A 54,688-nucleotide genomic window follows, 5' to 3' on the forward strand; every position below is an offset into this window, starting at 1 on the left:
GCCACTTCCAGCACGTAGCGCAGGTCGGCGCTGCCGTCCTCGTCCGGCGGCGTGCCGACGGCGATGAAGATCACGTCGCCGTGCGCCACCGCCGGCGCGGCCTCGGTGGTGAAGTCCAGCCGGCCGCCCTCGTGGTTGCGCTGGACCATCGGCGCCAGGCCCGGCTCGAAGATCGGCACCTCGCCCTGTTTCAGGCGGGCGACCTTGGCCGCGTCCACGTCCACGCACACCACGTGGTTGCCCATTTCCGCCAGGCAGGTACCGGTGACCAGGCCCACGTAGCCGGTGCCGAACAGGGTGACTTTCATCCGAGCGATCGCTCCTGAGCAAAAACGATCGCGAATTCTAACAGGCGCCGCCGGTGTGGACCGAAAAAGGTTCTTCGCCGGCTCGCGGGAACGAGCTGCAGCCTCGCCTTGCAGGAGCGCACCTTTGCGCGACCGCATGGCAACGATCAGGCATGGCGGTCGCGCAAAAAGTGCGCTCCTACGAAACCGAAGATCCACGGCTGTCGAGGCCAGGAATCAAAAAAAAGGGCGCGGATCGCTCCGCGCCCCTTCCGTTTCCGTCACGTGACGCGGGTTTACTTGCCCGCGCCCTGACCGCCGGCGGGAGTCGGGCCGGTCTTGACCAGAGTCACGTCGAAGATGATCGCCGAGTTCGGCGGGAAACCGTTCTGCGGCTGTGCGCCGTAGGCCAGGTTCGACGGGATGTACAGCATGTAGTGTGCGCCCGTCTTCATCAGCTCCAGACCCTCGCGGAAGCCGGGGATGACGGCGTTCAGCGGGATCGAAGCGGGCTTGCCCTTCTCCGAGGCGTCGAACTTCTCGCCATTGACGAAGGTGCCCACGTAGTTCACCTGCACGGTATCGCCCGGGCCCGGACGCGCACCGGAGCCTTCGCTGATCACCTTGTACTGCAGGCCCGAGGCAGTGGTCTTCACGCCAGGCTTGCTCTTGTTCTTGGCCAGGAAGGCTTCGCCATCGGCCTTGTTCTTGGACGCGACCTTCTCGTACTGGGCCTTGGCCTTGGCCTGCAGCTTGGCGACGAAGGCATCGCGCACCGTCTTGGCCTCTTCCTCGCTCATCGTCGGCTTCTGGCCCGACAACGCCGACTGCACGGCGCGGGCGACCGTCGCCGGGTCGACTTCCTCACGCACCAGCGGCGGCAGCTGGGTGGCCAGGTCCCAGCCGACCACGTAGCTGGCCTTGGTCTTGTCGACCGTGCCGGCGGCGCCGGACTTGGCGGCCTGGGCGTGAACGCCCGCGGTCATGCCCAGCGCAACGACCATGGCGGCCGCCGTCAGCGTGGGACGCAGAAAATGCTTCATTCGTAACTCCCTCAATGGAATGTGCCGGCAATGCGACCCGTGCCTCCCCGATGGAGGCAGGCGGCGCATTGTGAGGCGCGTCGAGCGGTCTTGGCAACGACACCGGCTGTCGACCGTCAGGCTCGGGAAAGGTTCCCGCCTTCACGCGCGCTACTCGTCGGGCGACGGTCTTTCCAGCGTGTCGCGCAGGGCCGCCTGCAGCCTGGCGTGCATCTTCACCAGCGCGCGCCACAACACCGCCGCCAGCAGCACGCCGGCCACCAGCAGCAGGATCGCCACACCGCGCGGCGGCAGGATCGCCGAGCCGAGCACGCTCACCAGCAGACCCAGCGCCAGCAGCGTGCCCAGCGGAATCAACCGCGCCAGCACACTGCGGATGGCGTGCGTATAGCCGCCGGCGAACTGCTCGCGGATGCCCAGTTCGGCCAGCAACATGCCCAGCGCCTCGGCCTTGCGGTAGATGGCGATCAGCATCGGCAGTGACAGGAACAGCGCCGCGGCGAAAATCAGCGAGTGGCGGGTCTCGCGGTTGGCCCCCAGCGTGGAGAACCAGGCCCAGTTGTGCGCGTTGACGTAGGCGCCGATCACGAACAGCGTCACCACCAGCACCACGTTGACGCCGATGTGCCACAGCAGCCGGCGCAGCATCGCCGCGATCATGGCGTTCTGCTCCACCGGCCGCAGGCTGCCAAGCCAGTTCGCATAACTGGTCAGCAACAGGCGCAGCGGCCCCGGCGTAACCCGCCGCATGCCATCGACGATGCCGTTGGCGTGGCCGACCAGATACGGCGAGGCAGCCATGCACACCACCGACACCGCCACCGCGATCGGGTAGATGAATTCGCTGACCACGCCCAACGCGGCGCCCAGCGCAGCGATCACGAAGGAGAACTCGCCGATCTGCGCCATGCTCAGGCCGGTGCGGATCGACGAGCGCACCTCTTGCCCGGCCGCGATCATGCCCATGCCGACTGCCATCGTCTTGCCGATCATCACCACCACGGCGATGCCCAGCGCCGGCACCGCGTATTGCCACAGCAACGCGGGATCGATCTTCAGGCCGATCGCGACGAAGAACAGCGCCGCGAACATGTCGCGCAGCGGTTCGACCAGCCGCATCACGCGATGGGCGTTGCGCGCCTCGGCGATCACCGCGCCGGCCAGGAACGCCCCGAGCGCCACGCTGAAGCCCAGCCAGGCGGCGAACAGGCTGGCGCCGAAGCACACACCCAGCGCGCTGACCAGCAGGGTTTCGTCGCGCCCGAACCCGGCCACGTAATCGATCAGCCGCGGCAACAACAGCAGGCCGAGGATCATGCCGGCCACCACGAACAGGCTGACATGGCCCACCACCACCAACGCGGTGCCGGCTTCCATGGCGCCGCCGATGGCGACCGCGCTCAGCACGGTGAGGATCACGATCGCCAGTACGTCCTCGGCCACCAGGATGCCCACGACGCGCTGGGCGAACGGCAGGTGGCGCAAACCACCCTCGGCCAGCGTGCGCGTGGCGACCATGGTCGAGGACAGCGAGATCAACGCACCAAGGAACAGCGCATCCATGCTGTTCCAGCCCATCAACTCGCCCAGGCCCGTGCCGATCCAGAGCATCAGCCCCACTTCGATCACCGCGACCATCAGCACACCCATGCCGACCTCGCGCAGCTTGCGCACGCTGAACTCCAGGCCCAGCGTGAACATCAGCAGCACGACGCCCAGGTTGGAGATGTCGTCGATTGCGCGCGGGTCGCCCACCAGCACGCCCGGCGTATGCGGGCCGATCAGCACGCCGGCCAGGATGTAGCCCAGCAGCACCGGCTGGCGCAGGCGCTGGAACAACACCGTAGTGGCGCCCGCCACGATCATCACCATGGCAAGGTCGCGGATGAAGCCGATCTCGTGCATGCATGCTCCGACGCGTGTGGCCGCCCAGCTTACGGCACAACACGGGCATCCCGATGCGACATCGCGCGCGTGACGGCCGCGCGCAGAATTTTCGAAAAAACCCTTGACGGATTCGCGAACCCTGCCTATTCTTTCGGGCTTCCAGCGGCGGGGCCATAGCTCAGCTGGGAGAGCGCCTGCATGGCATGCAGGAGGTCGGCGGTTCGATCCCGCCTGGCTCCACCAACCTAATCCGTCCCCATCGTCTAGAGGCCTAGGACATCACCCTTTCACGGTGGCGACCGGGGTTCGAATCCCCGTGGGGACGCCAAGGTTGGTCTCGCACTTTGTGTAGCTGGAAAACAACGCGGAGCGGTAGTTCAGTCGGTTAGAATGCTGGCCTGTCACGCCGGAGGTCGCGGGTTCGAGTCCCGTCCGCTCCGCCATTTACGAGAAGCCCGCCTTGTGCGGGTTTTTTGTTGGGCGTTATTTGTGCGTTCGTCCTGAACGCGAAAGCAAAAGCGGCCATCCATGGCCGCGTTCTTCGCAAGGGCTTCGCCCTTGAATGGCTTCCGCTCAATCGTGGGCTTCGATCCGCTCGAGCGTTCCCACCGAATGCCCCCTGCCCCGCCAGATACTCCAGCACGTTCGCGAAAGCCATGGCGGGATGAAGCTCACCCTACGGAGAGGCCGCTTCCTCGATCCGCTCGAGCGTGCCTGCCGAATGGCCCTGCTCCGCCAGATATTCCAGCCAGCGCGACAGGAAACCGTTCATGCGCAGCCGATGCTGGAGCACCGTGTGCGCTTCCGGGAACGGCCCCAGCACCTGCCACAGATGCCGGCCTGGATGGCAATGCAAGGCCTCGGCCACGTGCGCGTCGGTGTACATGCGCAGTTGCGCCGAAGGCGTGGGATGGCCTGTTTGCGCATCGACGAAACCGTAGGTCAGCTCCAGCTCCAGCGTGTACGGATGACGCTCCTGCACGTGCATGTGCACGTCCAGCCCGTCGTCCACGCCGGAACGGTAGCGCCCGGGCGCAAGCGTCTGCGGCGCGAACAGGTGCGCCAGGCGGTGATAGTTCTCCGCGTACAACCCCATCAGGAACTCGAAGCGTCCCGGAAGCAGGGCGGCGCGGTTGTCCAGTACGGCACTCATCAGGATCGGATATACCTCAAAACATGGTGCGCTCGATACCGAAGCGCTCGAAGATCTTGCTGGCGATCTCCTCGATCGAGACGTGGGTGGTGTTGAGCGAGGAAATGCCTGCCTGGCGCATCAACCGATCCGCCTGTTCCAGCTCCCAACGGCACTGCTGCAGACTGGCATACCGGCTGCCCGGCCGCCGCTGTTCGCGGATCTGCGCCAGGCGCTGGGCGTCGATGTTCAAACCGAACAGCCGATCCTTGTACGGCTTGAGCCGCTTGGGCAGTTCGAGCTTGTCCAGGTCGTCGTCGGTCAACGGGTAGTTGGCGGCTTTGACGCCGTAATGCAAGGCCATGTACAGGCAGGTCGGCGTTTTGCCCGAGCGCGACACGCCGATCAGGATCAGGTCGGCCTGGTCGTAGTCCACGTCCACGCCGTCGTCGTGCGCCAACGCATAGTTGGTGGCGTTGATGCGCGCCTCGTACTTGTCGAAATCGACCAGGCCATGCGAGCGGTTGACCATGCCCGAACGCTTGGTTCCCAGCTCTTCCTCCAACGGCCCGATGAAGGGCGCGAACACGTCCAGCATCAGGCCGCCGCTCTGCGCGACGATGTCGCACAGCGCGCGATCGGCCATCGTGTTGACCACGATCGGACGCTCGCCGGTCTGGGCGTAGCGGGTCTTGATCCGCAGCGCAGCGGCCTCGGCCTTATGCGTGTCGTCCACGAACGGCAGGCGATGCTTGTCGAACTGGATGCCCTCGAACTGCGCGAGGATCGAGTTGCCGATCGTCTCCGCGGTAATACCAGTGGAGTCGGAGATGAAGAAAACCGTGCGTTGCATGCGGGTGTCCGTTCGCCGGTGGGTGGTTGTGCTGGAACCTTAGCGCATGCGTCGAAGCCCGTGCTCGCTTGACTCCGCGCTGACTGGTATGCAGTTGGCGCGGCGCCACGGGCAAATGGTCTTCTTGTGCCATGCACCATCGACAGCGGACAATACCAGTCCTTTGCAGGCCGGAAACCGGCTGGCGCAGCGCGTATTACCCCAAGCTTTTCTAAGGAGATTCCCTTGAACGACCTGGTGCTTTGGCTGGACAACCTGCGCATGACCGACCTGGCCAAGGTCGGCGGCAAGAACGCCTCGCTCGGCGAGATGATCGGCAACCTCGCCAAGCTCGGCGTGTCGGTGCCCGGCGGATTTGCCACCACCGCCGACGCCTTCCAGCAGTACCTGGACAAGAGCGGCGTGGCCAAGCGCATCCGCGAGCGCCTGGACGGGCTCGACGTGGAAGACGTCGAGACCCTGACCGCCGCCGGCAAGGAGATCCGCGGCTGGGTCACCGAGACCCCGCTGCCGCAGGAGCTGGACCAGGCCATCCGCGATGCCTACGCCAAACTTTGCAAGGACGCCGGCGCCGACGATATCGCAGTGGCCGTGCGCTCCTCCGCCACCGCCGAAGACCTGCCCGACGCGAGCTTCGCCGGCCAGCAGGAAACCTTCCTCAACGTGGTCGGCATCGAGGACGTGCTGCACAAGGTCAAGGAAGTCTTCGCCTCGCTCTACAACGACCGCGCGATCGCCTACCGCGTCCACCAGGGTTTCAAGCACGAGGACGTGTTCCTCTCCGCTGGCGTGCAGCTGATGGTGCGCTCGGACATCGGCGCCTCCGGCGTGCTGTTCACGCTGGACACCGAGTCGGGCTTCCGCGACGTGGTGTTCGTCACCGGCTCCTACGGCCTGGGCGAGATGGTCGTGCAGGGCGCGGTGAACCCCGACGAGTTCTACGTCTTCAAGCCCACGCTCAAGGCCGGCAAGCCCGCCCTGCTCCGCCGCAGCCTCGGCGCCAAGCAGCAGCGGATGGTTTATTCGGACCAGCCCGGCGAGCGCGTGCGAATCGAGGAAACCCCGGCTGACCTGCGCAACCGCTTCTGCGTCAGCGACGACGACGTGCAGGAGCTGGCCAAGCAGGCACTGGTCATCGAGCAGCACTACGGCCGTCCGATGGACATCGAGTGGGCTAAGGACGGCAACACCGGCAAGCTCTACATCGTGCAGGCGCGCCCGGAGACGGTGAAGTCGCGCGCCCATGCCACCCAGCTCGAGCGCTTCCAGCTCAACGAAAAGGGCAAGGTATTGGCCGAGGGCCGCGCTATTGGCCAGAAGATCGGCAGCGGCAAGGCGCGCGTGGTCAAGTCGATCAGCCAGATGCATGAATTCCAGAATGGCGACGTGCTGGTGGCCGACATGACCGACCCGGACTGGGAGCCGATCATGAAGCGTGCCGCCGCCATCGTGACCAACCGCGGCGGCCGCACCTGCCATGCGGCGATCATCGCGCGCGAACTGGGCGTGCCGGCCGTGGTCGGTACGGGCAACGCGCTGCAGCTGATTCCCGATGGCGCGGAAGTCACCGTGTCCTGCGCCGAAGGCGACACCGGCACCATCTACGAAGGCAAGCTCGGTTTCGACCGCATCACCGCAGACCTGGGCGCCATGCCGGAGGCGCCGCTCAAGATCATGATGAACGTGGCCAACCCCGAGCGTGCATTCGATTTCGGCATGCTGCCCAACGCCGGCATCGGCCTGGCGCGCCTGGAGATGATCATCGCCAGCCACATCGGCGTGCATCCCAAGGCACTGCTGGAATACGGCAAACAGGACGCCGAGACCAAGGCGAAGATCGACGAGCGCATGGCCGGCTACGCCGATCCGGTGAGCTTCTACGTCGACCGCCTGGCCGAGGGCATCGCCACCATCGCCGCGTCGGTGTATCCGAAGCCGGTGATCGTGCGGCTCTCGGACTTCAAGTCCAACGAGTACGCCGGCCTGATCGGCGGCGCGCGCTACGAGCCGCACGAAGAAAACCCGATGATCGGCTTCCGCGGCGCCAGCCGCTATGTCGATGCGAGCTTCGCCGAAGCCTTCGCGCTGGAGTGCAAGGCGGTCCGGAAAGTACGCGAAACCATGGGCCTCACCAACGTGTGGGTCATGATTCCGTTCGTGCGCACGCTGGGCGAGGGCCGCAAGGTGGTCGAGGTGCTGGAGAAGAACGGCCTCAAGCAGGGCAAGGACGAACTCAAGGTCATCATGATGTGCGAGGTGCCGTCCAACGCCCTGCTCGCCGAGGAGTTTCTGGAGATCTTCGACGGCTTTTCGATCGGCTCCAACGACCTCACCCAGCTCACCCTGGGCCTGGACCGCGATTCGGGCATCGTCGCCAACCTGTTCGACGAGCGCGACCCGGCGGTCAAGAAGCTGCTGGCCATGGCGATCAGGACCGCCCGCGAGAAGGGCAAGTACGTCGGCATCTGCGGCCAGGGCCCGAGCGATCATCCGGATCTGGCCGAGTGGCTGATGGACCAGGGCATCGAGTCGGTTTCGCTCAACCCCGATACGGTGGTCGACACCTGGCTGCGGCTGGCCAAGAAGAAGGCGGGCTGAGCGCGCGCCAGGAGCGCACCTATCCACTGTCGGCCCTTCCCCCGCGCACGGGAAGGGACCGACTGGCGGATGGGAGAAGCCTTGCGGGAAGCTGCCACCGAGGCTCCGACCGAACGCCAGAAACGCAAAAGGCCCCGATCGGGGCCTTTTGCGTTTCTGGCGGAGAGGGTGGGATTCGAACCCACGGTACGCTTACACGTACGCCTGATTTCGAGTCAGGTACATTCGACCACTCTGCCACCTCTCCAAAGGGGCGCACGGTGGTCCCGCGCGAGCCGGCAATCATACGCGGGCAGGCATACCGTGACAACTGGATGGGCGTACGGCATGCTGCGCCGGATAACGTGAGCTGGCACCCCATGATCGAGTTCGGACACGGCACCCACGTCGGGCTGCGCCGCACGCGCAACGAGGACACCTATTACGCCGACCCGGCCCTGGGATTGTTCCTGGTCGCCGATGGCATGGGCGGGCACCAGCATGGCGAGGTCGCCTCCGCGCTGGTGCGCGATGCCATCGTCGAGCAAGTCGCGGGCGGCGGCAGCCTTGCCGAGGCGGTGCGCCGGGCGGGCGAACGGCTGCTCAGGCAGGCCAGCGGCGTGTCCGATGCCCTTCCGATGGGCACGACCGTGGCCGCCCTGCTGCTGGCCGGTGAGCGCTATGAGGTGGCCTGGGTCGGCGACAGCCGCATCTATCTCTGGCAGCACGGTGCACTGCGCCAGGTCAGCCACGATCATTCCCTGGTGCAGGAACTGGTCGCCGCCGGCCGGCTCGATCCGGCGCTGGCCGACCGGCATCCGCAGCGCAACGTGTTGACCCAGGCGCTTGGCGTCACCGCGATCGAGCAGTTGCACATCGGCATGGCGCGCGGGCGCGCCGAGGCGGGCAGCCGGTTCCTGCTGTGCAGCGACGGCCTGACCGAAAGCCTGTCCGACGCCACGATTGCGCGGATCGTCGGCCGTACGGATCTTGCCGCGCAGGAGTGCGTCGATCATCTGCTTCTCGCCTCGCTGGACGGCAGCGCGGACGACAACATCACGGTGATCCTGGCGCGCGTGAGCTAGGGCGCCATCGAAAGAGCCGACGCAGCCCGCGGATGGCTACGCTTCGGCCAGTGCCGGTTCGGGCTGTTCGACGCGGCGCCACACGCTGCCGCCCTGGGCGGCCTTGTCCAGCGAATCCAGCCGGCTTTCGTGCGCGGCCAGTTCGTTCGCGTCCGCGCGCAGCACGCGCGGGCGGCGCAGCAACGTGATCGGCGCCAGCACCGTCGTGCCCGCTTCCTCGGCGGCGCCCTCGAAGGCCAGGTCCAGCGCGACCTGGCCGGAGGTCATGTACAGATAGACGTCGGCCAGCAGCTGGGCATCGATCAGGCCGCCGTGCAGGTCGCGCGCGGAGTTGTCCACGCCCAGGCGCTTGCACAGGGCATCGAGGCTGTTGCGCTGCCCGGGGTAGCGTTCGCGCGCCATCGCCAGCGTGTCGATCACGTGGCAGCGATCGCCGATGCAGCCCAGGTGCACGCCGACCCGCGCCATTTCGGCGTCGAGGAAGCCGACGTCGAAGCTCGCGTTGTGGATGATCAGTTCGGCATCGGCGATGAACGCCAGAAAGTCCTCGACCACCTCGGCGAAGCGCGGCTTGTCGAGCAGGAACGCGTCCTCGATGCCGGTGACCTGCCGCGCGCCCTCGTCGATGGCGCGCTCGGGGTTCAGGTAGGTCTGCCAGTGGCGGCCGGTCGGCCGGCGCTCGATGAGTTCGACGCAGGCGATTTCGATCAGCCGATGCCCCTGGCGGACCTCCAGCCCGGTGGTCTCGGTATCCAGAACGATCTGTCTCATGCCCTGCCCCTGTGGCGCTCGGCCTGCTCGCGCGCGGCGGTGTCGACGCGCTCGTTTTCCACGTGGCCAGTGTGGCCGCGCACCCAGGCCCAGCGTACCTGATGCGGCGTCTTGGCCGCCGCCAGGCGCTCCCACAGATCCTGGTTTTTCACCGGCTTCTTGTCCGAGGTGCGCCACCCATTGGCGACCCACCGGGGCAACCATCGTTCGATGCCCTGCATGACGTAGCGCGAGTCGGTGGTGAGTACCACGTTGCACGGCCGGGTCAGCGCTTCGAGCGCGCTGATCGCGGCCATCAGTTCCATGCGGTTGTTGGTGGTGTCCGGCTCGCCCCCGGCGACCAGGCGTTCGACGCCCTTGGCGCGCAGCAGGGCGGCCCAGCCGCCGGGCCCGGGATTGCCCAGGCACGCGCCGTCGGTAAACGCTTCGACTTCGATCATCGTTCCTCGCGAGAAATTCAGGCGGCCGCGCTGCGGCGTGCGCCGGGCGCCAGCCCGGCGACCGGCGCTGCGGCGATCGCTCGCGGACGCAGCCGGATCGGCGCGGTAGCCTGGCGGCGCTTGCGCGCGATCAACAGGTAGCCGCCACCAAGCGGGCCGCCATGATGCGGCACCACGGCCGAGCTCGGCCACATGGGCCCGAGGCGCTGCACGCGCTCCACGTTGAGCTCGGCACCGCGCAGCCAGTGGCCGATGCGCAGTGGCGATTCCAGGTTCAATCCCCGCTGGCCGCGCCACAGCAGCCAGGGTAACCAGCCGCTGGCCGGATGCATGCCGGTCAGCGCCAGCATGCCGCCCGGCACGAGCACGCGGGAGGCCTCGCGCAGCAGGGATTGCGGATCCGGCGCCACTTCCAACGCGTGGCTTAGCAGCACGAGGCCGAACGCGTCGTCCACGAACGGCAACGGCTCGTCCAGGCGCGCATGCAGGTCACCAGCGCAATGGCTGCCGTCCAGATGCAGGTGCACCCAGCGGTCGAGCATCGGCGTTGGCGGCGGCACGTCGCGCACGACCGCGGACACCTGCAGCGCGTAGGCGCCGGCGCAGCGCTGCAACTCGGGGGCGAGCGCCTGCGCTTCCGCTGCCAGCAGGCCACGCATTGGCTTGCTGGCGAAGATGTCTTGATCGCGCTCGGCCATGTCGCGCCCGTTCCGCTGCAAAGTTGAAGTGTAGCCGTTGGCGGTTGGAAGCGCGTCACAGGTCGCGGAACCGGCCGGCTGCCTGAACACAAATCACACATTTAACGACTCACTAACGAGCACCCGGGATACGGCACCTATAGTCGACCGGTTCGCGCAAGCCGGATGCCTGCGCCAGTCGATACGAAGACTGCGGAGGCCGCTTGCACGTCGTACCGTTACCGGCACTTGCCGACAACTACATCTGGTTGCTGCACGACGACGCCGGCCAGGCCATTGTGGTCGATCCCGGCGACGCCGCTCCCGTCGAGGCCGCCCTTGCCGCCCGTTCGTTGCGGCTGCGGGCGATTCTGCTGACCCACCACCACGGCGACCACATCGCCGGCGCCGCCGTTCTGCGCGACCGCCACGGCGCCGCCGTGTACGCACCGCGGGACGAGCGCATCGGCGTGGCCGACCACCGCGTCAGCGAAGGCGACGTGGTAGCGCTGGAACACCCGCAGGCCCGCTTCGACGTGCTCGAGGTGCCCGGCCACACCCGCAGCCACATCGCCTACGCCGGCGAAGGCTCCCTGTTCTGCGGCGACACCCTGTTCAGCCTGGGCTGCGGCCGCATGTTCGAAGGCACGCCGGCGCAGATGCTCGCCTCGCTGGAACGCCTGGCCGCGCTGCCGGGCGAATTGCAGGTCTGCTGCGGACACGAATACACCCAGGCCAATGGCCGCTTCGCGCGCCAGGTCGATCCGGACAACGCCGCCCTGGCCATCCGTTGCGCCGAAGCCGCCGAGGCCCTCGCCCACGCTCGCCCCACCCTTCCCGTGGCGCTGGCCAGCGAGCTGGCGTGCAACCCTTTCCTGCGTATCGACAGCGAACCGCTGATCGACTGGTCACGGCGGCAGCATGCCGCCGGCGGCCGGGTCGAACGCTTCGCCGCCCTGCGCGCTGCCAAGGATGTTTTCCAAGGATGAATCGCGTATTCCGTCCCCTGCCGCTGGCGCTGTCGCTGGTGCTTGCCGCCTGCGCCACCGCACCGGCGCCCAAGGCTCCGCCGCCGCGTGCCGAAGCGCCCGCGCCCATGCTGCCCGACGCCGTCGCCTCGGCGCCGGCAAGCCCGCTGCCTCCCGCCAGCACCACCGTCTGGGAACGCCTGCGCGGCAGCTTCGAGATGGCAGATTGCAATGCCGATCCGGCCATCGACACCTGGGCGCGCCGCTACACGCGCTCGCCCAAGGGGTTCGAGGCACAGATGCGGCGAATCCTGCCGCGGCTGGTGTACGTACAGGAGAGCGCGGCGCGCCATGGCGTGCCCGGCGAGTTCACGCTGCTGCCGTGGGTGGAAAGCCACTTCAAACCGGTGCCGCCGCGCAAGAACCGCGCCGCCGGCATGTGGCAGATCATGCCGGGCACCGCGCGCCACATGGGCCTGAGCGTCAGGCGCGACTACGACGGCCGGCTCGACCTGACGACCTCCACCGACAAGGTGATGGCGCTGCTCAAGCACTACCACGACTACTTCCAGGACTGGCGCCTGGCCGACTACGCCTACAACGCGGGCCGCTACGGCGTCGATCGCCTGGTCAACCGCGAAGGCGCGCCACCGGCCGAGCCGGCGGTGCCCACGCTGCCGGTGCGCGCCGGCACCCGGGCACACCTGGTCAAGCTCATGGCGATTGCCTGCGTGGTGCGCGAACCGGAGCGCTTCCACGTCAAGCTGCCGACGCTGGATGCCGACCAGCAGCTGGTCACCGTCGAACTGACCCGGCGCCTGTCGCTGGACGACGCCGCGCAGCAGGCCGGCATGCCGCGGGCCGCACTGGCCGACCTCAACGCGGGCTACCGCAACGGCGTGATCGATACCCGCCACGGCGGCCAGCTGCTGTTGCCGCGCCGGCATGCCGAACAACTGCGCACGGCTTTGCTCGCGCAAGCGGTTGGCGGACCCAGCGACCGTGTCGCCAGCGTCAGCGCCAAGCCCGGCCTTCCCGACCTGGGCGAGGAGGATGTCCCGGCCACCCGCCAGGCCGAGCACATCCCGGCCGCGCCCGGCGTCGACTCGCCCGAAGTCCACGTGGTCAAGCGCGGCGACACGCTGTTCGACATCGCGCACCACTACGGCGTGCGCGTGACCGAGCTGAGGCAGTGGAACCACCTGCGCGGCAACACCATCCGCATCGGGCAGAAGCTGAAGGTCGGCGCGCAGGACTGATCGCACGGCCTGCCCGCCCCTGACCAGTCGGCGGCAGGCCGCCGCCGGCAACGCGGCACGATAAGGGAGTCGCCGCCCATGGCGGGCTGCCCCGTCGTCCGCCTCCTTTAGCTACCCGACCCGCGCAACTCGCCGCCCGCACGCACCGCGGCGCGGCTCTGCCGCCAGTAGTCGTGCCAGGCCTGGAACATCAACACGTTCCAAAGGTGGGTGTGCCATTTGCGCTCGCCCGCCCCGAAGCGCTGCCACAGGCGCGCGATCGCCGTCGAATCCAGCACGCCGTCGGCCGCCAGCCGCTGCGGCGAGAGCAGGTCGCCCGCCCAGTCCTTCAGGTCGCCCCGCAACCACGCCGTCACCGGCGCGCCGAAACCACGCTTGCCGCGGTAGACCATCGAAGCTGGCAGGTAACGCAGCAGCACCTTCTTGAGCAGGAACTTGCTGACCCCGCCGCGCAGTTTCATGTCCAGCGGCAGCGACCAGGCGAACTCCGCCACGCGATAATCCAGCAGTGGCGCGCGCGCCTCCAGGCTCACCGCCATGCTGGTGCGGTCGACCTTGCACAGCAGGTCGTCCGGCAGGTAGGTCACGAAGTCGGCCAGCATCATCGCGTCGGCTGGCGTGCCGGCGCCTTCGAGCGGATCGGCCAGGTGGTAGAACGACTCGACCGGGCGCGCACCCGGCACTACCGCCGCCGGATCACGCCAGCGCGCCACGCGATTGCGGTAGACATCGCCGATGCCGCGCGCCCCCATTTCGGCCAGGAGCGCCGCCACGCCACCGCTGCGCGAGGCTTCGCCCTGGCCCTCGGCGATGCGGGCCAGCGGGCGCCGCAGCGCCGAGGGCACGCGCGAAAGCATCCGCCAGTTGCGCAACGCGCGCTGGTAGCGGCTGTAGCCGAAGAACAACTCGTCGCCACCATCGCCCGAGAGCGCCACTGTGACGCCACCGCGGGCCAGCTTCGCGACCAGCGCGGTCGGCACCTGCGAAGCATCGGCAAAAGGCTCGTCGAACATCGCCGGCAACTGCGGCACCACCGCCAGCGCGTCGGCGCCGCTTACGTAAAGCTCGGTGTGATCGGTGTGCAGGTGGCCGGCCACCTCGCGCGCCAGCGGCGCCTCGTCGTGGTGCGAATCCTCGAAGCCGATGCTGAAGCTGTGTACCGGCCGGGTGCTCTGCGCCTGCATCATCGAGGTGACGATCGAGGAGTCGGTACCGCCGGAAAGAAACACACCCACCGGCACGTCCGCGACCATGCGCAGCCCGACCGCGTCGCGCAGCAACGCGTCCAGCCGTTCCTCGGCCTCGGCGTCGGTGCCGCCGAACGGTGCCGCCAGGGCGGCGCGCATGCTCTCGCGTGCGTCCCAGAACGGCCGTTGCGCCAGCTCCGGCCGGTGCGCCGCGGCGCCGACCTGCACGGCCGCCGCGTCCAGCCGCAGCATGCGGCCGGGCATCAGCTTGAACGTGCGCTCGTGGATACAATGCGGCGCGGGGATGTAGTCCAGCCGCAACAACAAGGTGAGTGCGTCCCGGTCGATGCCGTTGTCGAAGCCCGGGTGCCGCCACAGCGACTTCAGCTCCGACCCGAACACCAGCGTATCGCCGGCCCAACCGTAATAAAGCGGCTTCTTGCCAACTCGGTCGCGGGCCAGCCACAGGCAACGTTCGCTGCGATCCCACAGCGCGAGTGCGAACATGCCGTTGCAGCGGCGCAGGCTCTCCTCCACGCCCCAGGCGACGAACGCCGCCAGCAGCACCTCGGTGTCGGAATGGCCGCAGAACGACGCCCCGCGTGCCTCCAGCTCACCGCGCAGTTCGCTGAAGTTGTAGATCTCGCCGTTGTAGGCCAGCACGTAGCGGCCGTCGGCCGACGCCATAGGCTGATGCCCCAGCGGCGACAGATCCAGGATGCTCAACCGCTGGTGCGCCAGCGCAATGCCGGCTTGCGCGTCCGCCCAGGTGCCGGCGTCGTCCGGCCCGCGGTGCAGCAGTGCGCCACCCATCGCGCCGGCCAGTGACGCGAGTTCTTGTTCCTGCCGCTCCGGCGAAGGCAGCAGCAGGCCCGCCAATCCACACATGGTTCCCGTTTCCCCGACCGCAAACGCGTCTTATACCCCATCCATGCGCCGACCCAATATCGGCTTGCCTGCAGGAGCCCACTTGTGGGCGATGCTTTTTGCTCGGGCGCGGCGATTACGAGCCAGAAGCATCGCCCACAAGTGGGCTCCTACAAAAGGTGAGCGTCCGGCGGGCGGTCGGTGATAAAAAAGACTGCCAGGCCCAACCCGGAAGGAACACGTCCATGCCATTGCCGCGCCTCCACCGCTCCCTTGCCGCGCTGCTGGGCGGCCTACTGCTCGTTGGCGCTGCCAGTGCCGCGACGTCCAGGTCCGCCGACCACCCCTGGCTGCTCAAGGCCGACCGCGTGTTCGACGCGCGCAGCGAGCAGCCGCACGAAGGTTGGGTGGTGCTCGTGCAGGGCGACAGGATCGCGGCGGTCGGTCCGGCCGCGAAGGTGCCGTTGCCGCCAGGCACGCAGACCATCGAGCTGCCCGGCACCACGTTGCTGCCGGGGCTGATCGACGCGCACTCGCACATCTTCCTGCATCCTTACAACGAGACGCTGTGGAACGACCAGGTGCTCAAGGAAACCCTCCCCTACCGCACCCTGGAAGCCGCGCAGCACGCGCGCGCCACGCTGATGGCCGGTTTCACCACCCTGCGCGACCTGGGCACCGAAGGCGCCGGCTACGCCGACGTGGACGTGCAGCACGCCATCGACCAGGGGCTGATCCCGGGCCCGCACCTGTTCGTCGCCACCCGCGCCACCATCGCCAGTCATTGCTACGGACCCGGCCCGGGCGGGTTTCGCAGCGACCTGGACCTGCCGCAGGGCGGCATTCCGGTCAGCGGCGTGCCGCAGATGATCGACGCGGTGCGCGACCAGGCCGGCCACGGCGCGGACTGGATCAAGATCTACGCCGACTACCACTGCGGCAAGAGCCACGGCTCGGTACCGACCTTCAGCGAAGCGGAGCTGAAGGCCGGCGTCGACACCGCCCATTCGCTGGGCCTGCCGGTCTCGGTGCATGCCACCACGCCCGAGGGCATGCGACGCGCGATCCTTGCCGGCGTCGACACCATCGAACACGGCTACGGCGGCACCCGGGAGGTATTCGAATTGATGAAGCAGCACGGCGTCGCCTTCCTGCCCACGCTGGAAGCCGAGGCCGCCTACGCCAGGTATTTTCGCGGCTGGAAGCCCGGCCTGCCGCCCGACGAAGGCATGCGCCAAGCCGCCCGCGCCTTCAAACTGGCACGGGATGCCGGCGTCACCATCGGCAACGGCAGCGACGTGGGCGTGTTCACCCACGGCCAGAACTACAAGGAACTGGAATGGATGGTGCGCGACGGCATGCGCCCTGCGCAGGCACTGCTCGCCGCCACCGCCGTGGACGCGAAGATCCTGCGGCAACAGAACCGTTTCGGGCAGCTGAAGGCCGGACTCGAAGCCGACATCATCGCGGTATCCGGAGATCCCACCACGGACATCGGCGCCATCGCATACGTTTCCTTCGTCATGAAGGACGGGGTGATCTACAAGCAGCCAGAATGATGGCGCCTCGATCCGGAACCGCGCAGCGGTAGCGGCGCGGGCCGAGGGCACACGTAACCGCAACCGGGGTCCGGCGAAACATGAGTTAACCCGAGCCGGTGTGCGGCCCGGGGCCGCCATACTGCCACCCGCTCCGTTGCCTGGTATTCGCATGCGCCTCTGGACCCTGCACCCCAAGCACCTCGATCGCCAGGGCCTGCTGGCCCTGTGGCGCGAGGGCCTGCTGGCGCGCGCGGTGCTGCACGGCCAGACGCGCGGCTACCGACACCATCCGCAACTGGAGCGCTTTCGCAGCCAAGCAGTACCGGAGTTCGCCATCGACGCCTACCTCGCCGCCGTGCAGGAGGAAGCCAGCGCGCGCGGCTACGCATTCGACCGCAGCAAGCTGGGCGTGATCCGGCCCGTGCCCGCCATTGCAGAGACGACCGGGCAACTGGAATACGAGTGGCGGCATCTGCTGCGAAAACTGGCCGTGCGCAACCCGGCACTCGCCGAGCGATGGCAGGCCGAGCCGCCCGCCTGCCATCCGCTGTTCGTCATCGCGCCGGGGCCGATCGCGCCTTGGGAGCGCCCCTGAGATCACTGCTTGGAACGCTTCCCCGAGGCCTTATGTCCTTGGGACGCGGCGAAGGATTGCGCTACGGCGAAACCGGGGTTTTCCACGCGCAGGCGCCATTCGCCGACCCGCCGTCGATGCACTGCAGCCACACGAGGTAGCCATGTCGACCTACAGCAAAACGCCCGAGGCGCTCGCCCGCCTTACCCCCGAGCAGTTCCGCGTGACCCAGCAGAACGGCACCGAGCGGCCGTTCGACAACGCCTTCAACGAGCACCGCGAGCCGGGTTTGTACGTGGACGTGGTGTCCGGCGAGCCCCTGTTCACCTCGCTGGACAAGTTCGACGGCCATTGCGGCTGGCCCAGCTTCAGCCGCCCGGTGGAAGCGACCCACGTGGTCGAGAAGGACGACACCAGCCACGGCATGACCCGCACCGAGGTGCGCTCCAGCCATGGCGACAGCCACCTGGGCCACGTTTTCCCCGACGGCCCGCGCGAAACCGGCGGCCTGCGGTACTGCATCAACTCGGCCTCGCTGCGGTTCGTGCCGCTCGACGCGCTCGAGCGCGAGGGCTACGGCCACTACTGCAAGCTGTTCGACACCACGAAGGAGGCCCGCCCATGAGCACCGAACGCGCCATTCTCGCCGGCGGCTGCTTCTGGGGCATGCAGGAACTGCTGCGCCAGCAGCCCGGGGTGATCTCCACCCGCGTGGGTTACTCCGGCGGCGATGTCCCCAACGCCACCTACCGCAACCATGGCAGTCACGCCGAAGCCGTGGAGGTCGTCTTCGCACCCTCGCAGATCAGCTACCGCCGCCTGCTGGAGTTCTTCTTCCAGATCCACGACCCGTCCACGCCAAATCGGCAAGGCAACGACCGCGGCGCCAGCTATCGCTCGGCCATCTACTACACCAGCGACGAACAGAAGCGCGTGGCCGAAGACACCCTGGCCGACGTCGACGCGTCGGGCCTTTGGCCAGGCAAGGCCGTGACCGAGGTCGCGCCCGCCGGCGACTTCTGGGAAGCCGAACCGGAGCACCAGGATTACCTGCAGCACTACCCCACCGGCTACACCTGCCACTTCGTGCGGCCGGAATGGAAACTGCCACGCCGCGCCGGGGCCGTTTAGCACGGGCCAGCGCCGGCTCGCACGTCGTCCACGGGAACGGGCGTAGCCTCGACTCGACCTGCCGAACCGGCCCGACGCCATGCGTATCGTTTCCTGGAACGTGGAGAACCTGGCGCCGTGGCTGGATGCGGAACCGGCCGGCTTGCGCGCCATGCACGAACGGCTGGGCTCGCCCGACGTGCTGTGCCTGCAGGAGGTACGCATCCGGCGGCACGACGAGGCGCGGGTCGCCGCCATGCAGGCTGCCCTTCCCGGCTTCGGCTGCCACGCCTCGCTCAACCATGATCCGCACAATGGCCGCTTCCGCGGTGGCCGCGCCTATGGCGTGGCCACCTGGCTGCGTGACGGGCTCGACGCCACGCCGCTGCGCTTCACGTGGGATACCGAAGGGCGCGTGATCGTCTCCGGCCTCCCCGCGCGCGGCCTCGCCATCGTCAACGTCTACGCGGTCAACGGCACCAGCCGGCCGTACTGGGACGCCGAGCGCAGCGGGCTCCACGGCAACCGCCACCAGTTCAAGCAGCGCTTCATCGAACGGCTGGGCCACGAGCTTCAGGCGTTGCGGACCGGTGGTCTGGAGCTCGCGCTGATCGGCGACTGGAACATCTCCCGCACCCGCCAGGACACCACCCCGCGCCTGCGCACCGAAGAACCGCACGGCACCGCGCGCCGCCGCTTCAACGAGGAGTTCATCGCCGGGCTGGATTTGACGGACGCGTTCCGCCACCTTCATCCGGACGCGCATGCCTACACCTGGTTCAACCCGCGCAGCCGTCATCGGCTGGATGCTGCACGGGTGGATTTCGCCCTGCTCAGCCGCGGCCTCGTGCCGCGGCTGGGCGGCGCAGGCATCGACGCCGATCCGGCCGTTCGACGTGGCAGCGACCACGCGCCGCTGTGGATCGAGCTCGCGTAAGTGGGCTTCAGCCCACCACTCTCGCCCCCGGCGCCGCATGTCGAAACGCCGCCGCACCGTTCGTCGTCCCAAGGCACCACCGACACCCGAGGAGATCTGCCATGTCCTATATCGACGGCTTCGTGATCGCCGTACCCACGGCCAATCGCCAGAAATTCATCGACCACGCCAACACCTTCGATGCGTGCTTCCTGGAATTCGGCGCCACTCGCGTGCTGGAGTGCTGGGGCGACGACGTGCCCGAAGGCAAGCTCACCGATTTCCGCCGTGCCGTGCAGGCCACGGCGGACGAAGCGGTGGTGTTCTCCTGGATCGAGTGGCCGGACAAGGCCACCCGTGACGCGGGCATGGAAAAGATGATGAAAGACCCGCGATTCAGCCCCGAGACCACGCCCATGCCGTTCGACGGCAAGCGGATGATCTTCGGCGGGTTCGTACCCGTGGTGGCGATCGGCGCTTAAACAAGGACGACGTACCGCTCGGCTGATGCACGCCGCACCGCTTGAGGCGTGCGCGAACAGGCGCCACCATGGCTTTTTCCCCAAACCTTGACCCGGCGCATACCAGCATTGCCGGTCGCAGGGGCTCAGGGAGATACCACCATGGAACTTCCGCAGTTCGCGCGTCGCCTCGTGGCGCCGCCGCTCTTTGCCCTGGCTGCATCGCTGGCGGCGCTGGCCGCACCTGCCGGCGTTGCCGCCCAACAGGCGCCGGGCGGATCGATTCTATTCACGCAGGTACATTATGGCCCGCTCGGCCAGGACGACCCCGCCGGACCGGACGCCACAAGGTTGTCCCGGGTCAAGGCATCCGGCGGCCATGTCACGCCACTGACGTCCCTGGTCCATCATGTTTTCTATAACGGTGCCCGCTGGTCCCCGAACGGAAGGGCCATCGTCTACGAACGCGAAACGTGGGCGAGCCGCTCTACCCGGTCGCAGATCCATCGCATCGATCGCCAGGGCGGTTCGCACCAGCGTCTTACCCGAGGGGTGTCCAGGCATGACAATCCCGTATGGGGACCGGGCCCTTGGGTTGCCTTTGTCGAGGGCGGCTGGGGCGTCGACCAGTGCCTTGCCCTGGTCAGGCCCAATGGCGACAACCAGCACATCCTGTTCTGCCCGCCGCAATCGGCGGGCCTGAGTACGCCCCAATGGTCCCCCAACGGCAGGCAGTTGTACGTCGAGGCCTATTACGAGACCACGGGCGGCGGACTCGACAAGCCCGCCTTGTCGGACCTGTACCGGGTCAACATCAACACGGGCCACGCGACGCTGGTATGGCGGCTGAAATCCGGCGGGGGCGAGTCGTACGCGAGTCTGGGCGAACTTTCGCCCGACGGTTCGCGCGGTATCTACCACTACGACGATGGCCGGGAGCTACTGATCAATTACCGCACCGGCAAGTCGCTGGTGATCCCCGGTTCCTCCCCGAGATTCTCGCCGGATGGCAGAAAAATCGCCTTCCACCGCAAGGTCGATACGCCGGACTTCCGGGATTTCGGCGCCATCTACGTGATGTGCGCCGACGGCACGGACGTGCGTCGGATCACCAACACTATCGTGCCGGATGACTTCTACTCGGTCGCCGACTGGTCCGCGGACGGATCACAGCTCTTGCTCAATCGAAAACGCAATACAGACCAGGGACAGAGCTACACCATCCACATCATCGACCTGAAGACGCAACGGATCAGCTACGTCGCAACCGGCACGGCCGGGAAAGGCGCATGGTCGCAGCCGTAAACATCGGCAGGGCCTCGCTCTCCGCACGCGGAGAGCCGAGGCCAGACCGGCGTCAGCCCGGACGGTAGTAATCGCGCTCCCGGTACGTCCGCGCATACAAGCCGAACGCCAGCGCCGCCAGCAACGCGAAGGCGGCAAAGAAGAACATCTGGAAGGCGATCGTACTCAAGCCGCTGCGGGCGATCGAACCGGTCACCGCATCGTTGCGCACGGCCGCGTTGGCCAGCAGCACCCACAGGTTGCCGATGGTGGTGGTGAGGTTCCAGAAGCTCATCACCACGCCTTTCATCGAGGCCGGCGCCTGGCTGTAGGCGAACTCCAGGCCGGTGGCCGAGACCAGCACCTCGCCGAAGGTCAGCAGCGCATACGGCAGGATCTGCCAGGTGATCGACAGCGCGTCGCCGCCGTCGAGCGCCACCTGCAGCCCGCCGATCACGATCCAGGCCAGGCCGCTGAAGGCGATGCCGGCGGTCATGCGGCGCAGCGCGGTGGGCGCGTAGCCGAGCCGGCGCAGCAGCGGATACAGCACCAAGTTGTTGAACGGGATCAGCAGCATCACCAGCATCGGGTTCAGCGCCTGCATCTGCGCCGGATGGAACCAGTCGGGCATCGTCATGCGCCCGCCCTGCACCACCCAGGTCGAGGCCTTCTGGTCGAACAGCGAGAAGAACGGCGTGGTCAGGGCGAAGATCACCAGCACGCGCAGCACGTTGCGCGCGCCGTCCACCGCCGTATCCGGATGCATGCCCCGGGCGCGGTCCATCTGTATCCAGGCGCCGCCGCCGATGCCGGCGATCAACGCCACCAGCGCCAGGCAGGCCGCAATCACGAAGCCCAGGCCCGGGATCAATCCGAACGACGCCACCGCCACCAGCACGCCGGCACCGGCCACCCACAGGCCGGGCCGCGCCTGCCCAGGCCGCCGGCTGAGCAGCGCCGTGCGCACCACGCGCGAGAAGGCGTCCTGGTCCGGCGGTGCTGGCGGCACCATCACGTACTGGTGCCGGCCCAGCCAGAACACCACCGTGGCGACGAACATCAGCGCGCCCGGAATACCGAACGCGATCGCTGCGCCGAACTGGCGCAGGAAGATCGGCATCAGCAATGAAGCGAAGAACGACCCGAAATTGATGATCCAGTAGAACGCGTCGAACACCACCTTGGCCAGGTGCTTGTTGGACTGGTCGAACTGGTCGCCGACGAACGAAGCCACCAGTGGCTTGATGCCGCCCGCCCCCAGTGCGATCAGCCCCAGGCCGATGAAGAAGCCGAGGCGGTGGTCCTCGAACATCGCCAGGCAGGCGTGGCCCAGGCAATAGACCAGGCTCATCCACAGCACGGTGTGGTACTTGCCGAAGAAGCGGTCGGCGATCCAGCCGCCCAGCAGCGGGAAGAAATACACGCCGATGACGAAGCTGTGGAACACATCCTTGGCCGCCAGCGTGCGCTCGGCCTCGGGCATGTAGGCCAGCAGGCTGCTGATCAGGAACGGCGTGAGAATGTTGCGCATCCCGTAGAACGAGAAGCGCTCGCAGCCTTCGTTGCCGATGATGTAGCCGATCTGCCGCGGCAGGCGGCCGCCCCGGTCATGGGTGGTGGTGCTCATCCGGACTCCCCGTAAACAGCGAAAAAGACCGGCGCGTGCCGGCCTCGATCACCCGACTCTACCAAGAACCGCCCGCCTGTCTGGCACCGCGCGCAGGACGCGCTTTCCGCCGACGTCAACGGCCGCAACGGGCGCGGTTCCTAGCTGTCGCTGTGCCCGCCGATGGCGCCTTCGATGCGCCGGTCGGGCACCAGCCAGATCAGCGCGACCACCGCGTACAGCAATTGCGCGATCCAGGCGGCCCGCAGGGTGGCCAGCAGGCCCAGCGCATACAGCACCGGCGACAATTTGGCTTTCCAGTCGTTGCCGATCGCGCGCCCAAGCAGCGAATCGTTGCCTTGCAGGCCGACCAGCATCTGCTGCAGCAACCAGTACGCCAGTGCCGCCATCATCAACACGATGCCGTACGCCGCGGTGGGCACGGTGGCGAAATGGTTCTCGCCCATCCAGGCGGTGGCGAAGGGAAACAGCGACAACCAGAACAACAGGTGCAGGTTCGCCCACAGCGCCGCGCCGGAAACGCGCTGGCATGCCGCCAGCATATGGTGGTGGTTGTTCCAGTAGATGCCCACGTAGACGAAGCTCAGCACGTAGCTCAACAGCACGGGCACCAGCGGCGCCAGCGCCGCGAGCGTGGTCTCGTGCGGCACCTTCAGCTCCAGCACCATGATCGTGATGATGATCGCGATCACGCCGTCGCTGAAGGCTTCCAACCTTCCCTTGCCCATCGTGGCCTCCGTCTGCCCCGCCTCTTTGGCGGCCGCGTCCTGATCTGTCCGTCGGCGAGAACGGGCATGTCGGCCAGCGCGGGAAACCCGGCAACCGGCGCGTCACCGGAATCGGCCCCGCCACTGTCCGCGCAGGTTACTACGCGGCCTTCGCCACCGATGCGGGGGCCACCATCGCCAGGACGCGCCGGAGCAGAGCCCGATATCGCCCAAAAAGCGCAACCTTAAGGTTGCATTACTGCAGAGGCAGGCGCAGGCTACGTGCAACCAGGAGGTGGCATATGAATGATCGCATCGAAAAGCGGATCGAGCTGAAGGCGCCCGTAGCCCGTGTGTGGCACGCGCTGACCGACCACGAGGCATTCGGCACATGGTTCCAGGTAAAGCTCGCTGGGCCGTTCGAACCCGGCAGGGAGGCGATCGGCCGGATCACCCATCCCGGCTTCGAACACGTCACCTGGCGGGCGGTGGTGAAGGAGATGGTGCCCGAACGGTTGTTCTCGCTGACCTGGCATCCGTTCGCCGTCGATCCGGAAGTGGACTATGCGTCCGAGCCGCAGACGCTGATCGAATTCCGGCTCGAGCCGCATGGCGACGGCACCCTGCTGACCTTGACCGAATCGGGCTTCGAGCGCATTCCCGCGCACCGTCGCGACGAGGCGTTCCGCATGAACGACGGTGGCTGGACCCAGCAGATGGAAAACATCCGCCGCTACGTCGAACAGGCCCCGCCCGGACGCACCGCGTGAACCGTCCGCCGCGTACTGCCGCACGCACGGCCAGCGTGTTCGCTGCGCTGGGTGACCCCACCCGGCTGGCACTGGTCGACCGGCTCAGCGACGGTTCGCGCCGCTCCATCGCCCAGCTCAGCGCAAGCCATCCGCTCTCGCGGCAGGCGGTCACCAAGCACCTGCACGCGCTGGAGGAAGCTCGCATCGTGCAGCACGAGCGCGTCGGCCGCGAGCGCCTGTACGCGCTCGACCCTGCCCCCATCGAGGACATCCGCCGCTACATCGACCGGATCTCCCACCAGTGGGACGCCAGGCTGGCCCGCATCAAGGCGCTGGTCGAGTCCTGAGCCGCGGGACGCCGGCCAGCGTCAAGGCGGACAACGGCGCACCTAATGGGCGCCCGCCGCTCCGACCAGCGGGCCGGCAACGGCTCCGTCTTCCGCCGAGGACAGTCCCAGCGGCGTAGCGAACACCGCACTTGCGATCCGGGCACCGGCAGGCGTGAGGTGCTGCTGGTCGCGATACAGCAGGCGGCCATGCAGCGCGATGCGGCAACCGTGCGCTCCGCATAGCGCTTCGTGCGGGTCGACCAACTGCGCGCCGGTGTCGCGCGCCACCCGTTCGAGCACGGCCAACGCCGGCGCGTCGGCCTCCATCTCGTCGCCGGCGACGAACCCGCATCCCTCCCCGCCGACGATGCCGTTGAGCGCAGCGCGAAGCGGGTTCACGCAGGCCGCCATTTGCTTCACCGGCAGGAACTCGATGAACGGCACGTCGCGCACGATCAGCACCCGCTTGCCGTGGCGCTGCAATGCCCGCACCGCGCCGGACAGGCCGCGCTGCAGCAATACCCCGGGTGGCGCGTCGGGGCCGCTGGTCGGGGCGTAGAACACTTCGCGCATGTCGCCGGCGCGCCAGGCGCCGGCGATGATGACGGTGCCGATCCTCGGGTCTTCCTGCAGGATCTTCATGACGCGGCGATCGAAGCCCGCGCAGTCGGCCATCTGCTTCGGCTGCTTGGGCACCCGCCGGCTCACTCCGACCAGGAACGGGCAAGAGCTCCTGGTCAGTTGCGCCACGCCCATGCCCCCACGCGCCGCCACGGCACGGATGCCCGGCGCGAGTGCGGCGGCATGGCTGTCGCCGACCAGCGCCACCAACCGGCGGTCGGCGCCCTTCGGATAGCACTTGTCGGACAGGTGCGGCTTGGCACCGTGGAGGGCCAGGCATGGATCGGCCAGACGCGTGGTGTCCGCGCTGGCAACGAACCCGCCCGGCCAGCGCTGCGGGTAGCCGTGCAGCACATAAGCCGAGCCGGTCGCCACCGCCACCAGGCCCATGGCGGCTGCAAAGCGCCACAAGGTCGTGGAGGCGGGCGCACGACTGCGCCGGAACGGCTGTTCGATCCACCGATAGCTCGCCCACGCCAGCGCCACGGACACCGCCAGCAGCACCAGCCGAAGCGACAGCGACGGTTCGTGCACGAGCACCAACCGGGTCACGCTGATCAGCGGCCAATGCCAGAGATAAAGCGAGTAGGAAATCAGCCCCACGAAGCGCATGACCGGCGCGCTGAGCAAACGGCGGTTGATGATCGACTGGTGCGTATCGAGCAGCAGCACCGTGCCAAGCACGGGCGGCACGGCGACCAGGCCGGGAAAAGGCGTAAACCGGTCGTAGGCAAACACGGGAACCACGATCAATACCAGGCCGGCGACCGCCCGCAGCTCGGTACCGATGCCGGCGCCGCGCGGGGGTGCATTGCCGCGCGTGCGCTCGATGTCGCGCATGCCCAGCAGCACGCCGGCCGCCAGCTCCCAGACGCGCCCGGGCAACAGGAAGAACGCCGCCTGTGGCTCGTTGCGCACTCCCCACACGGCCAGGCCGAGCGAGACCACGATCAACCCGGCCATCGCGATCATCCGTCCGCTGCGCCGCAGCCGGGGCAGCAACATCAGCACCAGCGGGGCCAGCAGATAAAACTGCTCCTCCACGCCGAGCGACCATGTCATCAGCAGCGGGTTGAGGTCCGCCACCGGGCGGAAGTAGTTGATCGAGTACCAGAGCTCTAAGTTGGACGCCGACAGCACGGTCGCCACCGCGGTCGCACCGAAATCGCGCAACCCGTCGGGCGTGGCCACGACCATCATGGCCAGGAACGTCGCGGCCAGCACCGCCAGCAGCGCCGGCACGATGCGGCGCGCGCGCCGGACGTAGAATGTCCGATAGGAGAAGCTGCCCTGCAGCGCTTCGCGGTAGATCAGGCTGCCGATGAGGAAGCCCGAGATGACGAAGAACACGTCGACGCCGATGAAGCCGCCCGTCGCCGCAAATCCATAGTGATAAGCGGCCACGCTCATCACGGCGATCGCCCGCATGCCGTCGATATCCGGGCGATAGCTTTTCAGTGCCGCCATGCTTCCTCCCTGTGTCGAACGGCACCCAACCGCGGAGCGGATACCCCATCCCATCCCCGGACAAGCATGGCGCCAGCCATCGGCCACGCCATCCCCAAGCGGCGCGGACCCGGCAAGCAACCTCGGGCCCGTGCGCGCGCTAAGCGCGGACGCTTGCACGGCGGTCGTGCAATCGAGGTGAACCATCGCAACCGATTCGGACGTCTCATCCATGGCGTCGGTCAAGCGCCCTTCAGCTTCATGACGACGCCAACCCATCGCTGCCGTCCCGCTTCGCGGACCTGCCGGCAACGGATGTCCCGACGCAAAGGCCCGCGGCAGCGGGATTCGGCGTGCGCGCCAGCCGGGCGCCTGCCTGTGCGCCGGGCCCCTGCTTCCTACACGCGCCGAATACGACCAAGCGTGACGTTCGCGCCGCGCATTCTAGACAGCCCTGTCATGGCGTCTGCGCCATGCTTCTTCCCGGAGATGGCGCATCGCAAATGGACGTCCAAACCACGGCGGCATCCGGTCGCGGCGCTGCCACGGACACCACCGCCGCCCTCGCCCACGGATGGCACGCGAACGGGTGGCCGTCGATCCCACCGAGGAAGCGCAGATGAACACACCCCAGGACAGCAGCCACCGCCCGTCCGCCCGCGGACCGGCCCAGGGCTCTTCGGGCGGCACGCAGGCGTCGGGCACCCGCGACCGCGCCGAGGAGCTCGCCGACAAGGCTCGCGCCGAAGGCCAGGAACAGGCGCAGCACTACCGCGACAGGGCGGCCGACAAGGTCGATACGTTTGCCGACAGCGTCAAGGCCGCCGCCGCTCAGATGCAGGATGATGACGTGGCGCACCTGTCCGGACACATCAGTGACATGGCCGACGGCCTCGGTCGCATGGCCGACGGACTGCGCGAAAAGAGCGCCGACGAGATCCTGCACGACGTGCGCCGCATCGCGCGCGAGAACCCCACCCTCTTCATCGCCGGCAGCATCGCGGTCGGCTTCGGCATCACCCGTTTCGCGCGCGCGTCCGCGAGCGCTGCCACCGATCGCGACCGTCGGCCATCCTACCGGGCCACCGGCGAACGCCCGGGCGACACCCGCTGGACCGATCCCGATGCGTCCGTGCCGGGTACCACGGCGCAACCGGCAACCGGCAACGCCACCATCGACACTACCTCGCCCGGGGGCCTGACCGGCGCCATTCCCGCAGCCCCCGGCCCCTCGGCGACCAGCGCCGACGCCATCTCGGCGCGTGCGGGTGCTGCGGCAAGCGACGGCACGGCAAGCGGGGCGCGCGACGCCCCGTCATCGGACATCCAGCGCGGGAGCCATCAGCCATGAACAAGTCCTTCGAACGCCCCCAGACCTTCGACAACCCGCCACTGCGCGCCGTGCCTTCGCGCGAACGCGAGGAAGACTGTTCCATCGGCGGCCTGCTCAAACAGCTGGCGCGCGAGATCCCGATGCTGTTCACCAAGGAGCTTGCGCTGGCCAAGGCCGAGATGCGCGAGAACCTGCGCGCCACCAAGGCCGGCGTAGCGGCGGTGGCCACCGGCGGCGCGGTGATGCTGGCCGGCCTGATCGTGCTGCTGATGGCGGGCGTGTACGGGCTGGGCACCGTACTGCCGGCGTGGTTGTCCGCGCTGATCGTCGGCGCCGCGGCGCTGATCGTGGGCTGGGTCATGGTCAGCGCCGGCAAGAAGCAGTTCGAGACGTCATCACTCAAGCCCGACCACACCATCGATTCGCTGCACAAGGATGCCGACGCCATCCGCGGGAGGACGCCATGAACACCGCCGACCGCATCGAAGCCGAATCGCACAAGGATCCCGCGCGCCTGGAACGCGAGATCGACCAGCAGCGCGCGGACATCAACCACATCGTCGATGCGCTGGAAAACAAGCTATCGCCCGGCCAGCTGTTCGACCGGCTGTTGCACTACGGCAAAGGCAACGGCCGCGAGGTGGCGCAGAACATCGGCAACGCGGTGAAAGCCAACCCCGTGCCCGCGCTGCTGACTTCCGTCGGGCTGCTCTGGCTCTACGCCAGCCGCAACGACCCGGCACCCATGCCAGGTACCGGCCGCGATGCCTACACCGGCGCGGGAGCCGGCGACGGCGAGGGCATGATGGATCGCGCCCGCGAGCTGGGCGAGGAGGTATCGGACGGTGTCTCCAGCACCTGGAACCAAGCCCGGTCGCGCGTCAGCGGCACCGCCTCGCGCATGGCCGACAGCGCTCATGGCGCACGCGATTCGTTGATGCACCAGAAGGATCGCGCCGTGCAGGGCTATAACCACTTGCTGCATGACAACCCGCTTGCGCTGGGCGCGATCGGCATCGCCGTCGGCGCGCTGCTTGGCGCCGCGTTGCCCACTACCGAACCGGAGAACCGGCTGATGGGCGAAGCCAGCGACGACCTCGCCGACAAGGCCAGGGACGCGATGCACACCGGCGCGGAAAAGGCGCGCGATGTCATGCACGATGTCGGTGAACCCAAAGACCAGGTACGCCACTAGCGGCGCCAGAGACAGCGGCTTTGCCCGCGTGGACGAGCGCCGCTCAGCTGTAAGGAGCGCCCCCTGTGCGCGACCGCCATGCCAGGGTGTGGCGCGCGTCGCGCGCACGGTGCGCTCCTGCAGGCGCGCGGCGATTGGTCAACGTCGTGGCAGAGGGCCAAACCTCCGCACCGGGCCGGTCCCATGGCGGCGCCGTGGCTTCCCCACCGCTCCAGCGCACCCCGTCGCGATAGTCATTGCAGCCCTTCCCAGATCGCATCCACCAACGCCCCCTCGGGATCGTGCGCCTGTTCCCAGTACATCATCCCGCCAAGCCGGTGCGCCTTGACGTAGGCCGCCTTGGCCGCGATCGAGCGCGGATCGTCGTAGGTGACGAACCGGCGCGTCCGCGGGTTCCACAACCAGGAGGCCTTCGCCTGGGCGTCCCAGTGGCGCTCGAAACCGTTGCGATCGATGTAATCGCGCACGAGTTGCGGCCACGGGTGCTCGCCCTCGTAACGGTCGTAGTGCTGGTACAGGCCATCGTGATCCGCCTTCACCCCGGCGAACTCGCGTCCATAGAAAGCCGCGCCCAGCAACAGCTTGCCGGGCGGCACACCGGCGGCGAGATACTGGCGGACCGCGCCGTCCGCACTGCGCGCATCGGCTGGCGCCAGGCGTGACCAGTAGAGGCCGGTGTGGTGGCCCGTGGTCGGCGTCATGCGGTTGACGAAGTCGTAAGTCATCAGGTTGAACCAGTCCACCCAGGGCGCCACGGCGGCGATGTCGACGCCGTCGGCAAACGGCCCATCGGCCACGGCCACGCTGAGCGCGTAATGCCGACCCTCGCCGGCGGCTGCATCGAGCGCCTGGCGCAGCGCCTCGAGCAGCAGCGGAAAGCGGGTGCGGTCGGCCGGGCTGGACGCAATGCCCGATTCGCCGTGGCCGGGATATTCCCAGTCCACGTCGAGCCCGTCCGCGCCGTGCTCAGCCACCAGTCGTGCTGCGCTCCGCGCGAAGGCTTCGCGGCCTTCGGCCGTCGCGGCCGCCTCGGAGAAGCCGCCCGCGCCCCAGCCGCCCACGGCAATCATCACCTTCAGCGACGGCTTCGTGCGCTTGAGCGCGAGCAACCGCTGCAGCCGCGGCCCGGCGTCGGCGTCCAGCACCACGCGTCCGTTCTCGACGCGGGCGAAGGCGAAGATCAGCGTGTCGATGCGCTCGAGGGTGCGTACATGCACGGCCTTCCAGTCGGTGGCATAGCCGACCACGCGGTAATCGGCGGCCTGCGCCGTGGACGCCGCAGCGACCAGCGTGCAGGCCAGCAGGGCGAGGACGAACTTCGGCAGGCGCAAGGCCATGGCATGGGCTCCTCTGTCAGAAGCCAAGCATGCCACGCTGCCTTCCGGTCAATGGTGAGTCGGGGCCTTGCAGCCGGCCGTACCGCTGGTAACTTGCCCATCCTGAGCGGCTCACGCACGACACAGACTGCGAAGGAGAACCCCGTGGACGCAAGCTTCTGGCTCGATTGCTGGCGCGAAGGCCGAACCGGCTTCCACCGCGCCGAGGTGATGCCGCTGCTGGAGCGGCACTGGCAGGCGCTGGCGGTGCCGCGCGGGACCCGCGTGCTGGTACCGCTGGCGGGCAAGACGCTGGACATGGCCTGGCTTGCATCGCAGGGCCTGCGCGTGCTCGGCGTGGAGCTGTCGCCGCTGGCGGTGCAGGCGTTCTTCGCCGAACACGATCTGCAGCCGCAACGCCACACCTCGGCCTGCGGCGAGCACTACGTGGCCGGTGACATCGAGATCATCCAGGGCAACGTGTTCGACCTGGACGAGGCCACCCTTGCCGACTGCATGGCCGTGTACGACCGCGCCGCCCTGATCGCGCTGCCGCCGGCCATGCGCCAGCAGTATGCGCAGTCGATCTACGGCGGCCTCCCGGCCGGCTGCCGCGGACTGATGATCACGCTCGATTACCCGCCCGGCGACATGGAGGGCCCACCGTTCCCGGTGCCACCAGCGGAAGTGCATCGGTTGCTCGAACGCGGCTGGGGCGTCACCACGCTGGAGCATCTCGACATCCTCGCCGAACAGCCGGGCCTGGCCGCGCGCGGCCTGACCGCCCTGGTCACCGACGTCTACCGTCTGGATCGCCGCGTGTGAGCGTGCCTGTTTCCCGGGCCACGGCGCACACGCTGCACGCCGCCGCCCCTGCGGCAACTTGCCCGTTCAAGCCGGGCACCGGCTTGCCGTTGAAATGAAGGCCACGCGGACGGGCCGTTTCGCCTCGCCGCCCTGGGGCACACAACCGGAGGAATGGTGATAACGCAGGAACCGGCGTCCGGCGCAGCTCCGCCGGCCATCCCGGCGGGCCGCCAGAGGGATCGTCCACAAAGGCGAAGCCGCTGGCTCGCCGCGTTCCTCGGTAGCGGGAGGCGCAAGCAGATCCGCGTCGCGCAATGGCTGGTCTCGGCGCTGACCTACGCCGGCTGCGGCCTGGTCATGGCCATCGGCCTGGCCTTCGACTGGGTGCATGGCGCACATCTGGCGCAATGGCTGGTGCTGGCGGCGCTCTCGCAAGCGCTGTTCTACGCCGTGCTGCGTTCGGGCCTGAGCGAGCGGTTCGCCGACCCTGCCCTGACCGGGCCGCAGATCGCGGTGGGACTGCTCTTTGCGGACTGGGCCTACGTGATCGAGGGGCCGGGGCGTGCCATCGCGTTGATGCCGATGTTGCTGGTGCTGGTGTTCGGCGCGTTCTCGCTGCACTGGAAGAAAATCGCCGTGCTCACGCTGTTGGCACTGGCCGGCTTCGCGGTTTCGCTGGTGCTGCTGCAGTGGCTGCGCGCGCTGCAGGTGGTGCCCTCGACGGAAGAGGACCTGGCCCAGGATCTGGTCTATTTCGCCACGCTGGTCATCGTGCTGCCCGCCGCCGCGGGCCTGGCCGCGCAGCTGTCCCGCCTGCGCTCGACCTTGCGTGCCGAACGCAGCGCGCTGGCCACGGCCCTGGCGGACGTGCAGCGGCTGGCGGCGTTCGACGAACTTACCGGCCTGGCCAATCGCCGCCATGCGCGCGATTTCCTGGCGATCGAACAGGCCCGGGCCAGCCGCGCGGACGCGCCGTTCTCGGTCGTGCTGATCGACCTGGACCATTTCAAGCACATCAACGACACGCTCGGCCACGACGCCGGCGACAAGGTGCTGTGCGCCTTCGCCGAAGCCGCCCGTCCGCTGTTGCGCTCGTGCGATTTGATGGCCCGCTGGGGTGGCGAGGAATTCCTGATCGTCATGCCCGACACGGACGCGACCGCGGCCCATGCGGCCGCCCTGCGCCTGCTCGACCGCGTGCGGATGCTGGCGCCGGTCACCGACCGTCCCATGACCTTTTCGGCCGGGGTCGCGCAGTGGCGCACCGGCGAATCGTTCACCGCGACCGTGACGCGCGCCGACGATGGCATGTACACGGCCAAGCGCGCGGGGCGCGACCGGGTACTGGTGGTCGCCTGACGGTCCGGTTGCCGTGCGGCATGGTCAGACCCGTTCCGTCCCGGCTCCGGTTCGACCATGGCCCACGGCATGGAACAGGGCCACCCGGTCTGCCGGCCACGGGCCTTCTGCGCGCAGCCATGGCTCGCCTGCGACGGCAGCAGTACACGGGCCGAAGGTGCACAGCCGGATCGGCCGCCGCGCGGCTTCGGCGCGCAAGGCGTCCAGCACCTCGCGCAACACCGCGCCGCCGAAGGGCGTGTACAGGAAGAACACGGTGCCGGCGGACAGGTCGGCATGGCGCGCGTCCTGCGCCACGAACCGCACCGGATGCAGCCCGAGCGTGCGGGCCGCGCGCCGGGCACAGGCGACATACGCCGGCTGCCATTCCACGCCGACGGCCCGCGCGCCGGTGCACAGCGCCGCCAGCATCGGCACGTGGCCGAGGCCGGCACCCAGGTCGACCAGGACGCCGTCCGGGCCGAGCGCGGTGCGGCCGAGCATGTCCAGCACGTGGCGCGCTGGCGTCGGCTGGTAGAACAGCATGTCCGGCGCGAGCGGCACCAGGGCGTCCCCGGGATCGGGCACCTGCAACACGCCGGCGACCAATGCATCCAGCGCGTCGTAACCTTCGCCGTCGACCGCCTGCGAGGACGCTTCCACCAGCCATCGCTGAAGCAGTTCCGGCCCCCGCCCGGCGCGGATCGCCGCGCGCAGCCGCCGGTGCAGCGCGGCGTCGGCCCGTTCCAGCCGCGCGCGCATGGCGTGCGCGCGGGCGATCAGGCCACCGGCAAGGTCGTCATCCGTCAGCATCGGCCAGACGCCTTCCAGCCACTCCAGCGCCTCGGCGCGGGCGCGCCAGTGCATGGGCGAGCCGAGCGCCGCGTGGCTTTCCAGGCGGTCGAGCCGCTGGCGAATCTTGTCCATAACCATCCGGCCAAGCATGCCAGCGGATGCGCGCCGCGACGAGCGCCTGACTCAGTCCGGGATCTCGGCCTCGACCAGCTTGGCCAGCAGCACCAGCGACTCCTGCCAGCCGAGGTAGCAGGCGTCGGTCGGGATCGCATCGGGGATGCCTTCCTGCACCACGGTCAGTTCGGTCCCGCAGGACACCCGGGCGAGCGTGACGGTGACATCCATTTCGCCGGGCAGGTCCGGATCGTCGAACCGGTCGGTGTAACGCAGCCGCTCGTTGGGCCTGAGCTCGGTGAAGGTGCCGCCGAACGCATGGCTCTTGCCGGTGGTGAAGTTCGTGAACGACATCCGGTAGCTGCCGCCCACCTGCGCATCCATATGGTGGACCTTGCCGGTAAAGCCGTTCGGCGGCAGCCACTTGGCCCTGGCGTCGGGATCGAGGAAGGCGCGGTAAAGGCGCTCCGGTGTGGTGCGAAGGACGCGGTGCAGTCGGACAGTACCCATGGATCACCTTTCTGGTGGCGGCAGCAGGAGTGCTTCGTGGTCACGACGCGCAAGGGCCGCCGGTTTCGACACGCCATGCCCTCATTCCGCTTCGTAATGGCCCCCCGCGGCCGGCGGTCGATCCGCGTTCCCGCTCAGAAGTCGGCCAGGCCGAATCGGGCGACGCCCTGGTTCCTGCCCGGAGGATCGAGCGTAGCCAGGTCCAGTTCCAGCGGTTTGCCGACCCACTGCGCCAGGCGCGTGTGGTCGGCCAGGTCGTCGTCCGTCAAGGGATGCACCAGGGCCGTGAAATCCGAGGCCACGATGAACTCCCGGATGAGCGGCAGGATGTCCGCGGTGAAATGGATCTCGAACTGGGGCAGCGGATGCGGCCCGGCCTTGTAGTCCTTGAGCGAACCGACGAACAGCAACTGCGGCAGCTCGCCGGACGCCATGCGCTGGCGCAGCACCTGTTGCGCCGTTTCGGCCAGATGACGCGTCGCGGCGTCGTAGTAGATGTGGGCGTGATACGGAGCCGGATTCAATTCGGATGCTCTCGCTCGGGTTCGAAGGCAGGCGATCAACGGGCGATTCCCCGCAGCCACCCGCCCTGGGCGGCCGGTTCGGGCTGCTTCGCCGTTTCCCTGATCGTACATGCCGCGGGCTGCGGGAATGGCTCGACCTTGCGCGGCGTACCTCCTTTCGCCGCACGGTCGCGAGCGGCAAGCTCGGCCCAGTCGCGACTGGGCATGTCCAGATGAAAGCTTGGCATCGCCATACTCCCTGACCGCCACGTAGCGGGCGTGGCGGGCATGATGCTCGGCGCACCCTGGATAGATAAATATGGCAGGATGCGTGTCATACCGAACCCCATGGTTTCGAATGACCAACAAACTCGCCAGCATGGAAATGTTCGTCCGCGTCGTCGAAAGCGGCAGTTTCGCCGCCGCCGCCGAAGCGAGCCGCATCTCGGCCACCATGGTCGCCAAGCACGTCAAGGCGATCGAACAGCGCCTGGGCGCGCGGCTGCTCCATCGCACCACGCGCCGGCAGCAACTGTCGGACGTGGGCCGGCTCTACTACGAACGCTGCAAGCAGGTGCTGGCCGAGGTCGCGCTGGCCGAGGCCAGCGCACTGGAACTGCAGGCCAGCCCGCGCGGACGGCTGCGGCTGGTCGCCCCGGTCGGCTTCGCCAGCCACAGCCTGGTGCCGGCGTTGGCCGAATACATGGCCCGTTTCCCCGAGGTCAACGTGGAGCTCACGCTGGACAATCGCCCGCCGACGCTCGCCGATGGCGATTTCGAGCTCGGCATCCACGTCGGCGACGTGACCGAACCGGGCGTGGTGGCGCGACCGCTGCATCCCTACCGCCGCATCCTTGCCGCCTCCCCCGCTTACCTCGCCCGCCACGGGAGTCCCGAGCGGCCGGAGGAACTGGCCGGACACCAATGCCTGGGGCTGTCCTACTGGCGACGCTCGGACCATTGGCGCCTGGAAGGTCCCGCGGGCGCCACCTGCGCCGTCAGCGTGCAAGGCCGCTTCACCGCCAACCAGGGCAACGCGCTGCGCATCGCCGCCCTCAACGGCATCGGCATCGTGCTGCAACCCGAGGCGGTGCTGGCCGACGACCTCGCCAGCGGGCAGCTGTTGCCGGTCCTGCCCGGCTGGTCGCTCGCCCCGTCGCCGATGTACCTGATCTACGCGCAGGACCGGCGCCCCACCGCCAAGCTGAGCAGCGCGATCGACTTCCTGCTGGAGCGGTTCGGCTGAACAGATGGCGCTGGATCGCCCGCCGGCGTGGTCGCGGTCGCCTTCCCGCCCCTCGCGACCAGTCATAATGGGCGGTTTCCACGACCGAACGACGTCCCGATGAAAACCCCCGCTGGCTTGCAGGAGCTGATCGACGACGGCGTCATCGACGAGGTGCTGCGTCCGCTCAAGAGCGGCAAGGAAGCCTCCGTCTACGTCGTGCGCTGCGGCGACGAGGTGCGCTGCGCCAAGGTCTACAAGGACATGGGCCAGCGCAGCTTCCAGCAGCGCGTGCAGTACCAGGAGGGCCGCAAGGTGCGCGGCAGCCGGCAGGCGCGGGCGATCGGCAAGGCCAGCAAGTTCGGCCGCAAGGAGGCCGAGGCGGCCTGGAAGAACGCCGAGGTCGACGCGCTCTACCTGCTTGCCGACGCCGGCGTGCGCGTGCCGCGGCCTCACGGCTACTTCAACGGCGTGCTGGTGATGGAACTGGTCACCGATGCCGACGGCCATTCCGCGCCTCGCCTGGGCGAGGTAGAGCTGTCGGCCGACACCGCGCGCGCATGGCATCGCATCCTCGTCCGCCAGGTCGTGCGCATGCTCTGCGTCGGGCTGATCCACGGCGACCTGTCCGAATACAACGTGCTGGCCACGCCGGACGGCCCGGTCATCATCGACCTGCCGCAGGTGGTCAGCGCCTCCGGCAACAACGCCGCGCGCACGATGCTGCGGCGGGACGTCGGCAACATCACCATCAGCCTCTCGCGCTTCGCCCCGGAGCTGCTCGACACCCGCTACGCCGAGGAAATGTGGGCGTTGTTCGAACAGGGCGAACTGCAGCCGGAGTCCGAACTGACCGGCCACTTCGATGTCGATGAGAGCGCGGTGGACGTGGACAGCGTGATGCAGTCGATCATCGACGCCCGCGAGGAGGCGATCATCCGCCAGCAGGGACGCGAAGCGGCACTGGCCGAAGACTGACCCGCCGCCCTGCTCCCTCTCCCCTCCGGGAGAGGGCCGGGGTGAGGGGCCGCTCTTGCGGAAGGGCTGGCCCGCGCAAGGCGCCTTCTTTGAAAAGATCTGCTTCCGATCAGCTCCTCCGCGAGCCCCGGCCCCTCACCCAACCTCTCCCTGGAAGGGAAAGGCCCGGTATCGGCGTGCGTGCCGCAACGGCCGGCTGCTGCCCGGCGCAGTACATCCATTCACGCGCTGAAGTCGGCACGGGTCGTATCACGAATCCGTTCCCGGCCCAGGCGACCCGAAGTGCAGGCGGAAGATCCGAGCATCCAGATCAACGAGAACCGCGACCACCAGCGGTACGAATGGCGGGTCGAACGCATCGGCTGGCTGGTGATGGCGATCCTGCTCGCGGCCGGCCTGCTGGGCCTGCTCGGCTACGGCGCAATGAGCCGGAGCCAGGCCGGCGCACCGGGCGCCCTGTCGGTGGACTACGACCATCTGCAACGCGCGAGTGCGCCGAGTGAGTACCGCTTCTCCGTCGCCCCCTCCCTGGCAAGCGACGGCGCATTGACGCTTCGCTTCGACCAGGCCTTGCTGGACGAAGTGGAGATGCAGTCCATTGTCCCCGAGCCCACGCAGGTGCGCGCGGGGCCTGGCTTCACCGAGTTCACCTTCGCCATGGCCCCGGCCCAGGGCTCACCCGAGCGCATCGAATTCCAGTTCCAGCACGCCACCTTCGGCCACGTGCGCGGGCAGGTCACCGCCGAGGGCGCCGCGCCGCTGGTCATCGACCAGTTCGTCTATCCCTGAGGATCACCCATGGAATCGGTCATCCGCGGTGTCGTCGTCTATGCGTTCCTGTTCCTGGTCTTCCGCATCGCCGGCAAGCGCACGCTCGCCCAGACCTCGCCGTTCGAACTCGTGCTGCTGCTGATCATTTCGGAAACCACCCAGCAGGCCATGGTCGACAGCGACCACTCGGTGACCAACGCGTTCCTGCTGATCATGACCCTGGTGGGCCTCAGCATCGCGCTGTCGATCATCAAGCACCGCTCGCGGGCCGCCAGCCGTTGGCTGGAAGGCCTGCCGGTGCGCGTGGTGCGCGACGGCGTGTGGGACAAGAAGGTGGGCGACAAGATGCGCGTGGACGAATCCGAAGTGCTCACCGCCGCGCGCACGAAGCAGGGCCTCGAGCGCATGGACCAGATCAAGCACGCCACCGTGGAAAACGACGGCACCATCTCCATCGTGCCGCGCGACGCCAGGAGCCCATCCCCGTAGGGTGGGCTTCAGCCCACCATCCCGCCCGGCCATGCGGCCATTCGACATACTCTACTCCCCAGTTTCCAACCGCTCGACCGCCCGGGCCAGGTTGTCCCTCGCCCGCCCCTCCCACTGCACGAAGGGCTCGTTCCGGTAGATCCGCGGTCGCGCCAGGAACTGCCTGAGAAGCCGCGCCCTGCCCGTCCGGTACAACGGCCACGGCACGTGCCGGTATTCCTTGCGGATCGCCTGCTCGAACCTCTCGTACGCCACCGGATCGGCGGCCAGGATGGAAAGGTCGATATCCACCAGGAATGACTCGTCCTTCGTGCGCGCGGGCGCTTCGTGGCACGTCGCCATCACCAGTCCGACCACCCGCTCGACTGCCTCCGGCGACGCGCCGTGGCGGACCAGGAAATCGCGTGCCCAGTCGGCGCTCCTGCGTTCGTTCCTCAACGACCGCGGGTCATAGACCGCGTCGTGGAACCACAAGGCCAGTTCCACTTCCCTCGGCGAGTCCAGCTTGCCGGCGCACGCATCCAGATGGCGAAGGCAGGCATCGACATGAGCGCCGGTGTGGTAATGCCGCTGCGATTGCCCGTACGCCGCCACCAGCTCGCGCCATGTCTCCAGGCCGGTCGGCAGGCCCCAGGCGGCCATCAAGACCGACCATCGTTCGAACGTCACCGGTGCCGCCCGTCCTCAACGGGACGCCGGCGCGTCGGCGCCGAACGGCCCCCGCAGGAGCAACACCGCGTAGACCAGCGCCAGGAGCCCCGACACCACCGCGAAGACGCCGAGCGCGCGCGGCGCACCGGCGAGGGCCGGATGCGCGAGGCTGAACGCGCTGATCATGTACAAGGCGAAGTTGGCCATCACCATCGGCCGCCCATAGATGCCGCCGACGATCGTGCGCCGCTGGCTCCAGTTGAGCCACGCCACCGCCAGCCACCCGGCCGCCACCAGTTGACCGAGCACCGTGGCACTGGCCGGCATGCCCGGAATCATTCGCGGCAGCAGCTCGTCGGAGCCGAACAGCAAGGCCACGCCGCCCGCGGCCAGCACGAGCGCGCTGGATGTGGTGATGGCAGTCGATGCACGTGTAGGGTTCATGCCGCGGACACTCCTCGGGATGTGGGGGAATTTGACGAACCAGGCCGGCGGTACTGCCCGCGCTCAATCGCGCCGCTGCGCCACCGACAGGCCGATCAGGCGCGAGACCACCAGCGCCAGGTACATCACGCCGGTGAACATTTCCAGGTTGGCGACCGCGCGCGCCAGCGGGCTGATCGGAATCACGTCGCCGATGCCGGTGCTGGTAAACAGCGCAAAGCTCAGGAACATCAGGTCGGTCCACGCGCGCGGCGCCCCTGCGTCCACCGAACCTGCGAACGCCCCCGGCTGCCACGCCTGGCACAACACCAGCAGGTACGTGAAAGCCCACACCAGCAAGGTCAGCGTGGCGCCGGCGGCATACAACTCGTCGGTGGTGGCCCGTTCGTCGGCCAGCATGTAGGACACCAGGCTGCCCGCAGCGTAGAAGTAGAACGCCGCCTCGAGCGCGGCCTGCCAGGGCTGCAGTCGCTCGAGATCCAGCCCGATGTACAGCGCGTTCAACACCACCGCGGCGGTCGCGAGTACCAGGCCGGGCCACAACCGCGCCGAGGTATGCCCGATCATGCGCAGCGCCAGCAGCAGGATCAGCACGCCGAAAACGCCGACCAGGATGCGCGCGGCATGGGTCTGTTCGACAAACGGGTAAGCCAGCACGCAAGCCAGCTGCGCCACCAGCAGCAGCGCCGAAGGATGCCGGCGGAACAGAAACCACCACCGTCGGGCAGAGCGGCGCGTGGGCGTTGGGGAAGATGGCATCTTGTTTCCAGGCAAGGGTGGCTACGGTTCCGGCAGTCCAGGTTCGACGCTCGCGCCGGCCGGCAAGGGGCGCAGCGGGGCGGCCGAGCGGTCTAGTGGAGCACGAAATCACGGACATCCGTCCGCGAAATGGATCCCGGTCCAGAGCCGAGACCTGGCGTCGCTGGCCGCACGCACGCTTCACGCGGGCGCGCGCAACGTACCGCCGCCACAACAGGACTCCGGGGCGACAGACAGCCTTTCCGCCCGCGTTTATTCGGAAGCTCAAGGATGAATTCCCGTCGCCCCGTGGTCTTGTCCAGCCCGGCAGGACGGATCCGCCTTAGGACCATCATCATGAAAAACCTGCTCCCGGCTGGCTTGATGCTCGCGTTGCTATCGATGGCCTTCATGCCCGCGATGGCCAACGCCGCCGACAACCGGCCGTCCGTGTTGCCTGCGATCAAGGCGCCGATCCTCTACACCCATGCAACCTACTACGCCAGCGATCGCTACTTCATGCAGAGCGCCGCGTTGCGTCGCGTGAATCCGGCGACCGGCCTGGTCACCCCGCTGACGCCAAGGAAAAACGGCATCTTCTACCTGGGGGGCAGCTGGTCCCCGAATGGCAACCGGTTCGTCTACGAACGGGCAACCGAAGCCATGAACGACCGGTCGAAGCTCTTTACCGCGGACAAGTACGGAGCTTCCAGAATGCTGCTCACGCCGACCCTGGGCAAGTATCAGCAAGCCACTTGGGGACCGGGCAGGCTGATCGCCTTCATCGACGCTACCCGTCAATGCCTTTCCTCGGTGCGGCCCGACGCAACGGGCCTGCGCACGCTGTTCTGCCCGACGTTCATGGACAACAGCCTGGAAATTGTCTGGCAGGATCCGCAATGGACGCCGGACGGCAAGGCCATCGTGCTCCAGGTCGGTCAATGGGTCGAAAGCGGCCTGGCGCTTGACTGGTATACCTCCGTTTACCGCGTCAATGCGGCCACCGGGAACGCAAGGCTGATCTTCAGGCAAAAGCAGGCCGAACAGGACATGCAGTTGGCCATTTCGCCCGACGGGACCCAGGGGGTCTATTCGCTGGTTTCGGACATGATCCGGGTGGATTTCCGCACCGGCAAACAAACCACGGTCACGAGGCCCGATGCCGGCGTCGGGGCGTCCTACAGCGAGCACTATTCGCCCGATGGCAAGCACATTGCGTTTGCACACCATTTTTCGCTGGACGATCCGGACCACAAAGAGCACGTGATCGGTTACATCGGCATCTATGTGATGCGTGCGGACGGCACACACATGAGGATGATCAACGTCGAACGGAACAACAACCTCGAGCAGACGATACAAATCCAGACGTCGGTGGCAGGATGGTCCGGTGATGGCTCACAAGTGCTTCTCAACCGCACGTGCGCACATCTCGAACATGGCGAGTACGTTCCCTATCCCTCCCTGCGCATGGTCGATGTAGCTACGCGCAAGGTCGTGCCACTGGATCATGCCAAAGGCTTTGCCGGGGAAGGCGCGTGGTTCCAGCATTGACCGGGCGCAGCACGCCTCCCGTTGGTGGCACGAAAGCAACTATTTCGATTCGGCCGATTCGCTCGCCTTTCCCGATCGCGCCTGCTCCCGGGCCAACCGCGCGTCCAGGCTCGCGGTAGCGGTCGCGGCATAGGCCCGGCACGCGCCGGCATCGAGCAGCGGCCCGACGTCGGCGGGCGACTGCCGCCGCGCCACCTTTTCCCAGAAGCCGCTCGCGCCGGGATGCGGGGTCAGCAGGATATCGCAGGGCAACGCCGCCACGGTGGCGATCGCCTGGCGGAACGCAGCGACGTGGCGCGGATGGTCGCCGAAGCGAAAGCCCGGCGCGGCAATCGCGCTGAGGCTGTCCGCGTAGACCATGCGCAGGCATCCCTCATCGCCACACGAGACCCAGGTCCACGACATGCTGCCGGGCGTGTGGCCGGGCGTGCCGTGGGCCGTGACCACCACCGTGCCCAGCCGCAGGGTTTGCCCATCGCGCACCGGCCTGGCGTCGTGTACCGGCGGGTAGCCCGGGTTCAGGCCGTACTGCGGATCGGCGCGATTGGCACCGCCCCGCGCCAGCGCCGCACCCCGGCCACGCTCGCCAGCACCTGGGCGCCGCTGTCGCGCTGCAACGCGGCGATGCCGCCGGCGTGGTCCGGGTGCGCGTGCGAGTTGAGGATCCACTTGATCTCGCTCACCTGAAACCCCAGCGTCCGGACGTTCGCCTCGATCACCGACGCGGACGCCGGCAGGCCACCATCGAACAGCGCCAGCCCCTGCCCCGTGTCCACAAGTATCGCGGACAGGCCATGCGGCCCCACGTACCAGGTGTTGCCGTAGATACGAAACGGCTGCTGCGGCGCGTTCCACTGCCGATGGTCGATATCCCGCGAAGAACCGTCCGGCAGCTGATCCGCCCGAGCGGTGGACAGAACCGTGACCAAGCCGAACGCCAGCGCGACGCGTACCAGGATGCCCAGGGACATGGGGAACTCTCCGTCGTAAAGCAGGCAGCATCACCAGAGGCACTGGCATGCCGCCGGCGGACTTCTGACCTTTTGCGGGCATGCGCCTTTTAAGAAGCACCGGCTCTGTGCGATAGGTGGCTACTCCGACACGCGGTGCCCCTCCCGCGCAATGGCGTGGGAGGGAGAGGTTGCTCCCTTCCCGCGCCCGATTCACACCTGCAGCCCGCCCGACCATACTTGGAGCAGCCCCCGCAATGTCACCGGGCGCGATCACCCGGCCGGACCATGACTGCGAAGCTGCCTCCCCTCACCGAACTGCTCGATCTCATGCCCGACGCAGTGTGCGTCGTCGATGCCGAAGGTTACGTCCTGTTCGTCAGTGCAAGTTTCCAGCGCATCTTCGGCTACGCACCCGACGAGATCATCGGCCGGCGGATATTCGAACTGGTCCACCCCGACGACCGTGCAACGACCATGCAGCAGGCCCAACAGGTCATGGGCGGTTCGCTGCAACGGCACTTCCGCAATCGCTACATCCACAAGGATGGCCACGCCGTGGACATCCAATGGTCGGCTCGCTGGCTGCCCGACTATGGCGTGCGGATCGGGGTGGCCCATGAGGTGACCGAACTGCGGCGCGCCGAGCGGGAGCTCGAGTACCGCGCCAGCCACGATCCCTTGACCGGATTGCCCAACCGCCACCGGTTGCGTCAGGAACTGCAATACGCCATCGCGCAGGCCGCGCAGACCGGCGGCGGCCTGGCGCTGCTCTTCCTGGACCTCGACGGCTTCAAGGCGATCAACGACCGGTACGGGCACGACGCCGGGGATCGCTTGCTGTACGAGGCGGCGCGACGGCTGCAGCAGGGTCTTCGGCAGGGCGATCTGGTCGCCCGCGTCGGCGGTGACGAGTTTGTCGCCGTGCTCCCCGGCTGCCGTGATGCCGAGGCCGCCCGCGCCGTCGCGCAGAGCCTCCGCGCCTGCCTGCGACCGCCCTGTACGCTGCCCGAAGGCTCGTTTCGACTCGATGCCAGCATCGGGATCGCCTGCTTCCCCGTGGACGGAAGCGACCCGGACGCCCTGCTGACGCAGGCCGATCACGCGATGTACGTGGCCAAACGCCACAGGCACGGCGTGGATGGCCTCGGCCCGTCGCACGACACCTCGGCCGACTGATGGGGGCCCGCTGACGGAGTCGGCCCTGCCGCAAGCCGTGCTCACGCTCCGGAGTCGCGACCTTCACACGCAGCCGTGACCGCACCTGCGTAGCGTTGACGGCGACCTGTGCAGCGTGCGCTGCCCGGATCAAGCGATCGTCGCGAATACGTTGGGTTTTGCGGGTGGACAACGAAGGAGATCCGCTTGGCGGCTGCCGCGCGTGGGCTTCCGATCGGCCTCCGGCTCGCGCAGGATCAACCGCTGCGCGGCATCGCGTCGATCAGCGGCTTGATCAGCTCCAGCGGCAGCGGGAACACGATCGTGGAAGCCTTGCCGTTGCTGGACATGTCGGCCAGCGTCTGCAGATAGCGAAGCGACAGCGCCTGCGACTGCTGCGACAGCATCGCGGCGGCGTCGCGCAACTTTTCCGCGGCCTGCAGCTCGCCCTCGGCATGGATCACCTTGGCGCGCCGCTCGCGTTCGGCCTCGGCCTGGCGGGCGATCGCGCGCACCATGGTGTCGTTGAGGTCGACGTCCTTGATCTCCACGTTGGTGACCTTGATGCCCCAAGGATCGGTCGCCTCGTCGAGGATCGTCTGCAGCGTCTGGTTGATCGAATCGCGTTGCGACAGGATCTCGTCCAGTTCGTGCTGGCCCAGCACCGAACGCAGCCGCGTCTGCGCCAGCTGGCTGGTGGCCTGCAGGAAGTTCTCCACCTGCAGCACCGACTTGTCCGGTTCCACCACGCGGAAATACACCACCGCATTGACCCGCACCGAGACGTTGTCGCGCGAGATCACGTCCTGCGGCGGCACGTCCATTACCGTCACGCGCAGGTCCACCCGCATCATCCGCTGGATCACCGGAACCAGCAGCACCAGCCCCGGCCCCTTGGTACCGGTGTAGCGGCCGAGCGTGAGCACCACGCCGCGCTGGTACTCGGGCAACACCTTGATCGCCAGCACCAGCAACACGACGACGATCACCACCAACACACCGGCAAATCCGAACATGAGCGTTCTCCCGTGAAACCGATCAGGTAGGCTCGACCCACAGCAACAGGCCGTCGCGACGCAGCACCCGCACGCGGGCGCCTGCAGGCAGCGCGACGGTGCAACGCACGCGCCAGCGCTCGCCCTGGATGCGCGCCCAGCCTTCGCCGCCCTCACCCACCGGCTGCAGCAGCTCGCCGACGGTCGCCTGCATGGATTGCTCGACGCTGAAGTGCGGGGCGCGCCGCGCGCGCATCGCCAGTCGCAACAACACGCCAAGGCCCACCATGGCGCAGAATGCGAGGCCCGCGATCACGCCCAGATTCACGCCGTAGCCGGGCACGCCGGTACGGAACAGCATGATCGAGCCGACCACGAACGCGATCAGCCCGCCGATGCCGAGCGCGCCCACGCTTGGACTGAACGCCTCGGCGACCAGCAGGCCGATGCCCAGCGCCATCAGCGCCAGCCCCGCATAATTCACCGGCAGCAACTGCAGCGCATACAGACCGATCAACAGGCAGATGCCGCCAGTGATGCCGGGCAGCAACGCGCCGGGATGGAATGCCTCCAGGATCAGTCCGTAGATGCCCGCGAGCAGCAGCATGTAGGCGATGGTCGGGTTGGTGATGGTGGCGAGGAAACGGTTGCGCCAGCCGGGCGCGTAGTCGCGCAGCGGGAGGCCGGTCAGATGCAGCACCAGCCTGCGCTCGCCGATGCGCACGGTGCGGCCATCGACCTGCGCCAGCAGCGCGGTCGCGTCGCTGGCCACGATATCGATCACGTGTTCTTGCATCGCCTCGCTGGCGGTCAGCGTGGCCGCGCCTCGCACCGCCTGTTCGGCCCATGCCGCGTTGCGGCCGCGCAGTTGCGCCAGCGAGCGGATGTAGGCGATCGCGTCATTGAGCGCCTTGTTCGACTCGGCGTTTCCTGCCGGCGTTTTGTCATCGTCCTTCGATGAACTGCTGCCCTGCGGCGCACTGCTGCCTTTTGCCGGGCCGGTGCCCTTCGATGCCGATGGCCGGTCGCTTCCCGGTGCAGGCATCGGCGTGTCGCCGCCCAGCGACACCGGCGTGGCCGCGCCCAAATGCGTGGCCGGCGCCATCGCGGCCACATGGCAGGCATACAGGATGTAAGTGCCGGCCGACGCCGCCCGCGCACCGCCCGGCGCCACGTAGCCGAGCACCGGCACGTCCGAGGCCAGGATGTCGGCGATGATCGGCCGCATCGACTCGGCCAGGCCGCCCGGCGTATCCATCTGCAGCACGATCGCCGCAGCGCCGTCGTCGGTGGCGCGCCGCATCGCATCGTCCACGTATTCCGCGGCCGCGGGGCCGATCGGCCCGGACAGCTCGATCCGTGCCACGAACGTGCCGCTACCCGGGTCGCCAGCGGGCGACCGGGAAGCGAGTGCGCCCAGGCCCGACACCAGGAGGGCCGCGGCAGTCCACCAGCTCCATGTCCGTCGCGCCATGGCACGTGCCTCCGCTATCGGCCATGCCACTGTGCGCCGGGATGCCTCGTTTTCGTGTTAACGCTGGCCCGCCGCTACACCCGCGCCGATCGCGCGGCGTTCTGCCGCGTGCGGACGACCGGTCGCACGCGGGCGGCATCGCCCGCGCCTGGACGTCCGCACGAACCCGAGGGTCGGCCTCCGTCTAGACGTCCAGGGCATCCCGTTGCAGCAGCAGCTTGCGGATCGCGCGGGCGAGCGCATCGCGCGTATACGGCTTGCTCAAGAGGCTCACCCCGGCGTCCAGCCGTCCATCGTGCACGATCGCGTCGCGTGGGTAGCCGGAGGTGAAGAGGATCCCGATGCCGGGGGCGATTTCCCGCGCCTGGCGGGCCAGCAGCGTACTTTTCAGCGGGCCGGGCATCACCACATCGGTAAAAAGCAGGTCCACGCCAGGGTCGGCCTGCAGCTCGGCCAGTGCTTCCTGGCCGCTGGACGCCTTGCGCACGGCGTAACCGAGGTGGGTGAGCATCTCCACGACCGTGGCGCGTACCTGCACATCGTCCTCGACGACCAGGATGGTTTCGGACCCGCCGACCGCCGGTAACGACGCCGTCACCGGCTCGTCGACCGCCACGCCGTCCACGCGCGGCAGGTAGATATTCACGGTCGTGCCGATGCCGACCGCGCTGTCGATCGAAACGTGCCCGCCGCTCTGCTTGACGAAGCCGTAAACCATGCTGAGCCCCAGACCGCTGCCGAGGCCTTCGGGCTTGGTAGTGAAGAACGGCTCAAAGGCCTGCCGGCAGACCTCCCCGGACATGCCGCCACCGGTGTCGGACACCGACAGCAGGACATAGTCGCCCGGCTCGGGCACATCCATCCCGGCCGCGCCGCCGCCGACGGTGATGTTGTGTGCCTTAAGCACCAGCCGGCCTTCGCCCGCCATCGCATCGCGCGCGTTGATGGCCAGGTTGAGCAAGGCGTTCTCCATTTGCGCCGGATCGGCACAGATGGACCACAAATTGCCCACGGCGGAGGTTTCCAGGGCGATGGCTTCGCCGATCACGCGGCGCAGCATGTCGGCCAAGCCGTTCATCAGCCGCGCCGCATCCAGCACCTGCGGCTGCAAGGGCTGGCGCCGCGCAAACGCCAGCAGTTGCGCGGCGAGCTTGGCGCCGCGCTCTACCGCGACCAGGGCGTTGCCGACCCGCTTTCCGGCCCTGGCATCGTCGTCCCCGAGACCGGCCTGGAGCAATTGCAGGTTGCCGCCGATGACCTGCAACAGATTGTTGAAATCATGCGCCACGCCACCGGTGAGCCGTCCAACGGCCTCCATCTTCTGGGCCTGGTACAGCGCCGCCTCGGCCTGCGCCAGGTCCGCGGTGCGCGTTTGCACCAGTTCCTCGAGATGTTCGCGGTGCTTCTGCAGGTCTTCGTGGGCGCGCACGCGCGCCGTCACGTCGTGGCCCAGCACGAAGATGCCCGACACATGGCCATCGGGCTCATGGATGGGCTGGTAGATGAAGTCCAGGAAGAATTCGGTCGGCACGCCGTCGCGCTGGAGCAGCACACGTTCTTCGCGCCCCACATACGCCTCGGCCGTGGCGAGCACGCGCTCCAGCAGGCCGATGAAACCCTGTTCGACCACCTCGGGCAGGGCCTGCGCCATGGGCAGGCCGATGAGATTCTGGCGCCCGACCATTCCGCGGTAGGCCGCGTTGGCGATTTCGAAGATCAGATCCGGGCCGCGCAGAATGCAGACGAAGCCCGGTGCCTGCTCGAACAGTTGCCGGAGGTGCTGGCGCTCACGTTCCAGCACGAAGTTTTCCTGCTGCAGGCGCTGGGCGCGGTGGAAGATGCCGGCCTGCAACCGCTCCAGGCTACTGGACGGGCCCTCGTCGCCGGATTCCCCGGCCGGGGGCGTCCGGCGCAGCCGATGCAGCTCGGTGACATCCTCCGTGTACTGCAGGATCCAGCCCACTTCACCCTGTTCGTCGAACAGCGGCGTGTGGGTCGCGCTCCAGTAGCGGTCCTGCAGCACCACGCCCTGCGCCGTGTGCTGTGTGACCTTGTAGGGAATCAATGCGAGCGTATCGGCACGCCCCGTGGCCAGCACGCGCTCCAGCGACGCACGCAGCATGAGCGCGCCCGCCCGGTTGGGGTCGCCCGGCTCGTCGGGAAACACGTCGAACAGGCAACGTCCCTCGAGTTCCTCCATCCGGCTGGCGGTCGTCTGCAGATAGGCGCGATTGGCCGTCACGTAGCGAAACTGCCGGTCGAGCACCGTGAACGGCGCCGGCGCGTGCTCGAAAATCTGCCTGAAGTCCTTCATCCGCCCCTCGTCTGCGCCGCCGGGACACCCGCCCCGCCGCTGCCGGTACCCGCAGGCGACCGATTCAGACATGGTAGCAGTGCGCCCCGGCCACGCCCGCACGCCCGCGAAAGGTCGCCCCTTGCAGGGGCGCGCTTGGGCGCGACTGCGATCCGACGCCCCAGAGACGCTCCTTCGGACATCCCGGCTCTTCCTCTGGCCGTGTCGATCCGGACACCGCTCGTTCGTCGTGGGAATGCACGACATCCCCGACAAGAACCCAGGAGAACGCCCATGTCCCACAAGAACACCGTCTGCCTCTGGTACGACGGCACCGCGCTGGAGGCCGCGCGGTTCTATGCCGAAACCTTTCCGGACAGCTCGGTCGGCGCCGTCCATCACGCGCCGGGCGACTTCCCCTCGGGCAAGCAGGGCGATGTGCTGACGGTCGAGTTCACCGTCATGGGCATCCCGTGCGTGGGCCTGAACGGCGGACCGGCGTTCAAGCACGATGAGGCGTTTTCCTTTCAGGTGGCGACCGACGACCAGGCCGAAACCGACCGGTTGTGGAACGCGATCATCGACAACGGCGGCCAGGCCAGCGCCTGCGGCTGGTGCAGGGACCAGTGGGGGCTGTCGTGGCAGATCACCCCGCGCGCCCTGCTCGCCGCGGTCAACGACCCCGATCGGGCCGCCGCCAAGCGCGCTTTCGACGCCATGATGGAGATGACGAAAATCGACATCGCCGCGATCGAAGCCGCGCGCCGCGGATGATGCTGGCGCCTGCCAGGCCGAACACCGCCGAGCCGGCTGGCGCTCCACGCCGTTTGCGCACCATGCCCTGCCAAACCCGCCCCCGGCGCCCGCTGGCGCCCCCAATCCGGAACCCATTCATGACCCCCACCATCACCGCCTTTGAAAAATCGCCCGATCGCGGCCAGGGACTCGCGCGCGACACCCGCGTTCGCTGGGCGCTCGAAGAAGCAGGCCAGCCCTATGAGGTTCGCCTGCTCTCGTTCGGCGCCATGAAGGAACCCGCGCACCGGGCGCTTCATCCGTTCGGGCAGATCCCCACGTACGAGGAAGGCGACCTGGTGCTGTTCGAATCGGGCGCCATCGTGCTGCATATCGCACAGACCCACGCCGGCCTGCTGCCGGAAGAGGCAAACGCCCGGGCGCGCGCCATCACGTGGATGTTTGCCGCGCTCAACACCGTGGAAGCGCCGATCTTCGAGCTGCAGAACGCCAAGTTCGCGGAAGGCGACAAGCCCTGGGCCGCGGAGCGGCTGGTGCTCGTCAAGGACCGCATCGGCCATCGGCTGGGCGAGCTTTCCGCCCGGCTCGCCGGCGCCGACTGGCTTGACGGCGCGTTCAGCGCCGGCGACCTCATGATGGTGAGCGTGCTGCTCCGCCTCAAGCCGTCCGGCCTGCTGGACGCCTTTCCCAACCTCGCCGCCTATGTCGCCCGCGGCGAGGCAAGGCCCGCCTACCGGCGAGCCTTCGACGCGCAACTGGCGGTGTTCAAGGGCGCCGCTTCTAGCGCCTGACCGAGGCTGCGCCTGGGAATCCACGGGTGGTCCGGACGGCATTGCGGTCGCGCAAAGGGCCGCCCCGGCCATGCACCCGGGGGCACGGCGCGGGTCCCGAAGTCTTCCGGACCATGAACGCATGCCACAAAACATTTGCTTCCCGCCCCCACAGTCACTAACGTGGCAGGGCTGGGTTTCAGGGGTCACCTGAACTGTGGCCCGATGTTGTAGAGAGCAGTTTCACTACACCGTTGTCCCGTTTGCTCCTTGCGACCAGCTCACCCGCCGCATCCATGCGGCATTTCAACTCGTTCCGAGGAGATATAACGATGTCCCAGACCGAAACCGGTACCGTCAAGTGGTTCAATGATGCCAAGGGCTTCGGCTTCATCAGCCGTGCCAGTGGCGACGACGTGTTCGTGCACTTCCGCTCGATCACGTCTTCGGGCTTCAAGAGCCTGCAGGAGGGCCAGAAAGTGTCCTTCGTCGTGACCCAGGGCCCGAAGGGCCTGCAGGCCGACCAGGTGCAGCCGCTCTAAGGCAGCTCGCCATCCTGAAGAAGAGCCCGGCCCAGCGCCGGGCTTTTTTTTGCGAGGAATCAGGCCACCGGGCGGTGAGCCCAATGCACGCCACCCGGCCCTTCCCCCGCAAACGGAAGGGAACGGTGCCGACCGGCGGATGGGACGCCTTCGCCGCACGGCGCCCGATTGCCTGTACCCCGCCCATGCAGGCACAGTGCGCCCTCGTTTGCTTCCCGCGCCCCTTGCCATGCCTGCTCCGACAACGCGCTTCCACCATCGCGCGATCCCCATCGTGCTGGCCGCCGTGGTCATCGACGTCATCGGCTTCGGCATCGTCATGCCGGTATTGCCCGCGCTGGTCACGCAACTGGGCCACATGGAACTGGATGCCGCCACCCGCGTAGCGGGATGGATGCTGGCGGTGTTCGCGGTCGCGCAGTTCTTCGCCGGCCCCGTGCTTGGCCATCTGGGCGACCGCTTCGGCCGCCGTCCGGTGCTGATAGCCGCCATGCTCGGCTTCAGCCTCGACTACCTCCTGATGGCCGGCGCACCGACGTTGACCTGGCTGTTCGTGGGCCGCGCCATCGCCGGCATCACCGGCGCCACGTTCGGACCAGCCGGCGCCGTCATCGCGGACGTCACGCCGCCGCACAAGCGCGCCGCCGTGTTCGGGCTGATGGGCGCCGCCTTCGGCGTCGGCTTCATCATCGGCCCGGCGCTGGGTGGGTTGGTGGCCTCGTTCGGTACCCGCGCGCCCTTCGTCGTGGCCGCCGCGCTCGCCGCGCTCAACGCCCTGGCGATGGCGTGGCTGTTGCCCGAGACGCTCGATCCCTCGCACCGCCGCCCGTTCCGCCTGCGCGACGCGCACGTGATCGGCGCCTTCCGCCCCCTCTTCCACGCCGGCAATGCCACGCCGCTGCTGCTGGCCTGGTTCCTGTGGCAGCTCGGCGGCGTGGTGTACCCGTCCACCTGGGCCTTCTGGGCGTCGATCCGGTTCGGCTGGGACGCCACGGCGATCGGCTGGAGCCTGGCCTGGGTCGGTTTCCTCACCGTCATCGTGCAGTTGGCCCTGACCCGGCGTGTGGTGGAGCGCATCGGCGAACGCCGCACCGCCATCGCCGGCCTGGCCTGCGCTGGTACCTGCCTGCTCGCCTATGCCGTCACCGCCCACGGCTGGCAGGTCTACGCGTTCTTCCTGGTCGGCGCGCTGGGCGCGCTCGTGTACCCGGCCATGAACGGCATGCTTTCGGGCATGGTCGATGCCAGCCGGCAAGGCGCGCTGCAAGGCGGCATAGGCAGCATGAACTCGGTCGCGGCGGTGCTCGGCCCGCTCATCGCCTCCCAGTCGCTGGCCTGGGGCGCGAGCAGGGGCTTCGACGGCACGGCGTTCATCGTCGCCGCCATCCTGCTGCTGGCCGCCATGGCCATCATCACCCGCCTTGTACCGCATCGTTCCGTGGCGGGCGATTTATCGGGAGGGGACGCCTGAGATCTCCACGGCCAGGCGTTGCCGGCCACGCCGCCTTGCCGTTTTCTAGTCCCCGCTCTTACCGGGAATGATGTACCGGGCAACCAGGCCCTGCAGCGCGTACCACGTTTTGAAGTCGCCGTAGTTGCCCGCGGTTATGGCCACTGTGACGTCGAGCTCCGGCAGCACGATGACGAACTGGCCGCCGTTGCCTTCGGCAGCGTACTCGCGATAGTCGCGTCCCCCGGCATGGAAGGTATGCAGGTGCCAACCGTAGCCGTAGCCGTGGCCGGGTCCGAAATGCGAGTGCTCGGTCGTGGAAGCCCGCACCCAGGCCTGGTCGACGATGCGGCGGCCGTTCCACGTGCCGCCGGAAAGGTAGAGCTGGCCCAGCTTGAGCATGTCGCGCGGCCGCAGGTAGATGCCGCCGGCCAGGTAGGCCTCGCCGCCAGGCATCAGATTGATGTGGTAGCCGTGCATCTGCAGCGGGCGAGCCACGTACTGGTCGAAGAAGGCGGGCAGCCACTGGCCGGTCGCCTTCGCGACGACGGCGCCGAGCAGGTTGATGCCGGCCGAGCAGTACACCGCCTGCGGGCCGCCGGGGTCGCGGGCCATCGGCAACGCGAGCGTATAACGGTACCAGTCGTCCTGCCGGTGCTGCCCCTGCATGGTGTCCTCGTTGCCGGGCGACTGCGGGTCGTTGTCGTCGCAGGCAAGGCCCGAAGTCATGCTCATCAGGTCGGCCACGGTGATCCTCGCTTTGCGTGGGTCCTGTCCCGCCGATCCGGCACGGTCGGGAAGCAGTGCGAGCACCGGCGCGCCCGGCCCGATTCCGCGCCCTTGCGCCATTGCCAGCCCGACCAGCAGCGGCGCGAAGGTCTTGCCGGCCGAGCGCGTATCGTGCGGACGCGCGGCGTCGAAGCCATGGAAGTATTCCTCCACCACGAGCTTGCCGTGCCTCGCGATCAGCAGGCCCTGCACCTGCGGGGCGCCGGCCGCGGGTGTCTGTTGCAGGCGCGCGACCAGCGCACCGAGGCGGCCCTCGTCCAGGCCCACGTCCCCGGGCAAGGCGGTGGGCCACCCGTCGGCCAGATCCAGCGGCGTGCGCGGCTGCCAGCTCGCCGCGGCCGGCGTACGCGCATGGAAGCCTACTGCGTGGCCGCGGTCGCGCCGGGTAAAGGCGAATACGCCAATGCCCTGCCAGTTCACGCGCAGTTGCCCGGTCTCCTCGTCCAGCGTGGCGTGCAGGGCCCAGCCGGGCCGGGCCGGATCATCGAAGGTCACCTTGTCGCCATCGGTGCTCACCGTCAGCACATGCTCCCGGGCGAGGTTGAATTCGGGGTTGCGGATGAAGGCGCTGAGCGCGCCGTCGGCTTCGCGCTGGATCGCGAGGTACTGCGACAGGCGCTCGGGCAACGGATGCACCGCACCGCGCCAGACGCCAGGCTGAGTGCGCTTGAGCACGACCGGCGTTGCGTAGGCACTGGCCAGCGCCATGCCCGGCGGCTGGATCCAGAAGCCTTCGACGGTCGAGCGGTCGCGCGACAGCTTTCCCCGGAACTGCCCCTGCCCGCCCGGCAAGGCCAGGCTCAGCCGATCCCCCTGCTGCTGCACCACCGCCTCGAAGCCGACGATGGCGCCACGCCAGCCCGCATCGCGACCATCGATCGTGAGATCGCCTTCGACCGCGGCCGCAACGGTCTCATTCCCCCAAAGCCCGACCAACCGCGCGGCTGGCGGATCCGCGGGGGTGGCATGCACCGGCGCAAGGGCGGACAGCAGGCAGGCGAGCGGGAAGAGCATGGTCTTCTCGAGCAGCAGCATGGGTTGGTTCCAGGTCGGGAAGGGAGACTGCGCCGCGCGCGGCGGTGGCACCACGCTAGGCGGCGGGGCTGCAGCGGTCTTGTATCTGGCAAACCTGGGCTGGATGCCCTTGCCGCATCGCCTTGTGATAACGGGCCGGCGACAGCCCGAAGGCCAGCTTGAAGGCCCGCGAGAAATGCGCCTGGTCGAAATAGCCGCAGGCACCGGCCACTCCGGCAAGCCCGTCGTGTTGCCTCGCCTGCAGCAGCGCTGCCGCCTTGGCCAGGCGACAGCGGCGCAGGTAGTCGCCCGGCGTACAGCCGAAATGACGCCGGAACGCGCGCGTCAGGTACACCGGATGCACGCCAGCCGCGGCGGCAACGTCGGCCAGGCCGAGTTGCGCGCCGCAATCGTCGTGCAGACATTCGCGCGCCCGCCACAACCAGGCGGGCGCCTGGCGATAGACCATCGAGCGGCCATGGGCGGCGGTGGCGCCGAGCAGTTCCGCGCACAGCGATTCGACGACCAGGTCGCCCGTAGTGCCCACTTGCCCGCCCGCGGCGGCCAACCGCCTGGCGATCGCCCACGCCGATGTGCCCAATGCGCAGGCGTGGTCGGGCAACGCAATCGCGTCCGCAAATTGCCGCAACGTCGCCGCTTCGACGGTGACAGTCACGAACAAGCCGTTGTGCAGATCGCCGAACCGATCACGATGGACCGTACCCGGCGGGTTGTAGACCAGCAGCGGCCCGCGGGTTTCGACCGGCGCACCGTGCGCGGACGACAGATAGCTGCCGCGGAGCAGCAGCACGAAATGCGCCTCGGCGTGGGTGTGTTCCTGCACCGCGTGTTCGGCAACCGTCGGCACGAGCCGCGCCACCGAGAAGCCGCGGGCGTGCCATCGTCCTTCGTGCTGGCCGAGGAACTGGTCGTGCCCGAAGATCAGTGGCATGGGGCGCCTGCAGGGTTCAGTGCTTCAGACACGTGACAAAACGCGCTCCACGCTAGCCCGCGATTCAAGCAGCTGCAAGCGTCGGGGCGCGTCGGGCAGGATCACCCCCACGAGGGTCCGCAGGCATGGGCCGAACCACGTCGCCAGCGCTATTGGCCCCGGCTTCCGTAGTCATCCAGCTGCACCGGCGCAAGCGTGCGCGCCTCGTCCATCCACGCGCGCACCGTGTCGCGAGCCAGCAGGCGGGTCATCCATGCCGCCGCACGCGGCCACTGCGCAAGGTCGGGCGCGTGCGCATGCAGCCGCACTACCGTGGGCGCGAACGCCAAGTCCGCCAGCGACAGCGCGCCCGCCAACCAGGGCCCGCCGCTGCGCGCCAGCTC

General features: G+C 68.2%; 54 protein-coding genes, 4 tRNA genes and 1 pseudogene (1 of these 59 cut by a window edge). 31 read left to right on the forward strand and 28 right to left on the reverse strand.

What is annotated here, in order from left to right; genetic code table 11:
* The 3 genes and pseudogenes from OSC30_RS15145 to OSC30_RS15155 all read right to left on the reverse strand — a co-directional run.
* Nucleotides 1-308, reverse strand: a pseudogene (locus OSC30_RS15145) (UDP-glucose 6-dehydrogenase); the annotation flags it as partial.
* 275 nt (nt 309-583) lie between these two features.
* Entirely contained in the window at nt 584-1,330 is a 747-nt protein-coding gene (locus OSC30_RS15150; protein WP_267172704.1) for an FKBP-type peptidyl-prolyl cis-trans isomerase, read from the reverse strand.
* Between the two features lie 150 nt (nt 1,331-1,480).
* Complete coding sequence (locus OSC30_RS15155; RefSeq protein ID WP_267172705.1) at nt 1,481-3,235, reverse strand: cation:proton antiporter; 1,755 nt, start codon at nt 3,233-3,235, stop codon at nt 1,481-1,483.
* Between the two features lie 149 nt (nt 3,236-3,384).
* Here OSC30_RS15155 and OSC30_RS15160 point away from each other — a divergent pair.
* The 3 genes from OSC30_RS15160 to OSC30_RS15170 all read left to right on the forward strand — a co-directional run bounded on the left by OSC30_RS15160 (nt 3,385) and on the right by OSC30_RS15170 (nt 3,660).
* A tRNA-Ala gene (locus OSC30_RS15160) sits at nt 3,385-3,460 on the forward strand.
* 9 nt (nt 3,461-3,469) lie between these two features.
* Nucleotides 3,470-3,545, forward strand: a tRNA-Glu gene (locus OSC30_RS15165).
* Between the two features lie 38 nt (nt 3,546-3,583).
* Nucleotides 3,584-3,660 (forward strand) — tRNA-Asp (locus tag OSC30_RS15170).
* 233 nt (nt 3,661-3,893) lie between these two features.
* Here OSC30_RS15170 and OSC30_RS15175 read toward each other — a convergent pair.
* On the reverse strand, nt 3,894-4,370 hold the full coding sequence (locus tag OSC30_RS15175; protein ID WP_267172706.1) for a DUF1249 domain-containing protein: 477 nt from the start codon (nt 4,368-4,370) through the stop codon (nt 3,894-3,896).
* A 16-nt stretch (nt 4,371-4,386) separates the two neighbouring features.
* Nucleotides 4,387-5,202: a posphoenolpyruvate synthetase regulatory kinase/phosphorylase PpsR gene (gene ppsR / locus OSC30_RS15180; RefSeq protein ID WP_267172707.1), complete on the reverse strand. Its 816-nt coding sequence runs from the start codon at nt 5,200-5,202 to the stop codon at nt 4,387-4,389.
* Nucleotides 5,203-5,427: 225 nt separating this feature from the next.
* Between ppsR and ppsA the strand changes: the two genes are divergently transcribed.
* Nucleotides 5,428-7,800 (forward strand): phosphoenolpyruvate synthase, encoded by a 2,373-nt coding sequence (ppsA, locus tag OSC30_RS15185; protein WP_267172708.1) that lies wholly within the window; start codon nt 5,428-5,430, stop codon nt 7,798-7,800.
* Nucleotides 7,801-7,957: 157 nt separating this feature from the next.
* On the opposite strand, the gene OSC30_RS15190 is transcribed toward ppsA, so the two are convergent.
* Nucleotides 7,958-8,047, reverse strand: a tRNA-Ser gene (locus tag OSC30_RS15190).
* A 112-nt stretch (nt 8,048-8,159) separates the two neighbouring features.
* Between OSC30_RS15190 and OSC30_RS15195 the strand changes: the two genes are divergently transcribed.
* Nucleotides 8,160-8,864 carry a PP2C family protein-serine/threonine phosphatase gene (locus OSC30_RS15195; protein WP_267172769.1) on the forward strand — a complete coding sequence of 235 codons (705 nt, stop codon included), beginning with the start codon at nt 8,160-8,162 and terminating at the stop codon, nt 8,862-8,864.
* Between the two features lie 36 nt (nt 8,865-8,900).
* Here the strand turns inward: OSC30_RS15195 and dnaQ are convergent, their stop codons facing one another.
* The 3 genes from dnaQ to OSC30_RS15210 are packed head-to-tail and all read right to left on the reverse strand — an operon-like array spanning nt 8,901 to nt 10,773.
* Entirely contained in the window at nt 8,901-9,635 is a 735-nt protein-coding gene (gene dnaQ, locus OSC30_RS15200) for a DNA polymerase III subunit epsilon (RefSeq protein WP_267172709.1), read from the reverse strand.
* The gene (gene rnhA / locus OSC30_RS15205; RefSeq protein ID WP_267172710.1) at nt 9,632-10,075 is read right to left on the reverse strand and encodes a ribonuclease HI; all 444 of its coding nucleotides are present in this window, start codon (nt 10,073-10,075) and stop codon (nt 9,632-9,634) included. The genes dnaQ and rnhA overlap by 4 nt, the downstream gene beginning before the upstream one ends.
* A gap of 17 nt (nt 10,076-10,092) precedes the next feature.
* On the reverse strand, nt 10,093-10,773 hold the full coding sequence (locus OSC30_RS15210) for a class I SAM-dependent methyltransferase (protein WP_267172711.1): 681 nt from the start codon (nt 10,771-10,773) through the stop codon (nt 10,093-10,095).
* Nucleotides 10,774-10,976: 203 nt separating this feature from the next.
* On the opposite strand from OSC30_RS15210, the gene gloB reads away from it, so the two are divergent.
* On the forward strand, nt 10,977-11,741 hold the full coding sequence (gloB, locus tag OSC30_RS15215; protein ID WP_267172712.1) for a hydroxyacylglutathione hydrolase: 765 nt from the start codon (nt 10,977-10,979) through the stop codon (nt 11,739-11,741).
* On the forward strand, nt 11,738-12,979 hold the full coding sequence (locus OSC30_RS15220; RefSeq protein WP_267172713.1) for a transglycosylase SLT domain-containing protein: 1,242 nt from the start codon (nt 11,738-11,740) through the stop codon (nt 12,977-12,979). The genes gloB and OSC30_RS15220 overlap by 4 nt, the downstream gene beginning before the upstream one ends.
* Before the next feature lie 107 nt (nt 12,980-13,086).
* Here the strand turns inward: OSC30_RS15220 and asnB are convergent, their stop codons facing one another.
* On the reverse strand, nt 13,087-15,054 hold the full coding sequence (asnB, locus tag OSC30_RS15225) for an asparagine synthase (glutamine-hydrolyzing) (protein ID WP_267172714.1): 1,968 nt from the start codon (nt 15,052-15,054) through the stop codon (nt 13,087-13,089).
* A 224-nt stretch (nt 15,055-15,278) separates the two neighbouring features.
* On the opposite strand from asnB, the gene OSC30_RS15230 reads away from it, so the two are divergent.
* The 7 genes from OSC30_RS15230 to OSC30_RS15260 all read left to right on the forward strand — a co-directional run bounded on the left by OSC30_RS15230 (nt 15,279) and on the right by OSC30_RS15260 (nt 20,940).
* Nucleotides 15,279-16,592 carry a metal-dependent hydrolase family protein gene (locus tag OSC30_RS15230; RefSeq protein WP_267172715.1) on the forward strand — a complete coding sequence of 438 codons (1,314 nt, stop codon included), beginning with the start codon at nt 15,279-15,281 and terminating at the stop codon, nt 16,590-16,592.
* A 151-nt stretch (nt 16,593-16,743) separates the two neighbouring features.
* Complete coding sequence (locus OSC30_RS15235) at nt 16,744-17,169, forward strand: pyrimidine dimer DNA glycosylase/endonuclease V (RefSeq protein ID WP_267172716.1); 426 nt, start codon at nt 16,744-16,746, stop codon at nt 17,167-17,169.
* Between the two features lie 142 nt (nt 17,170-17,311).
* Nucleotides 17,312-17,773 carry a peptide-methionine (R)-S-oxide reductase MsrB gene (gene msrB / locus OSC30_RS15240; RefSeq protein ID WP_267172717.1) on the forward strand — a complete coding sequence of 154 codons (462 nt, stop codon included), beginning with the start codon at nt 17,312-17,314 and terminating at the stop codon, nt 17,771-17,773.
* On the forward strand, nt 17,770-18,279 hold the full coding sequence (msrA, locus tag OSC30_RS15245; protein ID WP_267172718.1) for a peptide-methionine (S)-S-oxide reductase MsrA: 510 nt from the start codon (nt 17,770-17,772) through the stop codon (nt 18,277-18,279). The genes msrB and msrA overlap by 4 nt, the downstream gene beginning before the upstream one ends.
* Before the next feature lie 79 nt (nt 18,280-18,358).
* Nucleotides 18,359-19,195 carry an exodeoxyribonuclease III gene (locus tag OSC30_RS15250; protein WP_267172719.1) on the forward strand — a complete coding sequence of 279 codons (837 nt, stop codon included), beginning with the start codon at nt 18,359-18,361 and terminating at the stop codon, nt 19,193-19,195.
* A gap of 101 nt (nt 19,196-19,296) precedes the next feature.
* The gene (locus OSC30_RS15255; RefSeq protein ID WP_267172720.1) at nt 19,297-19,656 is read left to right on the forward strand and encodes a DUF1428 domain-containing protein; all 360 of its coding nucleotides are present in this window, start codon (nt 19,297-19,299) and stop codon (nt 19,654-19,656) included.
* A gap of 141 nt (nt 19,657-19,797) precedes the next feature.
* Nucleotides 19,798-20,940 carry a TolB family protein gene (locus OSC30_RS15260; protein WP_267172721.1) on the forward strand — a complete coding sequence of 381 codons (1,143 nt, stop codon included), beginning with the start codon at nt 19,798-19,800 and terminating at the stop codon, nt 20,938-20,940.
* Nucleotides 20,941-20,992: 52 nt separating this feature from the next.
* Here OSC30_RS15260 and OSC30_RS15265 read toward each other — a convergent pair whose 3' ends face one another.
* Complete coding sequence (locus tag OSC30_RS15265; protein ID WP_267172722.1) at nt 20,993-22,546, reverse strand: POT-type proton-dependent oligopeptide transporter; 1,554 nt, start codon at nt 22,544-22,546, stop codon at nt 20,993-20,995.
* Between the two features lie 140 nt (nt 22,547-22,686).
* Nucleotides 22,687-23,274, reverse strand: coding sequence for a TMEM175 family protein (locus OSC30_RS15270; protein WP_267172723.1), 588 nt, complete (start codon nt 23,272-23,274; stop codon nt 22,687-22,689).
* Nucleotides 23,275-23,555: 281 nt separating this feature from the next.
* On the opposite strand from OSC30_RS15270, the gene OSC30_RS15275 reads away from it, so the two are divergent.
* Both OSC30_RS15275 and OSC30_RS15280 read left to right on the forward strand, forming a co-directional pair.
* Nucleotides 23,556-24,023, forward strand: coding sequence for an SRPBCC family protein (locus OSC30_RS15275; protein WP_267172724.1), 468 nt, complete (start codon nt 23,556-23,558; stop codon nt 24,021-24,023).
* Nucleotides 24,020-24,352 carry an ArsR/SmtB family transcription factor gene (locus OSC30_RS15280; protein WP_267172725.1) on the forward strand — a complete coding sequence of 111 codons (333 nt, stop codon included), beginning with the start codon at nt 24,020-24,022 and terminating at the stop codon, nt 24,350-24,352. Before OSC30_RS15275 ends, OSC30_RS15280 begins: the two co-directional genes overlap by 4 nt.
* A 42-nt stretch (nt 24,353-24,394) precedes the next feature.
* Here OSC30_RS15280 and OSC30_RS15285 read toward each other — a convergent pair whose 3' ends face one another.
* Complete coding sequence (locus OSC30_RS15285) at nt 24,395-26,422, reverse strand: acyltransferase family protein (protein ID WP_267172726.1); 2,028 nt, start codon at nt 26,420-26,422, stop codon at nt 24,395-24,397.
* A 598-nt stretch (nt 26,423-27,020) separates the two neighbouring features.
* Here OSC30_RS15285 and OSC30_RS15290 point away from each other — a divergent pair.
* The 3 genes from OSC30_RS15290 to OSC30_RS15300 are packed head-to-tail and all read left to right on the forward strand — an operon-like array spanning nt 27,021 to nt 28,929.
* A complete protein-coding gene (locus OSC30_RS15290) occupies nt 27,021-27,752 on the forward strand; it encodes a hypothetical protein (protein ID WP_267172727.1) in 732 nt (243 codons plus the stop codon).
* Complete coding sequence (locus OSC30_RS15295) at nt 27,749-28,201, forward strand: phage holin family protein (RefSeq protein WP_267172728.1); 453 nt, start codon at nt 27,749-27,751, stop codon at nt 28,199-28,201. The genes OSC30_RS15290 and OSC30_RS15295 overlap by 4 nt, the downstream gene beginning before the upstream one ends.
* Complete coding sequence (locus tag OSC30_RS15300) at nt 28,198-28,929, forward strand: DUF3618 domain-containing protein (RefSeq protein ID WP_267172729.1); 732 nt, start codon at nt 28,198-28,200, stop codon at nt 28,927-28,929. Before OSC30_RS15295 ends, OSC30_RS15300 begins: the two co-directional genes overlap by 4 nt.
* 233 nt (nt 28,930-29,162) lie before the next feature.
* On the opposite strand, the gene OSC30_RS15305 is transcribed toward OSC30_RS15300, so the two are convergent.
* Nucleotides 29,163-30,266, reverse strand: coding sequence for a glycoside hydrolase family 18 protein (locus OSC30_RS15305; RefSeq protein ID WP_267172730.1), 1,104 nt, complete (start codon nt 30,264-30,266; stop codon nt 29,163-29,165).
* A 144-nt stretch (nt 30,267-30,410) separates the two neighbouring features.
* Between OSC30_RS15305 and OSC30_RS15310 the strand changes: the two genes are divergently transcribed.
* A complete protein-coding gene (locus OSC30_RS15310) occupies nt 30,411-31,070 on the forward strand; it encodes a thiopurine S-methyltransferase (RefSeq protein WP_267172731.1) in 660 nt (219 codons plus the stop codon).
* Nucleotides 31,071-31,226: 156 nt separating this feature from the next.
* A complete protein-coding gene (locus tag OSC30_RS15315; RefSeq protein ID WP_267172732.1) occupies nt 31,227-32,411 on the forward strand; it encodes a GGDEF domain-containing protein in 1,185 nt (394 codons plus the stop codon).
* A gap of 24 nt (nt 32,412-32,435) precedes the next feature.
* Here OSC30_RS15315 and OSC30_RS15320 read toward each other — a convergent pair whose 3' ends face one another.
* The 3 genes from OSC30_RS15320 to OSC30_RS15330 form a co-directional block, all read right to left on the reverse strand.
* Nucleotides 32,436-33,317 (reverse strand): class I SAM-dependent methyltransferase, encoded by an 882-nt coding sequence (locus OSC30_RS15320; protein WP_267172733.1) that lies wholly within the window; start codon nt 33,315-33,317, stop codon nt 32,436-32,438.
* 51 nt (nt 33,318-33,368) lie between these two features.
* Complete coding sequence (locus OSC30_RS15325; RefSeq protein WP_267172734.1) at nt 33,369-33,809, reverse strand: SRPBCC family protein; 441 nt, start codon at nt 33,807-33,809, stop codon at nt 33,369-33,371.
* A 134-nt stretch (nt 33,810-33,943) separates the two neighbouring features.
* Nucleotides 33,944-34,333: a DOPA 4,5-dioxygenase family protein gene (locus tag OSC30_RS15330; RefSeq protein ID WP_267172735.1), complete on the reverse strand. Its 390-nt coding sequence runs from the start codon at nt 34,331-34,333 to the stop codon at nt 33,944-33,946.
* A 337-nt stretch (nt 34,334-34,670) separates the two neighbouring features.
* Between OSC30_RS15330 and OSC30_RS15335 the strand changes: the two genes are divergently transcribed.
* From OSC30_RS15335 to OSC30_RS15350, 4 genes are all read left to right on the forward strand, one after another.
* Nucleotides 34,671-35,558, forward strand: coding sequence for a LysR family transcriptional regulator (locus tag OSC30_RS15335; RefSeq protein ID WP_267172736.1), 888 nt, complete (start codon nt 34,671-34,673; stop codon nt 35,556-35,558).
* Nucleotides 35,559-35,657: 99 nt separating this feature from the next.
* Nucleotides 35,658-36,515, forward strand: coding sequence for a PA4780 family RIO1-like protein kinase (locus tag OSC30_RS15340; RefSeq protein WP_267172737.1), 858 nt, complete (start codon nt 35,658-35,660; stop codon nt 36,513-36,515).
* A 282-nt stretch (nt 36,516-36,797) separates the two neighbouring features.
* On the forward strand, nt 36,798-37,304 hold the full coding sequence (locus OSC30_RS15345) for a hypothetical protein (RefSeq protein ID WP_267172738.1): 507 nt from the start codon (nt 36,798-36,800) through the stop codon (nt 37,302-37,304).
* Nucleotides 37,305-37,313: 9 nt separating this feature from the next.
* The gene (locus OSC30_RS15350) at nt 37,314-37,775 is read left to right on the forward strand and encodes a DUF421 domain-containing protein (protein ID WP_267172739.1); all 462 of its coding nucleotides are present in this window, start codon (nt 37,314-37,316) and stop codon (nt 37,773-37,775) included.
* 51 nt (nt 37,776-37,826) lie between these two features.
* On the opposite strand, the gene OSC30_RS15355 is transcribed toward OSC30_RS15350, so the two are convergent.
* The 3 genes from OSC30_RS15355 to OSC30_RS15365 all read right to left on the reverse strand — a co-directional run bounded on the left by OSC30_RS15355 (nt 37,827) and on the right by OSC30_RS15365 (nt 39,629).
* Complete coding sequence (locus tag OSC30_RS15355; RefSeq protein ID WP_267172770.1) at nt 37,827-38,417, reverse strand: HD domain-containing protein; 591 nt, start codon at nt 38,415-38,417, stop codon at nt 37,827-37,829.
* Between the two features lie 42 nt (nt 38,418-38,459).
* Nucleotides 38,460-38,870: a hypothetical protein gene (locus OSC30_RS15360; RefSeq protein WP_267172740.1), complete on the reverse strand. Its 411-nt coding sequence runs from the start codon at nt 38,868-38,870 to the stop codon at nt 38,460-38,462.
* 63 nt (nt 38,871-38,933) lie between these two features.
* Nucleotides 38,934-39,629, reverse strand: a complete 696-nt coding sequence (locus OSC30_RS15365; protein ID WP_267172741.1) for an ion channel — start codon at nt 39,627-39,629, stop codon at nt 38,934-38,936.
* Nucleotides 39,630-39,965: 336 nt separating this feature from the next.
* Here OSC30_RS15365 and OSC30_RS15370 point away from each other — a divergent pair, with 336 nt between their 5' ends.
* Nucleotides 39,966-41,162 carry a TolB family protein gene (locus tag OSC30_RS15370; protein WP_267172742.1) on the forward strand — a complete coding sequence of 399 codons (1,197 nt, stop codon included), beginning with the start codon at nt 39,966-39,968 and terminating at the stop codon, nt 41,160-41,162.
* Nucleotides 41,163-41,201: 39 nt separating this feature from the next.
* On the opposite strand, the gene OSC30_RS15375 is transcribed toward OSC30_RS15370, so the two are convergent.
* Nucleotides 41,202-41,522: an MBL fold metallo-hydrolase gene (locus OSC30_RS15375; protein ID WP_267172743.1), complete on the reverse strand. Its 321-nt coding sequence runs from the start codon at nt 41,520-41,522 to the stop codon at nt 41,202-41,204.
* 158 nt (nt 41,523-41,680) lie between these two features.
* Nucleotides 41,681-42,133: an MBL fold metallo-hydrolase gene (locus OSC30_RS15380; RefSeq protein ID WP_267172744.1), complete on the reverse strand. Its 453-nt coding sequence runs from the start codon at nt 42,131-42,133 to the stop codon at nt 41,681-41,683.
* 267 nt (nt 42,134-42,400) lie between these two features.
* Between OSC30_RS15380 and OSC30_RS15385 the strand changes: the two genes are divergently transcribed.
* Nucleotides 42,401-43,291, forward strand: coding sequence for a diguanylate cyclase domain-containing protein (locus OSC30_RS15385; RefSeq protein ID WP_267172745.1), 891 nt, complete (start codon nt 42,401-42,403; stop codon nt 43,289-43,291).
* Nucleotides 43,292-43,527: 236 nt separating this feature from the next.
* On the opposite strand, the gene OSC30_RS15390 is transcribed toward OSC30_RS15385, so the two are convergent.
* The 3 genes from OSC30_RS15390 to OSC30_RS15400 form a co-directional block, all read right to left on the reverse strand.
* A complete protein-coding gene (locus OSC30_RS15390) occupies nt 43,528-44,286 on the reverse strand; it encodes a slipin family protein (RefSeq protein WP_267172746.1) in 759 nt (252 codons plus the stop codon).
* Nucleotides 44,287-44,308: 22 nt separating this feature from the next.
* Nucleotides 44,309-45,739 carry an NfeD family protein gene (locus tag OSC30_RS15395; protein ID WP_267172747.1) on the reverse strand — a complete coding sequence of 477 codons (1,431 nt, stop codon included), beginning with the start codon at nt 45,737-45,739 and terminating at the stop codon, nt 44,309-44,311.
* Nucleotides 45,740-45,923: 184 nt separating this feature from the next.
* Nucleotides 45,924-48,299 carry a PAS domain-containing sensor histidine kinase gene (locus OSC30_RS15400; RefSeq protein ID WP_267172748.1) on the reverse strand — a complete coding sequence of 792 codons (2,376 nt, stop codon included), beginning with the start codon at nt 48,297-48,299 and terminating at the stop codon, nt 45,924-45,926.
* 27 nt (nt 48,300-48,326) lie between these two features.
* Between OSC30_RS15400 and OSC30_RS15405 the strand changes: the two genes are divergently transcribed.
* From OSC30_RS15405 to OSC30_RS15420, 4 genes are all read left to right on the forward strand, one after another.
* Nucleotides 48,327-48,806: a VOC family protein gene (locus OSC30_RS15405; RefSeq protein WP_267172749.1), complete on the forward strand. Its 480-nt coding sequence runs from the start codon at nt 48,327-48,329 to the stop codon at nt 48,804-48,806.
* A gap of 119 nt (nt 48,807-48,925) precedes the next feature.
* The gene (locus OSC30_RS15410) at nt 48,926-49,579 is read left to right on the forward strand and encodes a glutathione S-transferase family protein (RefSeq protein WP_267172771.1); all 654 of its coding nucleotides are present in this window, start codon (nt 48,926-48,928) and stop codon (nt 49,577-49,579) included.
* A 311-nt stretch (nt 49,580-49,890) separates the two neighbouring features.
* Entirely contained in the window at nt 49,891-50,100 is a 210-nt protein-coding gene (locus OSC30_RS15415; protein ID WP_231320407.1) for a cold-shock protein, read from the forward strand.
* A gap of 229 nt (nt 50,101-50,329) precedes the next feature.
* Nucleotides 50,330-51,571 carry an MFS transporter gene (locus OSC30_RS15420; RefSeq protein WP_267172750.1) on the forward strand — a complete coding sequence of 414 codons (1,242 nt, stop codon included), beginning with the start codon at nt 50,330-50,332 and terminating at the stop codon, nt 51,569-51,571.
* Between the two features lie 45 nt (nt 51,572-51,616).
* On the opposite strand, the gene OSC30_RS15425 is transcribed toward OSC30_RS15420, so the two are convergent.
* The 3 genes from OSC30_RS15425 to OSC30_RS15435 all read right to left on the reverse strand — a co-directional run.
* Nucleotides 51,617-53,374, reverse strand: a complete 1,758-nt coding sequence (locus OSC30_RS15425) for a serine hydrolase domain-containing protein (protein ID WP_267172751.1) — start codon at nt 53,372-53,374, stop codon at nt 51,617-51,619.
* Between the two features lie 55 nt (nt 53,375-53,429).
* Nucleotides 53,430-54,305, reverse strand: a complete 876-nt coding sequence (locus OSC30_RS15430; RefSeq protein ID WP_267172752.1) for a helix-turn-helix transcriptional regulator — start codon at nt 54,303-54,305, stop codon at nt 53,430-53,432.
* Nucleotides 54,306-54,454: 149 nt separating this feature from the next.
* Nucleotides 54,455-54,688 carry the final stretch of a glutathione S-transferase family protein gene (locus OSC30_RS15435; protein ID WP_267172753.1) on the reverse strand. It continues 435 nt past the right edge of the window, so 234 of the gene's 669 nt are visible here — the last part of the coding sequence; its start codon lies beyond the right edge, outside the window; its stop codon occupies nt 54,455-54,457.

The sequence above is a fragment of the Frateuria hangzhouensis genome (assembly GCF_026410505.1).
Lineage (GTDB): Bacteria > Pseudomonadota > Gammaproteobacteria > Xanthomonadales > Rhodanobacteraceae > Frateuria_A > Frateuria_A hangzhouensis.

Excerpts from the sequence above, each read along its gene's own strand:
- OSC30_RS15150 (WP_267172704.1), bottom strand. The coding sequence starts at position 1,330 with ATGAAGCATTTTCTGCGTCCCACGCTGACGGCGGCCGCCATGGTCGTT.
- OSC30_RS15155 (WP_267172705.1), bottom strand. The coding sequence starts at position 3,235 with ATGCACGAGATCGGCTTCATCCGCGACCTTGCCATGGTGATGATCGTG.
- OSC30_RS15175 (WP_267172706.1), bottom strand. The coding sequence starts at position 4,370 with ATGAGTGCCGTACTGGACAACCGCGCCGCCCTGCTTCCGGGACGCTTC.
- ppsR (WP_267172707.1), bottom strand. The coding sequence starts at position 5,202 with ATGCAACGCACGGTTTTCTTCATCTCCGACTCCACTGGTATTACCGCG.
- OSC30_RS15195 (WP_267172769.1), top strand. The coding sequence starts at position 8,160 with ATGATCGAGTTCGGACACGGCACCCACGTCGGGCTGCGCCGCACGCGC.
- dnaQ (WP_267172709.1), bottom strand. The coding sequence starts at position 9,635 with ATGAGACAGATCGTTCTGGATACCGAGACCACCGGGCTGGAGGTCCGC.
- rnhA (WP_267172710.1), bottom strand. The coding sequence starts at position 10,075 with ATGATCGAAGTCGAAGCGTTTACCGACGGCGCGTGCCTGGGCAATCCC.
- OSC30_RS15210 (WP_267172711.1), bottom strand. The coding sequence starts at position 10,773 with ATGGCCGAGCGCGATCAAGACATCTTCGCCAGCAAGCCAATGCGTGGC.
- OSC30_RS15220 (WP_267172713.1), top strand. The coding sequence starts at position 11,738 with ATGAATCGCGTATTCCGTCCCCTGCCGCTGGCGCTGTCGCTGGTGCTT.
- asnB (WP_267172714.1), bottom strand. The coding sequence starts at position 15,054 with ATGTGTGGATTGGCGGGCCTGCTGCTGCCTTCGCCGGAGCGGCAGGAA.
- OSC30_RS15230 (WP_267172715.1), top strand. The coding sequence starts at position 15,279 with ATGCCATTGCCGCGCCTCCACCGCTCCCTTGCCGCGCTGCTGGGCGGC.
- OSC30_RS15235 (WP_267172716.1), top strand. The coding sequence starts at position 16,744 with ATGCGCCTCTGGACCCTGCACCCCAAGCACCTCGATCGCCAGGGCCTG.
- msrB (WP_267172717.1), top strand. The coding sequence starts at position 17,312 with ATGTCGACCTACAGCAAAACGCCCGAGGCGCTCGCCCGCCTTACCCCC.
- msrA (WP_267172718.1), top strand. The coding sequence starts at position 17,770 with ATGAGCACCGAACGCGCCATTCTCGCCGGCGGCTGCTTCTGGGGCATG.
- OSC30_RS15250 (WP_267172719.1), top strand. The coding sequence starts at position 18,359 with ATGCGTATCGTTTCCTGGAACGTGGAGAACCTGGCGCCGTGGCTGGAT.
- OSC30_RS15255 (WP_267172720.1), top strand. The coding sequence starts at position 19,297 with ATGTCCTATATCGACGGCTTCGTGATCGCCGTACCCACGGCCAATCGC.
- OSC30_RS15260 (WP_267172721.1), top strand. The coding sequence starts at position 19,798 with ATGGAACTTCCGCAGTTCGCGCGTCGCCTCGTGGCGCCGCCGCTCTTT.
- OSC30_RS15265 (WP_267172722.1), bottom strand. The coding sequence starts at position 22,546 with ATGAGCACCACCACCCATGACCGGGGCGGCCGCCTGCCGCGGCAGATC.
- OSC30_RS15270 (WP_267172723.1), bottom strand. The coding sequence starts at position 23,274 with ATGGGCAAGGGAAGGTTGGAAGCCTTCAGCGACGGCGTGATCGCGATC.
- OSC30_RS15275 (WP_267172724.1), top strand. The coding sequence starts at position 23,556 with ATGAATGATCGCATCGAAAAGCGGATCGAGCTGAAGGCGCCCGTAGCC.
- OSC30_RS15285 (WP_267172726.1), bottom strand. The coding sequence starts at position 26,422 with ATGGCGGCACTGAAAAGCTATCGCCCGGATATCGACGGCATGCGGGCG.
- OSC30_RS15290 (WP_267172727.1), top strand. The coding sequence starts at position 27,021 with ATGAACACACCCCAGGACAGCAGCCACCGCCCGTCCGCCCGCGGACCG.
- OSC30_RS15295 (WP_267172728.1), top strand. The coding sequence starts at position 27,749 with ATGAACAAGTCCTTCGAACGCCCCCAGACCTTCGACAACCCGCCACTG.
- OSC30_RS15300 (WP_267172729.1), top strand. The coding sequence starts at position 28,198 with ATGAACACCGCCGACCGCATCGAAGCCGAATCGCACAAGGATCCCGCG.
- OSC30_RS15305 (WP_267172730.1), bottom strand. The coding sequence starts at position 30,266 with ATGGCCTTGCGCCTGCCGAAGTTCGTCCTCGCCCTGCTGGCCTGCACG.
- OSC30_RS15320 (WP_267172733.1), bottom strand. The coding sequence starts at position 33,317 with ATGGACAAGATTCGCCAGCGGCTCGACCGCCTGGAAAGCCACGCGGCG.
- OSC30_RS15325 (WP_267172734.1), bottom strand. The coding sequence starts at position 33,809 with ATGGGTACTGTCCGACTGCACCGCGTCCTTCGCACCACACCGGAGCGC.
- OSC30_RS15335 (WP_267172736.1), top strand. The coding sequence starts at position 34,671 with ATGACCAACAAACTCGCCAGCATGGAAATGTTCGTCCGCGTCGTCGAA.
- OSC30_RS15340 (WP_267172737.1), top strand. The coding sequence starts at position 35,658 with ATGAAAACCCCCGCTGGCTTGCAGGAGCTGATCGACGACGGCGTCATC.
- OSC30_RS15350 (WP_267172739.1), top strand. The coding sequence starts at position 37,314 with ATGGAATCGGTCATCCGCGGTGTCGTCGTCTATGCGTTCCTGTTCCTG.
- OSC30_RS15355 (WP_267172770.1), bottom strand. The coding sequence starts at position 38,417 with ATGGCCGCCTGGGGCCTGCCGACCGGCCTGGAGACATGGCGCGAGCTG.
- OSC30_RS15360 (WP_267172740.1), bottom strand. The coding sequence starts at position 38,870 with ATGAACCCTACACGTGCATCGACTGCCATCACCACATCCAGCGCGCTC.
- OSC30_RS15365 (WP_267172741.1), bottom strand. The coding sequence starts at position 39,629 with ATGCCATCTTCCCCAACGCCCACGCGCCGCTCTGCCCGACGGTGGTGG.
- OSC30_RS15370 (WP_267172742.1), top strand. The coding sequence starts at position 39,966 with ATGAAAAACCTGCTCCCGGCTGGCTTGATGCTCGCGTTGCTATCGATG.
- OSC30_RS15375 (WP_267172743.1), bottom strand. The coding sequence starts at position 41,522 with ATGGTCTACGCGGACAGCCTCAGCGCGATTGCCGCGCCGGGCTTTCGC.
- OSC30_RS15380 (WP_267172744.1), bottom strand. The coding sequence starts at position 42,133 with ATGTCCCTGGGCATCCTGGTACGCGTCGCGCTGGCGTTCGGCTTGGTC.
- OSC30_RS15385 (WP_267172745.1), top strand. The coding sequence starts at position 42,401 with ATGACTGCGAAGCTGCCTCCCCTCACCGAACTGCTCGATCTCATGCCC.
- OSC30_RS15390 (WP_267172746.1), bottom strand. The coding sequence starts at position 44,286 with ATGTTCGGATTTGCCGGTGTGTTGGTGGTGATCGTCGTCGTGTTGCTG.
- OSC30_RS15395 (WP_267172747.1), bottom strand. The coding sequence starts at position 45,739 with ATGGCGCGACGGACATGGAGCTGGTGGACTGCCGCGGCCCTCCTGGTG.
- OSC30_RS15400 (WP_267172748.1), bottom strand. The coding sequence starts at position 48,299 with ATGTCGTGCATTCCCACGACGAACGAGCGGTGTCCGGATCGACACGGC.
- OSC30_RS15405 (WP_267172749.1), top strand. The coding sequence starts at position 48,327 with ATGTCCCACAAGAACACCGTCTGCCTCTGGTACGACGGCACCGCGCTG.
- OSC30_RS15410 (WP_267172771.1), top strand. The coding sequence starts at position 48,926 with ATGACCCCCACCATCACCGCCTTTGAAAAATCGCCCGATCGCGGCCAG.
- OSC30_RS15415 (WP_231320407.1), top strand. The coding sequence starts at position 49,891 with ATGTCCCAGACCGAAACCGGTACCGTCAAGTGGTTCAATGATGCCAAG.
- OSC30_RS15420 (WP_267172750.1), top strand. The coding sequence starts at position 50,330 with ATGCCTGCTCCGACAACGCGCTTCCACCATCGCGCGATCCCCATCGTG.
- OSC30_RS15425 (WP_267172751.1), bottom strand. The coding sequence starts at position 53,374 with ATGCTGCTGCTCGAGAAGACCATGCTCTTCCCGCTCGCCTGCCTGCTG.
- OSC30_RS15430 (WP_267172752.1), bottom strand. The coding sequence starts at position 54,305 with ATGCCACTGATCTTCGGGCACGACCAGTTCCTCGGCCAGCACGAAGGA.